This window comes from Actinomadura violacea, assembly GCF_017573465.1.
In the GTDB taxonomy this organism is placed as follows: Bacteria; Actinomycetota; Actinomycetes; order Streptosporangiales; family Streptosporangiaceae; genus Spirillospora; species Spirillospora violacea.
On sequence record NZ_JAGEPF010000024.1, the window covers coordinates 55955 to 113625 of the forward strand.

General features: G+C 73.1%; 53 protein-coding genes (2 of these 53 running past the window's edge). 13 read left to right on the plus strand and 40 right to left on the minus strand.

Features of this window, described 5'->3' with window-relative positions:
- The 11 genes from J4709_RS35440 to J4709_RS35490 all read right to left on the minus strand — a co-directional run.
- Positions 1-2608, minus strand: the 5' portion of a protein-coding gene (locus J4709_RS35440; RefSeq protein WP_208247560.1) for an AfsR/SARP family transcriptional regulator. It extends 542 nt beyond the left edge of the window; only the first 2608 of its 3150 coding nucleotides appear in the window; the start codon lies at positions 2606-2608; its stop codon lies off the left edge, out of view.
- An 82-nt stretch (positions 2609-2690) separates the two neighbouring features.
- On the minus strand, positions 2691-3152 hold the full coding sequence (locus tag J4709_RS35445) for a TadE/TadG family type IV pilus assembly protein (RefSeq protein WP_232384542.1): 462 nt from the start codon (positions 3150-3152) through the stop codon (positions 2691-2693).
- Positions 3149-3634 (minus strand): TadE family protein, encoded by a 486-nt coding sequence (locus J4709_RS35450; RefSeq protein WP_307801826.1) that lies wholly within the window; start codon positions 3632-3634, stop codon positions 3149-3151. Before J4709_RS35450 ends, J4709_RS35445 begins: the two co-directional genes overlap by 4 nt.
- Positions 3631-4107 carry a TadE family protein gene (locus J4709_RS35455; RefSeq protein WP_208247561.1) on the minus strand — a complete coding sequence of 159 codons (477 nt, stop codon included), beginning with the start codon at positions 4105-4107 and terminating at the stop codon, positions 3631-3633. Before J4709_RS35455 ends, J4709_RS35450 begins: the two co-directional genes overlap by 4 nt.
- Positions 4108-4112: 5 nt before the next feature.
- The gene (locus J4709_RS35460; RefSeq protein WP_208247563.1) at positions 4113-4325 is read right to left on the minus strand and encodes a Flp family type IVb pilin; all 213 of its coding nucleotides are present in this window, start codon (positions 4323-4325) and stop codon (positions 4113-4115) included.
- 37 nt (positions 4326-4362) lie between these two features.
- Positions 4363-5277 (minus strand): type II secretion system F family protein, encoded by a 915-nt coding sequence (locus tag J4709_RS35465; RefSeq protein ID WP_208247566.1) that lies wholly within the window; start codon positions 5275-5277, stop codon positions 4363-4365.
- Complete coding sequence (locus J4709_RS35470) at positions 5274-6260, minus strand: type II secretion system F family protein (RefSeq protein WP_208247568.1); 987 nt, start codon at positions 6258-6260, stop codon at positions 5274-5276. The genes J4709_RS35465 and J4709_RS35470 overlap by 4 nt, the downstream gene beginning before the upstream one ends.
- Positions 6261-6303: 43 nt before the next feature.
- Complete coding sequence (locus J4709_RS35475) at positions 6304-7605, minus strand: TadA family conjugal transfer-associated ATPase (protein ID WP_208247570.1); 1302 nt, start codon at positions 7603-7605, stop codon at positions 6304-6306.
- Entirely contained in the window at positions 7606-8595 is a 990-nt protein-coding gene (locus tag J4709_RS35480) for a hypothetical protein (protein WP_307801827.1), read from the minus strand.
- A 2-nt stretch (positions 8596-8597) separates the two neighbouring features.
- A complete protein-coding gene (locus tag J4709_RS35485) occupies positions 8598-9473 on the minus strand; it encodes a hypothetical protein (RefSeq protein WP_307801828.1) in 876 nt (291 codons plus the stop codon).
- Positions 9474-9695: 222 nt separating this feature from the next.
- Positions 9696-10406 (minus strand): TetR/AcrR family transcriptional regulator, encoded by a 711-nt coding sequence (locus J4709_RS35490; RefSeq protein ID WP_208247572.1) that lies wholly within the window; start codon positions 10404-10406, stop codon positions 9696-9698.
- A gap of 92 nt (positions 10407-10498) precedes the next feature.
- Here J4709_RS35490 and J4709_RS35495 point away from each other — a divergent pair, with 92 nt between their 5' ends.
- Both J4709_RS35495 and J4709_RS35500 read left to right on the plus strand, forming a co-directional pair.
- Positions 10499-11482, plus strand: a complete 984-nt coding sequence (locus J4709_RS35495; protein WP_372442193.1) for an NAD-dependent epimerase/dehydratase family protein — start codon at positions 10499-10501, stop codon at positions 11480-11482.
- Between the two features lie 143 nt (positions 11483-11625).
- Positions 11626-16143 carry an FtsK/SpoIIIE domain-containing protein gene (locus tag J4709_RS35500; RefSeq protein ID WP_208247576.1) on the plus strand — a complete coding sequence of 1506 codons (4518 nt, stop codon included), beginning with the start codon at positions 11626-11628 and terminating at the stop codon, positions 16141-16143.
- Positions 16144-16255: 112 nt separating this feature from the next.
- Here J4709_RS35500 and J4709_RS35505 read toward each other — a convergent pair whose 3' ends face one another.
- Both J4709_RS35505 and J4709_RS35510 read right to left on the minus strand, forming a co-directional pair.
- Positions 16256-16528 carry a WXG100 family type VII secretion target gene (locus J4709_RS35505; RefSeq protein ID WP_151599290.1) on the minus strand — a complete coding sequence of 91 codons (273 nt, stop codon included), beginning with the start codon at positions 16526-16528 and terminating at the stop codon, positions 16256-16258.
- Between the two features lie 358 nt (positions 16529-16886).
- The gene (locus J4709_RS35510; RefSeq protein ID WP_208247578.1) at positions 16887-17441 is read right to left on the minus strand and encodes a hypothetical protein; all 555 of its coding nucleotides are present in this window, start codon (positions 17439-17441) and stop codon (positions 16887-16889) included.
- A 205-nt stretch (positions 17442-17646) separates the two neighbouring features.
- Here J4709_RS35510 and J4709_RS35515 point away from each other — a divergent pair, with 205 nt between their 5' ends.
- The 5 genes from J4709_RS35515 to J4709_RS35535 all read left to right on the plus strand — a co-directional run bounded on the left by J4709_RS35515 (position 17647) and on the right by J4709_RS35535 (position 21853).
- On the plus strand, positions 17647-17892 hold the full coding sequence (locus J4709_RS35515) for a type B 50S ribosomal protein L31 (protein ID WP_208247580.1): 246 nt from the start codon (positions 17647-17649) through the stop codon (positions 17890-17892).
- A gap of 258 nt (positions 17893-18150) precedes the next feature.
- Positions 18151-19914 (plus strand): acetyl/propionyl/methylcrotonyl-CoA carboxylase subunit alpha, encoded by a 1764-nt coding sequence (locus J4709_RS35520; RefSeq protein ID WP_208247582.1) that lies wholly within the window; start codon positions 18151-18153, stop codon positions 19912-19914.
- A 134-nt stretch (positions 19915-20048) separates the two neighbouring features.
- Positions 20049-21299 (plus strand): hypothetical protein, encoded by a 1251-nt coding sequence (locus J4709_RS35525; RefSeq protein ID WP_208247584.1) that lies wholly within the window; start codon positions 20049-20051, stop codon positions 21297-21299.
- Positions 21293-21517, plus strand: a complete 225-nt coding sequence (locus J4709_RS35530; protein ID WP_208247586.1) for a hypothetical protein — start codon at positions 21293-21295, stop codon at positions 21515-21517. The genes J4709_RS35525 and J4709_RS35530 overlap by 7 nt, the downstream gene beginning before the upstream one ends.
- Positions 21518-21532: 15 nt before the next feature.
- Positions 21533-21853 carry a DUF5313 family protein gene (locus J4709_RS35535; protein ID WP_208247588.1) on the plus strand — a complete coding sequence of 107 codons (321 nt, stop codon included), beginning with the start codon at positions 21533-21535 and terminating at the stop codon, positions 21851-21853.
- 25 nt (positions 21854-21878) lie between these two features.
- On the opposite strand, the gene J4709_RS35540 is transcribed toward J4709_RS35535, so the two are convergent.
- Positions 21879-23264 carry an NAD(P)H-quinone dehydrogenase gene (locus J4709_RS35540; RefSeq protein ID WP_208247590.1) on the minus strand — a complete coding sequence of 462 codons (1386 nt, stop codon included), beginning with the start codon at positions 23262-23264 and terminating at the stop codon, positions 21879-21881.
- A gap of 102 nt (positions 23265-23366) precedes the next feature.
- Between J4709_RS35540 and J4709_RS35545 the strand changes: the two genes are divergently transcribed.
- The 3 genes from J4709_RS35545 to J4709_RS35555 all read left to right on the plus strand — a co-directional run bounded on the left by J4709_RS35545 (position 23367) and on the right by J4709_RS35555 (position 26376).
- A complete protein-coding gene (locus tag J4709_RS35545; protein WP_208247592.1) occupies positions 23367-23813 on the plus strand; it encodes a gamma-glutamylcyclotransferase family protein in 447 nt (148 codons plus the stop codon).
- Positions 23814-23941: 128 nt separating this feature from the next.
- Positions 23942-24742 (plus strand): purine-nucleoside phosphorylase, encoded by an 801-nt coding sequence (locus J4709_RS35550; RefSeq protein ID WP_173098708.1) that lies wholly within the window; start codon positions 23942-23944, stop codon positions 24740-24742.
- Complete coding sequence (locus J4709_RS35555; protein WP_208247594.1) at positions 24742-26376, plus strand: phospho-sugar mutase; 1635 nt, start codon at positions 24742-24744, stop codon at positions 26374-26376. The genes J4709_RS35550 and J4709_RS35555 overlap by 1 nt, the downstream gene beginning before the upstream one ends.
- On the opposite strand, the gene J4709_RS35560 is transcribed toward J4709_RS35555, so the two are convergent.
- From J4709_RS35560 to J4709_RS35660, 21 genes are all read right to left on the minus strand, one after another.
- Positions 26369-27172, minus strand: a complete 804-nt coding sequence (locus J4709_RS35560; protein ID WP_208247596.1) for an SAM-dependent methyltransferase — start codon at positions 27170-27172, stop codon at positions 26369-26371. The two genes, J4709_RS35555 and J4709_RS35560, sit on opposite strands and share 8 nt — an antisense overlap.
- Positions 27173-27271: 99 nt before the next feature.
- A complete protein-coding gene (locus J4709_RS35565; protein ID WP_208247598.1) occupies positions 27272-28057 on the minus strand; it encodes an SAM-dependent methyltransferase in 786 nt (261 codons plus the stop codon).
- 91 nt (positions 28058-28148) lie between these two features.
- Positions 28149-28793 (minus strand): PH domain-containing protein, encoded by a 645-nt coding sequence (locus J4709_RS35570; protein ID WP_208247600.1) that lies wholly within the window; start codon positions 28791-28793, stop codon positions 28149-28151.
- Positions 28794-28800: 7 nt separating this feature from the next.
- Positions 28801-29892 (minus strand): adenosine deaminase, encoded by a 1092-nt coding sequence (locus J4709_RS35575; protein WP_208247601.1) that lies wholly within the window; start codon positions 29890-29892, stop codon positions 28801-28803.
- A gap of 61 nt (positions 29893-29953) precedes the next feature.
- Complete coding sequence (locus J4709_RS35580) at positions 29954-30310, minus strand: cupin domain-containing protein (protein WP_208247602.1); 357 nt, start codon at positions 30308-30310, stop codon at positions 29954-29956.
- 52 nt (positions 30311-30362) lie between these two features.
- The gene (locus tag J4709_RS35585) at positions 30363-30776 is read right to left on the minus strand and encodes a hypothetical protein (RefSeq protein ID WP_208247603.1); all 414 of its coding nucleotides are present in this window, start codon (positions 30774-30776) and stop codon (positions 30363-30365) included.
- Between the two features lie 58 nt (positions 30777-30834).
- Positions 30835-31371, minus strand: a complete 537-nt coding sequence (locus J4709_RS35590; RefSeq protein WP_208247604.1) for a hypothetical protein — start codon at positions 31369-31371, stop codon at positions 30835-30837.
- Positions 31353-32465 carry an alpha/beta hydrolase gene (locus J4709_RS35595; protein WP_208247605.1) on the minus strand — a complete coding sequence of 371 codons (1113 nt, stop codon included), beginning with the start codon at positions 32463-32465 and terminating at the stop codon, positions 31353-31355. The genes J4709_RS35590 and J4709_RS35595 overlap by 19 nt, the downstream gene beginning before the upstream one ends.
- A gap of 254 nt (positions 32466-32719) precedes the next feature.
- Positions 32720-32938, minus strand: coding sequence for a hypothetical protein (locus tag J4709_RS35600; RefSeq protein WP_208247606.1), 219 nt, complete (start codon positions 32936-32938; stop codon positions 32720-32722).
- 791 nt (positions 32939-33729) lie between these two features.
- Positions 33730-34359 carry a hypothetical protein gene (locus tag J4709_RS35605; protein ID WP_208247608.1) on the minus strand — a complete coding sequence of 210 codons (630 nt, stop codon included), beginning with the start codon at positions 34357-34359 and terminating at the stop codon, positions 33730-33732.
- Positions 34360-34466: 107 nt separating this feature from the next.
- Positions 34467-35717: an HNH endonuclease signature motif containing protein gene (locus tag J4709_RS35610; protein ID WP_208247610.1), complete on the minus strand. Its 1251-nt coding sequence runs from the start codon at positions 35715-35717 to the stop codon at positions 34467-34469.
- Between the two features lie 415 nt (positions 35718-36132).
- Complete coding sequence (locus tag J4709_RS35615) at positions 36133-37038, minus strand: SCO6745 family protein (RefSeq protein ID WP_232384544.1); 906 nt, start codon at positions 37036-37038, stop codon at positions 36133-36135.
- Positions 37039-37169: 131 nt separating this feature from the next.
- The gene (locus tag J4709_RS35620) at positions 37170-37493 is read right to left on the minus strand and encodes a hypothetical protein (protein WP_208247612.1); all 324 of its coding nucleotides are present in this window, start codon (positions 37491-37493) and stop codon (positions 37170-37172) included.
- A gap of 200 nt (positions 37494-37693) precedes the next feature.
- Complete coding sequence (locus J4709_RS35625; protein ID WP_208247614.1) at positions 37694-38968, minus strand: thymidine phosphorylase; 1275 nt, start codon at positions 38966-38968, stop codon at positions 37694-37696.
- Positions 38969-39021: 53 nt separating this feature from the next.
- Positions 39022-39429: a cytidine deaminase gene (locus J4709_RS35630; protein WP_208247616.1), complete on the minus strand. Its 408-nt coding sequence runs from the start codon at positions 39427-39429 to the stop codon at positions 39022-39024.
- 112 nt (positions 39430-39541) lie between these two features.
- The gene (locus J4709_RS35635; protein ID WP_208247618.1) at positions 39542-40894 is read right to left on the minus strand and encodes an ABC transporter permease; all 1353 of its coding nucleotides are present in this window, start codon (positions 40892-40894) and stop codon (positions 39542-39544) included.
- Complete coding sequence (locus J4709_RS35640; RefSeq protein WP_232384545.1) at positions 40891-42312, minus strand: ABC transporter permease; 1422 nt, start codon at positions 42310-42312, stop codon at positions 40891-40893. Before J4709_RS35640 ends, J4709_RS35635 begins: the two co-directional genes overlap by 4 nt.
- Positions 42309-43847, minus strand: a complete 1539-nt coding sequence (locus J4709_RS35645) for an ABC transporter ATP-binding protein (protein WP_372442187.1) — start codon at positions 43845-43847, stop codon at positions 42309-42311. Before J4709_RS35645 ends, J4709_RS35640 begins: the two co-directional genes overlap by 4 nt.
- Positions 43848-44000: 153 nt before the next feature.
- A complete protein-coding gene (locus J4709_RS35650) occupies positions 44001-45062 on the minus strand; it encodes a BMP family lipoprotein (protein WP_232384546.1) in 1062 nt (353 codons plus the stop codon).
- A gap of 247 nt (positions 45063-45309) precedes the next feature.
- Positions 45310-46629 carry a M20 family metallopeptidase gene (locus J4709_RS35655; protein ID WP_208247778.1) on the minus strand — a complete coding sequence of 440 codons (1320 nt, stop codon included), beginning with the start codon at positions 46627-46629 and terminating at the stop codon, positions 45310-45312.
- Positions 46630-46927: 298 nt separating this feature from the next.
- A complete protein-coding gene (locus tag J4709_RS35660) occupies positions 46928-48094 on the minus strand; it encodes a glutamate--cysteine ligase (RefSeq protein ID WP_208247620.1) in 1167 nt (388 codons plus the stop codon).
- A gap of 548 nt (positions 48095-48642) precedes the next feature.
- Here J4709_RS35660 and J4709_RS35665 point away from each other — a divergent pair.
- Positions 48643-49986, plus strand: a complete 1344-nt coding sequence (locus J4709_RS35665; RefSeq protein ID WP_208247622.1) for a D-alanyl-D-alanine carboxypeptidase family protein — start codon at positions 48643-48645, stop codon at positions 49984-49986.
- A 6-nt stretch (positions 49987-49992) separates the two neighbouring features.
- On the opposite strand, the gene J4709_RS35670 is transcribed toward J4709_RS35665, so the two are convergent.
- The 4 genes from J4709_RS35670 to J4709_RS35685 are packed head-to-tail and all read right to left on the minus strand — an operon-like array spanning position 49993 to position 53916.
- Complete coding sequence (locus J4709_RS35670) at positions 49993-51066, minus strand: YihY/virulence factor BrkB family protein (protein ID WP_208247624.1); 1074 nt, start codon at positions 51064-51066, stop codon at positions 49993-49995.
- Positions 51067-51112: 46 nt separating this feature from the next.
- Positions 51113-51700 carry a 2'-5' RNA ligase family protein gene (locus J4709_RS35675; RefSeq protein WP_307801834.1) on the minus strand — a complete coding sequence of 196 codons (588 nt, stop codon included), beginning with the start codon at positions 51698-51700 and terminating at the stop codon, positions 51113-51115.
- Between the two features lie 26 nt (positions 51701-51726).
- Positions 51727-52800, minus strand: a complete 1074-nt coding sequence (trpS, locus tag J4709_RS35680) for a tryptophan--tRNA ligase (protein ID WP_208247783.1) — start codon at positions 52798-52800, stop codon at positions 51727-51729.
- An 18-nt stretch (positions 52801-52818) separates the two neighbouring features.
- Positions 52819-53916 (minus strand): hemolysin family protein, encoded by a 1098-nt coding sequence (locus J4709_RS35685; protein ID WP_208247626.1) that lies wholly within the window; start codon positions 53914-53916, stop codon positions 52819-52821.
- Between the two features lie 125 nt (positions 53917-54041).
- On the opposite strand from J4709_RS35685, the gene galE reads away from it, so the two are divergent.
- Together galE and galK are read left to right on the plus strand one after the other, a co-directional pair.
- Positions 54042-54995, plus strand: coding sequence for a UDP-glucose 4-epimerase GalE (gene galE, locus J4709_RS35690; protein ID WP_208247628.1), 954 nt, complete (start codon positions 54042-54044; stop codon positions 54993-54995).
- Positions 54992-56134: a galactokinase gene (gene galK / locus J4709_RS35695; RefSeq protein ID WP_208247630.1), complete on the plus strand. Its 1143-nt coding sequence runs from the start codon at positions 54992-54994 to the stop codon at positions 56132-56134. The genes galE and galK overlap by 4 nt, the downstream gene beginning before the upstream one ends.
- A gap of 7 nt (positions 56135-56141) precedes the next feature.
- Here the strand turns inward: galK and J4709_RS35700 are convergent, their stop codons facing one another.
- Positions 56142-57671: the 3' portion of a tetratricopeptide repeat protein gene (locus J4709_RS35700; protein ID WP_208247632.1), read on the minus strand. It continues 1161 nt past the right edge of the window; 1530 of the gene's 2691 nt are visible here — the last part of the coding sequence; its start codon lies beyond the right edge, outside the window; its stop codon occupies positions 56142-56144.

The following is a 57671-nucleotide window of genomic DNA, read 5'->3' on the forward strand; positions in this document are numbered from 1 at the left end:
GGGCGTCGCGGCCCAGCCAGTCCGACACGCGCGCCACGCACGCGTCGCGGACGCCCGCGGTGACGCCGCGCGGCCAGATCGCGCCGGACAGCACCGTCGGATGCACGCCGTTCGGATGAGCCGCCAGGTAGACGAGCACCTCGGTGCACAGCTCGCGGCGGCTCTCGTCCATCGGGCCGGGCGCCTCGACCTCGACCGGGCCGAGCAGCCGGACGTCGACCGACGACTGCTGCGCGGCGGGCGGCTGCGGGCCGCCCGCGGCGTCCGGCAGCGGCACCGCGTCGGTCCGGCCGGCCGCGCGGAACAGCTCGAACACCGCCCGGTACTGGTCTTCGCGGACGAGCTGGGCGTCCACCTCGAAGCCGAGCACGCCCGCCTGCAGCCGGCCGCGCTCGTCGACGTCCCAGGTCCAGGTGGCGCCCTGCACGTCGCCGGGGACGAGGTAGCCGGCGGCCATCCGGGTGCCGGAGCGGGCGAGCGCGACGAGCCGGTCGGCCTCCCACTCGGTCGGCTGATCGGCCATGACGAGGTAGTGCGGCATCCACGCCTCGCCGAACACGCCGCGGCACCGCCCGGTGAGCACCGAGTCGACGCCGGACGCGGCGAGCGCCTGCCGGACCTCCTCGGTGCGCCCCTCCAGCTCGGGCAGCGCGTCGGCGAGGTTCGGCACGGACCGGACGCGGTCCGGGGCGATCCGGCCGAGGCCCTCGCCGAACTCCGCGCCGAACCCGACGAGCGTGATCCGCATATGGTCGGACCAGCGGTTCGTCGCCAGCTCCATCGCGATCGCGGCGAGCGCGGCGCGCCGGTCGGCGTCGGGGCCGCGCAGCGCGATCAGCCCGTGCGCCGCCTCCAGGTCGACGAGGATGCGGCCGTTGTCGTTGGTGCCGATGGAGACCAGGCCCGGGTAGGGGGCGAGGACGTCGGCGAGGTCGGAGGCCTCCAGCCCGGCCGCCGCGTCGCCGCGCAGCCGCCACACCTGCCCGTCGTCGTACGCCTGCCAGGGCGCGGGCGGGTTGCGGTCGGGGGGCGCGATCCACAGGTCGAGGCTGCCCTGCCCGTTCTGGGACCGGCCGAGGTGCACGCCGTAGACGGTCGGGAGGGCGCGGCCGCCGGCGGCCATCGACTTCGACAGGTGCCGCAGGCCGAGGTCCAGCAGCCGCGCGCCGTCCTCGTCGGAGCCGAACCGCAGCGCGCGCTCCGCCTCCGCCGCCTCGCCCTCCGGCCGGACGATCATGTGCCCGAACGCGCGGTTCCACATCTGCGTGCGGCGGCGCCGGCCGAGCACGCTGAGCAGGCCCGCCGCCAGCAGCGACGCGGCGGCGAGGCCCTGCGGCCATTTCAGCTCGAAGGTCGGGCCGGGCTCGTCGTAGGCGGTCCTGCTCTGGCCGGGCAGGCTCGCGCCGCCGCTGCCGGCACCGCCGCCCATCTCGCCGGACGGCCCGTCCGTGCCGCCCCCGTGCGCGGGCGGGTGCGACGGGGTCTCTGTCTTGTGCGACGGCGTGGCCTCGTGCGACGGCGTCGCCTCGTGCGAGGGCGTGGCCTCGTGTGAGGGCGCGGTCGTGTGGGACGGGGCCGGGGTGGGGGCGGGCGTCTGCGCGGGCGGCCGGGACGGCGCCGGCACCTGCGGCTGCGGCGTCGCGCCGTGCGTCGGCGCCTCGGTCTGGGACGGCTGCGGCGCGGGCTTGGACGGTGTCGGCTGAGAGGGGGCGGGCTGAGACGGTGCCGGCTGAGAGGACGCGGGCTTCTGGGGGGCGGGCGTCGAGGGCGCCGGGTCCTGGTGCTGCGGGCGGTCGGGGACGGCGTGCCCGAACCGGTAGTAGTCGTGCAGGTCCTGGACGGGGATGGTGTGCGCGTGCTTGGCGTCGGCCGGCATCTCCAGGATCCAGCCGGGACGGATCAGGCTCGCGATGGTGAGGCGCGTCCCGTCCGGCTGCACGTGGCTCTTGTTGAGGTCGTAGATCTCCTTGTAGCGGCGCCCCTCGCCGAGGCACTTCTCGGCGATCTCCCACAGGCTCTCGTGGTGGCGGCCCTCCGGCGGATGCACCCGGTAGATCTTGGTGGTGAGCGGTTTCTCGGCGAGCGTCTCGGTGCGGGTCTCGGCCGGTGCGGCGGGGGTCTCGGCGGGACGGTCCGGCGCGTCCGGCACGCGGTGGAACTCCTGCGCCTGTGTGTGCGCGGGACGCTGCGACAGCCCGCCGGAGAGCGCGGGCATGATCACGGACGTGGCGGTGAACAGCAGCAGCGCGGCGACGACGAGCCGGTGCACCAGCGACTGCGTGCCGCCCGCGAGCGGCACCCGCGCGGGCACGCCGACCCCGCGCACGCCCGCGTACACCTCGACGATGACGCACAGCGCGAGCTGGATCCAGGCGAGCCAGACCAGCACGACGAGGACGCCGATGAGCGAGTCCGGCCCGATCCGGTGCGTGAGGTCGGACGCGGCGGGCAGCCGCGACGGGAGCGGCGACCCGAAGAACGTCAGCAGCGCGTACGGGACCCCGGCGAGCAGCGCGGCCAGCGCCGCGAGCGCGCCGATCCCGGCGAGGACGTCGCCGGGGCCGCGGCGCGCCCGCACCGGGGCCCGCCGGCCATGCCGCGTCACCATCGCGCCCCCACCGTTCGCCGGTCCTCGCCGACAGATCCCGAACAGGACGTCGCACCCATGGTAAGGCCGTTCTCCAGGGGCCTCATGGGCCGTTTCCTCCGGTGACGGGGCGGGCGGTCTCGGTCGAGGTCAGGGTGAACGTGCCGAACCCCGGGACGATCCCGAGGATCTGCGGCTTCACGGTGATCTCGACGCTGACCGTCACCTGCTGCTGGTCGGCGTCGCAGCGCGACGCGGTGACCTGGGTGCCGAACGCGCCGAGCAGGTCGCAGGCGGCGGCGCGGGCCCGTCCCGGGTCCAGGACGGGCTTGCCGGTGGCGCGGAGCGCGTCGGTGTCGATCTGGTTCGCGCCGGCGCGGGCGGCCTGCTCGGCCATGTCGGCGGCGCGCTGCCGCGCGTGGATGGCGAGGCCGCCGTCGACCAGCAGGCCCGCCAGCAACAGCACGATCGGGGTGAACAGGACGGTGTACATCGCGATCGTGCCCCGGTCGTCACCGGCGGGGAGGTCGTCACCGGCGGGGAGAGCGTGCGGGAGGCGTCTCATCGGCCGTCCCCCGGTTCCACCGGCCCGCCGCCGTCGCCGCCGCGGAAGGTGAAGGTGTCGATCGGGGCGACCGACCTGCCCTGCAGCCGCTTGGTGCCGGGCAGCCCGATGAACGCCAGGTCGGACAGGTTCACGTCGCACACGATCGTCACGACGACGCGGCCGCCCGGCGCGAAGCCCGACACGTCCGTCTGGACGGACGGGCCGCCGGAGCACCAATGCGAGTCGCGGAGCCCGGCGGTCGCGGTCTCCTGCGCGAGCTCCTGCGCGGACCCGGCGTCGCGGGCGATGGACGCGGCGCGCACCGCGTCGCGGGCGGCGCCGTCCACCTGGCTCTGCGCGTCCACCATCCGCCCGGCCCCGGCGAGGAACAGCAGGAACGCGACGAACAGCGGCGTGACGAGCACCAGCTCCAGCGACATCGAGCCCCGGTCACCATCGGCCCCGTGCCTGAGCACCCGCCGGAGAACGCGCCGCCTCACCCGCCCGCTCCCTGCTGGCAGGCGACGCCCGTCCCGACGTCCGGCCGGAAGCACTCGATCGGCCCCTGCGACCGCTGCGACACGTGGAAGGTCATGAACGGGATGACCTGCACCGCCGTCCCGCTGACCTGGACCCACCGCTCGTCGTTGACCTCGCCCGTGTCGACGTGCAGGCCGCTGATCAGGTGCGGGCCGATGTGGTCGATGTCGCCGGTGGCCTTCGCGACCGCCGCGTCCTGCCAGCCGCCGCCGACCGGCTGCGTCCGGGCGACGCGGGCGCCGGACTGCGCGGCGGCGAGGGCGACCTGCCGCGCGTGGAACACCATCGCGAACTGGACGACGGCGAGCAGCACGAGGATGAGCACCGGCGTGAGCAGCGCCCACTCCATCGACGACACGCCCGCGTCGGACCGGAGCCGGCGCCGGGCGGCGGCGAGCGCGGCGGCCGGCCGCGCGGGTCCACGGCACCGCATCCCGGTCAGCCCGTGTTGATGCTGTTGGCCTTGTCCTGGATCTTTTTCTGGATGATCGCGCCGATGGTGATCGCGATCAGCGCGAGGATCGCGGTGATGATCGCCCACTCGATCGCCGAGGCGCCCCGGCTGCGCTCCTCCTCGTCGCGCAGCCGCGCGAGCCGCGTGCCGAGCATGGCGCGCAGATAGACCAGGGCCGGGTCGTTCAGGGGATTCATCGTGTTACCTCCAGAGGGACGGCGGCCGGTGCGGACGTCACGACGCGAGCACCCGCATCAGGGCCGGGTAGGCCAGGAAGACCAGGAAGCCGGCGCACAGGAACAGCTGCGCGACGAGCATGGACTGCGACCGCTCGCCCGCCTTGCCCTCCAGCTCCGACAGCTCGCGGCTGCGCATCGACGCGGCGCGCGCCGACAGCGACCGGCGGATCTGCGCGCCGTCGTCGGACACCAGCGCGAGCGCGCCGGCGAGGTCGCGCAGCTCGGCGATGTCGAGGTCGTCGCCGAGCCGGCCGAGCGCCTGCCAGGGCGTCTGCCCGGTGAGGCGGGCGTTGCCGAGCGCGTCGCGGATCCGGCGCATCGCCGGGCCGTCGCCGACGTTGGAGGCGCTCATCAGCGCCTCCGGGACGCCGCGCCCGCCCGCGAGGTTCATCGAGACCAGGTCCAGGAAGGCGCCGACGACGTGCCGGAAGTCCTGCCGGCGGGCCTGCGCCTCCTGCCGCAGCTGCATGTCGGGGAAGAAGAAGAACAGCGCGGCGAACAGCACGCAGATCCAGACCGGGACCTGCACGGACGACCCGAAGCCGAGCAGCGCGAAGTAGCCGGCGACCAGCGGGATGAACAGCAGCGCGGCGGCGGGCAGCAGGAACTTCGTCGCGAGGAACGCCTCCAGCGACCGCTCGGTGATGGCGAGGTCGGCGCGGACGGAGCGCATCTTCCAGCCGCGCGACTCGCAGAACACCACCAGTTCCCGGCCGAGCCGCGCCCGCATCCCGCCGAACCGGCCGGTGGGCCGGTCGGTCCCGGCCTGCGCGTCCTCCAGGTCGCGGCGGCGGGCGGCGTCGAGCGCGGCCATCCGCGCGGCGAGGCCGGGCCGCGCCGGGAACAGCGCCCGGACGAGCCCGTACAGGCCGAGGCCGACGAGGGCGCCCGCGAGGATCGCACCGGTCACGGGGCACCACCGCCGCCCGCGTCCATGGTGTGCCGCCCGCGCAGCGGGATGTCCTGGGTGGTCCCGGCGGCGCGTCCGGACTGCCAGCCGGCGACGGTGCTCGGCACCTCGCCGGGCACGCCGGGGCGGGCCTGCCGCGGCTCGCTGAGGAACCGTCCGGGCAGGTCGTACTTGGCGAGGCGGCGCAGCCACAGGAACGCCGCGGCGTACAGGGCGACGACGATGCACAGCACGAGCTGGCCGAGGAAGTCGTCGTAGGGCTGCACGTAGGAGTGGTTGAACACGGCGAGGGCGAGGGCCGTGCCGACCGAGACGCCGACGACGATCCGGACGCTGCGCCGGGTGGAGCGGCGGTCGGCCTCGACGCGGCGCCGCATGTCGAGCTCCGCGCGCGCGGACGTCGCGAGCGCGCCGAGCATGTCGCGCAGGCCGGGGCCGCGCAGCCGGGCGTTCAGGATCAGCGCGGCGATCACCAGGTCGGCGGACGGGTCGTCGATGTCGTCGGCGAAGCGGCGCAGCGCCTCCGGCATCGGGACGCGGGTGTGCAGCCGGTCGACGAGGGTGCGCAGCGGCTGCTGCAGCGCGGGGGCGGCGGCGCGCTGCGAGGCGGGGATGGCCTGTTCGAGGCCGACGGCGCCCGCGATGGTGTCGCGCAGCGACTCGGTCCACGCGGCGAGGCCCTCCAGCCGCGCCATGCCCTTGCGCTCCTCGGCGGCGCCGCCGGCGAGGCCGTCCCAGGCGAGGACGAGCGCGCCGGTCCCGGCGGCGGCGATCGGCCAGCGGGTCACGACCAGGACGAGCACGCCGGCGATGACGGCGACGGCGGTGCGGGTGGTGAGGGTGCGGATCAGGTCCTCGCGGCTGCGGCCGCGCGCCGGGCGCGCCCGGGGCGGCAGGCCGCGGACCGCGACGGCCAGCAGCAGGAGCCCGCCGCCCGCCACGGCGCCGGCGACGATCGCGAGCAGCACGTCCGCGGAGTACATCAGCGGCCCCCGATCCCGATGGGCGTCACCCTGCCGCCGGCGTTCACCAGGCACCCCCGTGGGACGGGTCGTAGCCGTACTCGGCGAGCTCCTCGACGCACGCGATCGGCGCGGACGGCACGGCGAACCCGCCGGGCCCGAGCGCGAACACCTCCGACGACAGCACCCGCCCGTCCACGCCGGTGACCTCGCGGACGCTGGCGACGTAGCGGCGCAGCCGACCGCCGGAGGCGTAGTCGTTGCGCTTCTCGATGAACACCACGAAGTCGATCGCGCCCGCGATCAGCATGTGCGTCGCCTCGACCGGCAGCCGCTCCTCCGACTGGATCGCGTAGGTGGAGATGCGGTTGAACACCTCCGCCGACGAGTTCGCGTGGATGGTGGACAGCGATCCGTCGTTGCCCTGCGTCATCGCGTTGAGCATCGTGACGATCTCGTCGCCGAGCACCTCGCCGACGATGACGCGGGACGGGTTCATCCGCAGCGACCGGCGGACCAGCTCCGCCATCGAGATCGCGCCCTGCCCCTCGGAGTTCGGCAGCCGCTGCTCGAACGCCACGCAGTTCGGATGCAGCTCGGGGAAGGCGTCCAGGCCGAGCTCCAGGGCGCGCTCGACGGTGATGAGCCGCTCGTTCGCCGGGATCTCGTTGGCGACGGCGCGCAGCAGCGTCGTCTTCCCCGCGTTCGTCGCGCCCGCGATCATCACGTTCTTGCGGGCGAGGACCGCCGCGCGGAAGAACAGGCCGAGCTCCCGGGGGAACGTGCCGTTGCCGACGAGGTCGGCGAGGAACACCTTGCCGAGCCGGGCGCGGCGGATCGACAGCGCGGGGCGCAGCGTCACGTCCATCACCGCGGAGAGGCGCGAACCGTCCGGGAGCCGCAGGTCGAGCTGCGGGTTCGCGGTGTCGAACGGTCGCGAGGACAGCCCGCTGTAGGCGGCGAGGATCTGGATCAGCTCGACCAGTTCCTCGTCGGTCTCGGCGACGGGCTCGCCCATCACCTCGCGGCCGTCGGCGTAGCCGATGAACACCCGGTCGCAGCCGTTGATGTCGATGTTCTCGATCTCGGGGTCCTCCAGCAGCGGCTGGAGCCGGCCGACCCCGAACAGCGCGGCGTGCACGCCGGCGGCGAGCGCCTCCTCCTCTTCGGCGTTCGGCGGGCGCCGTCCGGAGGTGATCTCGCCGCGCGCGAACTCCTCCAGCACCTGGCCGATGAGCGCGCGCGCGAACTGCCGCTCGTCCTCACCGGACATCGGCGGCAGCCCGTGCGCGGCGTCCATCCGGCGCTGCTGCGCGAGCCGGTCGCCGACCTCCTGGCGGAGCCGTTTGACGAGGACGTGGTCCACCTAGCGCCCCCGCTCCTCGTGCCGTCCGCCCGCCGGGACCTGCTCGGCGGCCGCGTCCTGCGGCGGGGCGTTACGCCCGTCGGCGGGGGGCTGGGGCATGGGCGGCGCGGGTTCGCCGGGCGCGTCCGGCACCGATTGGGCGGAGGACGCGGCGCCGAGCCGGGCGACCAGGTCGCCGGCGACCTCGCGGGCCGAGCGGATCAGCAGCGACCGGTCCAGCCGCCCGCCCCAGCGGCCCGACAGCAGGTCGGCGCCCTTCGGGTCGAGGGCCAGCCCGCCGAGCACCCGCACCTCCGACGGCGCCGGCCCGGGCCGCGCCGCCTGCGCCACCGGGTCGGGGGCCTGCCGGCCGCGCGCCCCGGCGATGATCCGGTCGACCTCGGCGATGGAGCCGCGGAAGTCGCGCGGGTCGGCGAGCACCAGCACCCCGACCGGCGGCCCGCCGCGCAGCTCCGCGGTCAGCGCGGCGACCCGCTCGCGCAGGTGCGCGACCTGCTCCAAGGTCGCGCGGGTGAGCAGGACGACCATGTCCGCCTCGCGCAGCAGGTCGGCCAGCGGGCTGCCGGCGCCGAGCCGCCCGCAGTCGGCGATCACGTCGACCGTGCCGAGCCCGGCGAACGCCCGGCCGAGCGGCCCCCACAGCCACGTCATCGCCTGCGCCTGCTCGGCGTTGGTGATCCCGACGAGGACGTCGAGGCCGCCGACGAGGCGCTGGCAGTGCTCGCCGATCTGGTCCGGGCGCAGCCCGCGGCGGGCCGTCGCGGCGAGGCTGAGCAGCCCGCGGGCCGGGTTCAGCATGCCGCCGTCGCCCGTCCCCTGCCGGCCGGCGCCGCCGTCGGGCGCGGCGGCGGGCAGCCGGTACACCAGGTCGCCGCCCGCCTGGTCGCACTCGGCGACGAGCACGGGGCGCGGCCACACCGCGCCGAGGGCCACCGCCGCGGTCGTGACGCCCGGTGCCCCCTTGTCGGCCGCGAGCGCGATCAGAGCCACCGTCAGTTCCCGCCCGTGCCCGGAGTGCCGCTCCCGGCGCCCGGCGTGCCGCCGCCCGTTCCGGCGGGCGGCTGCGAGCCGCCGGGCGAGGGCTGCTGCTTGCCCGGCGCGCCGCCGCCGGCCGGCTGGCCGGGCGCCTTCGTCCCGTCCGGGATCAGCGCGATCGCGACCGTCCCGGCGGACGCCGCCTCGGTCACCTGCGGGGCGTCGCCGGGCGCGACGGCGACGTCCACGGTCGTCTGGTCGGAGCGCAGCCGGTCGCTCCCGCCGCCCCCGACGTTGATCACGATGGCCTCCGCGGCGAGCACCGTCCCGGCGCGCGGGCCGCCGCCGCTGCCGTTGCCGACCGCGTACAAAGTCACCTTCTTGCCGCTCTCCACGCCGCCGGACGGCAGTTGCCCCGGCTTGAGCGCGAGGCCGACGACCAGCCGGCCCTTGGCCGCCTCGTCCGTCCGGCTGATCATGCCGTTGGTCAGCAGCGCGCCCTTCACCAGCGGGACGGACGCGTAGTAGCGGGACACGTTCAGCCGTTCCGACCAGTTGATGAACTGGACGCCGGTGTCGCCGACCTGCACTTCTTCGAGCGCGCTCTGCGGGATCTGCTGGCCGGCCGCGACCGGCTGCGCGATCCGGATCGCCGAGACCCGCTGACCGCTGGCCATCACCAGGTACGCGCTGGCCAGCGCGCCGCCGAGGATGAGCAGCACGGCGAGCGCGGCGAGCGCCGGCTTGCGCTCGCGCGGCGAGACGGGCAGCCGCTGCCCGCCGGAGGTCCCGAGGCCCGTGCGGCCGAGGCCGCCGCCGGCGTTCGGCCCGGAGGAGCCGCCGGACGAGCCGCCGGCGAGGGCCGACTGGTTGGCCTTCATCGCGCTGCGCACGTGCCCCTTCCCGCCCTCCCGCGGACCCCGCCTCAGGAGGTCTCCGCATCATCGGGCGATCCATGCTTGCGGTGCGGGCAAGGCCGCGTCAATGGATTCGGTGAGGGTAAGCGGGCCGTTCTCTCCGACCATGGCGATGACCTGCGAATTCACCGGCCACTTCAGTACTTACCACCAGTCACATCCGTCACTGACCCCGTTCGGCGCCGCCCGCGGAACGGTTCAGTGCGCCTCCTGGAAGCCGACCAGGCGGCCCAGCAGGGTCATCGAGTGGTCGAAGTAGGCGGCCCGTTCCTCGATCACGTCGTTGAATTGCCCGAACAATTCGAAGCTGACCGTTCCGTACAGACCGGCCCATGCGGTGAACGCCCGCGCCGCCACGTCCGCCGGCACGTCGAAGGAAAGCGCCGTCCGCACGCCCGCCATGTCCGCGGCCAGCGCCGGCGGTGCCGGCGGGCACGGGCCGGCGGGGTCCAGCGCGTCCGCGGCGTGGGCCTCGGAGACGATCCGCATGAGGACGGCCGTGTCGCGCATGGCGGCGGCGACGGTGTCCTGCGGCGCCCGGTAGCCGGGCACCGGCGTCCCGTGGAGGAGCGCGTACTCGTGCGGGTGCGCGAGCGCCCAGGCGCGGACGGCCCGGCACACCGCCAGCCACCGTTCCCCGAACGACGTCCGGCCGCCGCGCGCGGCCTCGTCGGCGGCCTCGACGGCCGCGCCGACCGCGTTGTAGCCGTCGATGATCAGCGCGGTCAGCAGGTCGTCGCGGCTCGGGAAGTACCGGTAGATCGCCGAGGAGACCATGTCCATCTCGCGGGCCACCGCGCGCAGCGACAGCCCCGCCGCGCCCGCGGTCGCCAGCTGCTCGCGCGCGATCTCGGTGATCTCCCGGACCAGTTCCGCGCGCACCCGCTCCCGGGCCGTCCGTCCGCTCATGGGGCGAGGCTAGCAGAGCGCCGAACCGAACCGAGAGCACTGCTCTTGACATCATCGATCCAAAGAGAGAGCATTGCTCACATCGCAGAGCACTGAACCGAAATCGGGCCGTGCCGGACGGCGGCCGGAACGAAGAGCGACGAAGGAGCAGGACCATGGGCAAGCACGTGATCGTCGGAGCCGGCCAGGTCGGCGCGCACCTCGCCGAGCGGCTCACCGGCATGGGGCACGACGTCACCGTCGTGACGCGCTCGGGATCCGGGCCGGACGGCGTCGAGCGGGTCGCCGCCGACGCCGCCGACCGGGACCGGCTGGCCACCCTCGCCAAGGGCGCCGACACGATCTACAACTGCGTCAACCCGCCGTACCACCGCTGGGCGCAGGACTGGCCGCCGCTGGCCGCGTCCTTCCTCGGCGCCGCCGAGGACACCGGCGCGGGCCTCGTCACGCTCAGCTCCCTGTACGGGTACGGGCCGGTGGACGGTCCGATGACCGAGGACCTGCCGCTGGCCGCCACCGGCACGAAGGGGCGCGTCCGGGCGAGGATGTGGCACGACGCGCTCGCCGCGCACGAGGCCGGCCGGATCCGCGCCACCGAGGTGCGCGGCTCCGACTTCTACGGGCCGGGCAGCAGCGACCAGTCCTTCATCGGCGAGGTGCGGTTCGTGAAGCCGCTGCTCGCGGGCAAGCGCGTGTTCTACTTCAGCGACCCGTCGGTGCCGCACGCCTGGACGTACCTGCCCGACGCCGCGCAGGCCCTCGCCATCGCCGGGACGGACGAGCGCTCCTACGGGCGGGCCTGGCACGTCCCGACCGGCCCCGCCGTGTCGACGCGGGAGGTCGGCGAGCGGCTGTGCCGGATCGCCGGCGCGCCCGCCCCGCGCATCCACGAGGTCCCGCGCGCGATCTTCAACGCGGCCGGGCTGGTCGCCCCGGTGCTCAAGGAACTGCGGGAGACCCGGTACCAGTTCGACGAGCCGTTCGTCCTAGACTCCTCGGCCTTCGAGTCCGCCTTCGCAATGGCGCCGACCCCGCTGGACGACGCGCTCCGGGCCGTCGTCGCCGCGTCCCGCTGAGCGCCGCCGCCCGCGCGGCGTGCCCGTATCCGGCGGGAGCCCGCGCGCCGGGCCGGCTTCGCCGGTATCGGCGGGCGCCGGTAATTAAGCTGGCCGCACTGGCAGCGCCGGCTGCGCGGGGCGGCGCGCGATGGAGGGCTCGGATGCGGATCTCGTTCACGGCGCTGACCGGCGGCGGACCACGCGACGTCGTGATCGACATGGACTCCGGGATCACCGTCGCCGGGGTCGCGCGGTCGCTGACGGCCGCGCTCGACGCACCGCCCGCCCCCGGCGGGGTGCCCGCCCCGCGCTTCTCCAAGGAGGCGCTGCTCACCGGCGCGCCGCAGGCGCCGCGCCCGGCACCGCCCGCCGGGACGTCCGCCGAGCGCGGGGCGCTGTGGATGGACGGCCGGATGCTCGACCCGCAGGCGCTCGCCGCCAAGGAGCTGCGGGACGGTGCGGTCGTCGCGGTCGAGCGGGGCGCCGCCGCCGCGACCGTCCTCGCCGAGCCGACCGGGCTGGTCGAGGTCCGGGTCGTCGGCGGGCCCGCCGCCGGGCCGGTGCACCGGCTCGGCCTCGGTGTCAGCACGCTCGGCTCCGGCGACGACGTGGACGTCGTGCTCGGCGACCCGTCCGTCCCGGCCCGGTCGCTGCGGCTCACGGTCGGCCGCGACGCGGTCGAGGTCGAGGCGTCCGCGATGACGATGCAGGGCTCCGCCCGGCTGGACGGCGAACCGCTGACCGCGCGGACGCCCTGGCCGGTCGGCGGGATGCTGACGGTCGGCGCGAGCGTGCTGACCCTCGCGCCGAGCGCCGCGCCCGACACCCACCTGGAGCCGCTGCCCGAGGGCGGCCTGGCGTTCAACCGGCCGCCGCGCCTCGCGCCGCCGCGGCACGCCCGCACGCTGGAGGTCCCGAAGCGGCCCGAGCGCAACCCGCGCGAGCGGCTCCGGCTGTTCGGCGCGATCCTGTTCGCGGTGTTCGGCCTCGCCATGGCGTTCGGCCTGCACCAGTGGTGGTGGGCGCTGTTCGCGCTGGCGTGGCCGGTGATGACGGTCGGCGAATGGGCCGGCGACCGGATGCACGGCCGCAAGTCGTACAAGAAGGCGCTGAAGGAGTACCAGCGCAGGGCCGACGCGTTCGGCGGCGAGCTGGACGGGCTGCGCCGCGAGGACGAGGCCGAGCGCCGCGACCTGCACCCCGACCCCGCCGAGGTGCTGCTCACCGCCACCGGCCCGCGCCGCCGGCTGTGGGAGCGCCGCCGCGAGGACCCCGACGCGCTGCGGCTGCGGCTCGGCGTCGCCGACCTGCCCGCCGGCATCGAGCTGACCGACCCGGCGGGCGGCGACACCGGCGCGCTGCCGGTCCCGCCCGCCCGGCTGGTGCCGGTCGCGCTGCCGCTCGGCGAGCTCGGCGTGGTCGGCCTGACCGGGCCGCGCGCCGCGTCCCGGGCGCTCGCCCGCTGGCTCGTCGCGCAGGCCGCCGTCCTGCACAGCCCCCGCGACCTGGCGATCATCGTGCTGTCCGCCGACCGGCACGCCGGCGACGAGTGGAACTGGGTGCGGTGGCTGCCGCACTGCGCGCCGCGCGAGGGCGAGGAGTGCGTGGCGCTCGTCGGCACCGACCCCGAGTCCACCGCGCACCGCGTCACCGAGCTCGCGATCCGCGTGACGGAGCGGCGCCGCGCCGCGCAGGCCGAGTCGGCGTTCTTCGGCCAGGGCAAGCCCGCCGACGCCGTCCCCTACAACATCCTGCTCGTGCTGGACGGCGCGCGCGCACTGCGCCGCATACCCGGCATGCCGATGCTGCTGTCGCGCGGCGCCGAGTACGGAATCCACGCCATCTGCGTGGACGACGAGGAACGCCTCCTTCCCGAGGAGTGCAACGCCGTCGCCGAATGGGACTCGCAGTACCCCTCCTTCGTGCACCTACGAGGGCAGGGCCTCGACGACCTCGGTCCCGTCCTCGCCGACCAGGTCTCCCCCGCCTGGACCGACCGCGTGGCGCGCGCGCTGGCGCCCGTCCGGGACGTGTCCCGCGAGGACGCGCAGGAGGCCATCCCGTCGAACGTCCGCCTCCTGGACCTGCTCGACATGGCCGAACCCACCGCCGAGCACATCCTGCAGTCCTGGTCGCGCACCGGTGGCCGCAGTACGCGCGTCCCCATCGGGCTCGGCTCCGGCGACCGTCCCGGACGCCCCGGGCAGCCCTACGAGATCGACCTCCGCACCGACGGCCCGCACGGCCTCATCGCCGGGACCACCGGCGCCGGCAAGTCCGAACTGCTGCAGACGCTCATCGCGTCCCTCGCCGTGGCGAACCGCCCCGACGAGATGACGTTCGTCCTCATCGACTACAAGGGCGGCGCCGCGTTCAAGGACTGCGCGCGCCTCCCCCACACCGTCGGCATGGTCACCGACCTCGACGGGCACGCCACCGAGCGCGCCCTGGAGTCCCTCGCCGCCGAGCTCCGCCGCCGCGAGGAGATCCTGCTGGCGGCCGGCGCGAAGGACGTCGACGACCACAACGACCCGACCCGGTCGATACCGCGGCTCGTCCTCGTGATCGACGAGTTCGCCGCGATGGTCGCCGAGCTGCCCGACTTCGTCGCCGGGCTCGTCGACATCGGCCGCCGCGGCCGGTCCCTCGGCGTCCACCTGATCCTCGCCACGCAGCGGCCCGCCGGCGTCGTCACCGCCGACATCCGCGCCAACACCAACCTGCGGATCGCGCTGCGCGTCACCGACCCCGACGAGTCCACCGACGTCATCGACGGCCCCGAGGCCGCCCGCATCGGCAAGTCCACGCCGGGCCGCTGCTACGTCCGGTCCGGCGCGGCGGCGCCGCACGCCGTCCAGTCCGCCCGGATCGGCGGGCGCCGCGCCGGGCCCGCCGGCCACCACCCGAGCGTCCTGCCGCTGCCCTGGCAGGGCCTCGGCCACCCGCTGCCCGCCTCCGGCGAGCCCGCCGGCGACGCCCCCGGCACCGACCTCGCCGTCCTCGTGCAGGCCGTCGGCGAGGCCGCCCGCCGCGCCGGGATCGCCCGGCAGCCGTCGCCGTGGCTGACCCCGCTGCCCGACCTGGTCCGGCTCACCCCGCGCACCGCCGCGGGCGGCTCGGTCGTGGACGTGCCCGCGGTCCCGTTCGGGATCACCGACCTGCCCGCCGTCCAGTCCCGCGAGCCGCTCGTCCTCGACCTCGCGTCCGGCGGCCACCTGTACATCGCCGGTTCGCCGCAGTCCGGGCGGTCCACCGCGCTGCGCACCATCGCCGGGTCCCTCGCCGGCGCCTGCTCCCCCTACGACGCGCACCTGTACGCGATCGACTGCGGCGCCAACGCGCTGCTCCCGCTGGTCTCGCTGCCGCACTGCGGCGCCGTCGTCACCCGCGACCAGCTCGACCGCTGCGAGCGGCTGCTCACCGCGCTCGCCGCCGAGGTCGCCCGCCGCCAGCAGCTCCTCGCCGAGGCCGGGTTCGCCTCCCTCGCCGAGCAGCGCGCCGCCGTCGCCGCCACCGACCGGCTCCCCTGGATGGTCCTGCTCCTCGACCGCTGGGAGGGCTTCCTCGGCGCGTTCGAGCACTACGACTACGGCCGCCTCGTCGACCAGGCCCTGCGCCTGCTGCGCGAGGGCGCCGCCGTCGGGCTGCGCGCCGTCTTCACCGGCGACCGCACCGGCCTCGGCGGGCAGGTCTCCACCGTCTTCGACCGCCGCCTCGTCCTGCGCATGGCCGACCCCAACGACTACGGCTACGCCGGCCTGCAGGACCGGCACGTCCCCGCCGCGATGCCGCCCGGCCGCGCCCTCGAACCCGCCGCGCCCGGCGCCGCGCCCCGCGAGTCGCAGATCGGGCTGCTCGGCGACGACCCGTCCGGCACCGCGCAGGTCGCCGCCCTCCAGGAGATCGCCCGCACGTCCGTCGCCCGCTACGGCCGCCTCCCGCGCCGCCAGCGCCCCCTGCACGTCGACGAGCTGCCCGTCCGCGTCACCTACCGGGAGGCGATGGCGCTGGACGAGGCGTTCCTCGCCCCGTCCGCGCTGTGGGCGCTCGTCGGCGTCGGCGGCGACACCCTGGCGCCCGTCGGCGCGGACCTGCTCAACGAGGGGCCCGGCTTCACCGTCGCGGGCCCGCCCCGCTCCGGGCGCTCCACGACGCTGCGCACGATCGTGCACTCGCTGCTCGACCCGGCCGTCGGCGGCGGGCTCGTCCCCGTGGTGCTGGTCACGCCGCGCCGGTCCCCGCTGCGCCTGCTGTCCGGGCGGCCGGGCGTCCTCGGCGTCCTCACCTCCGACGCCGATCCCGACGACCTGGACCGCGCGATCGGCGACGAGCACCGCTACGCCGTCGTCGTGGACGACGCCGAGCTCCTCGACGAGACCGACATGGACGACGCGCTCGCCGGCGTGCTGCGCACCGCCCGGGACGGGGAGCACGCCGTCGTCATCGGCGGCACCACCGCCGACATCGGCCGCGGCTACCGCGGGTTCCTCGCCGACGCGCGCCGGTCCCGGTCCGGCGTCCTGCTGTCGGTCGAGTCGCCCGACGACGGCGACCTTTTCGGCCTGCGGCTGCCGCGCAACGCGCCGCTGGCCGGGCCCACCGGCCGCGGCCTGTTCGTCGCCGCGGGCGCGACCACGCAGATCCAGGTGGCGCTCCCGCCGCCGGTCGCCAGCGACTAGCGAGGGCCCCGGCGTCCCGCTTCGCGGCGGGGCGCCGGGGCCCGGCGGAGGAAACGATGCGGGTCCCGGCCTCGGGGGGATGGGCCGGGACCCGCGGTCCGTGACGAGGGCGTCAGCGCGTGGCGGCCTCGATGTTCTGCTGGGACTTGCGGATGTCCTGGCTGCCCTGCTCGAGCGCGAGGGCCATCTTGTCGAAGGCCGTCTTGGCCTCCGCCCAGGCGCTGCGGAACCGGTCGGCGCCGGGGCCCCACCAGGCGGCGCTGCTGCTGACCGTGCGGCCGTTGAGGTCCCTGATCAGCGCGTCCAGGTTCCTGGAGTGCTTGCTGAAGATCCGGGACAGCTCCTCCAGCTCGCCGAGGTTGGCGCCGCGCTTGTCACCGCTCATCGCTTCGACCCTCCGTCGCCGGTCCGCCGCCCGCGGGGGCGGGCGGGACTTCACTGGAACGTTTTCCGGTTCTGCCGCAGTGCGAAAGAATGGCGACAGCCTACGCCTCCCCGATCACGGGAATCCAGCGGCGGTTCGGGAATCGGGCGACGAAACACCCGCGATCCGGCCATCCGGGAGTGACCGGATGTGGCCAGGAACCCGCTGCCAGGTGGATGTTCGGCCGGCGCGGGACGCGGGCACGGCCCGGCCCCGCAAGGCCGTGACGCGCATAATTACTGTCCGTCAAAGGCATTTCAGAGCGACCGCCCCGCGGGCTTTCCCGAAGAACACCCCGCAATGCCGGAAAGGGACGCCGTCAGCGGGAGCGGGGCGCCGGGTCGTTCACCGGCCGCGCGCCCGGGTCGAGGACGCGCTCGCCGACCAGGACGATGTCCTCGCCGCGCGCCCGGAAGTCGAACCGGCGCCGGACCGACTGGGTGACCTTGCCGCCGCGCCCGGCACCGCCGTAGCGGACGACGGTGTGCTCCACGGCGTCCAGCGTGATCCGGTTCCCGGCGCGCAGGGCCCGCCGGGGGTCCAGGCTGGTGCGGGCCCCGGTGTAGGCGGGGCCGCCCTCGACGGGGGCGCGGTTGGTGTTCTCCAGCTGGTGGACGGCCCGCGCCTGGCCGCGGGCGACGCGCGGCGAGATCCGCACGCCGAGGACCTCGGTGGGCACGTCGGGGTGCAGCCGCCCGCGCCGCTGCACGAGCGCCTCGGAGCGCCCCTGGACGAGGGTGCCCGCGGCGGCGGTGAGCTGCCGGAGGGTGGCGTCGTCCACGGCGGACGGGCCGCGCCGGGCGGCGGACGAGGGCGCCGCGAGGCAGCAGGCGAGGGCCGCCGCGAGGCCGATCCGGGTCCAGTGCCGAGCCATCCGGCCCCTTCCGATGCGTTCCCGCTCGCTGTCGAGGCTTGATCGGCGCCGGCGCCGGTCCGTGGCGCTGTCGATCACCGGCGATGCCGATCAGTGGCGAAGATACACCGGCGGGGACCGGCCCGGCAGGCACCGGACGGCCAGGGAATGAAAACCGTTGCCATCCCGTTGGCAGGGGTGAGCAGCCGAGAACCAGGGAGGAACGATGAAGACCACGATCCACCCGCAGTACCGCCCCGTCGTGTTCCGCGACCGCGGTGCCGAGTACGCCTTCCTCACCCGGTCGACGGCCGAGACCGACCGGACGATCGAGTGGACGGACGGCCGCACCTATCCGGTGGTCGACGTGGACGTGTCGTCCGCGAGCCACCCGTTCTACACGGGCCGCCGGCAGGTCCTGGACTCCACCGGAGCGGTCGAGCGGTTCAACCGCCGGTACCGCCGGGGCTGAGACGCCCGCGGCGCGCCCGCGCCGCCACCGCGCCCCGCGCGGCCCGGGCGCGCCCGCGAAGGCCCGCACCTCCCGGAGGTGCGGGCCTTCGCCGTGCCCGGGCACGACCGCCGTGCCCGGGCACGACTCGGGCGCCGGGGTCCCACTGAGCGGCAACACCCCGTGAAACCAGGCATCCCGGTGCAATAAGGAGGGCCTTACGAAAACCTCGAACAGCGGTTATCTAGACTGCGTGCGAGGTTTAGGGAGGAGACCCACGTGCGCAAGGTCCTGATCGCCAACCGCGGTGAGATCGCGGTCCGTATTGCCCGTGCCTGTCGCGATGCGGGGTTGGCCAGTGTGGCGGTGTACGCCGAGCCGGATCTGGAGGCGCTGCACGTTCGGGTCGCCGACGAGGCGTACGCCCTCGGCGGGCAGACCGCGGCCGAGAGCTACCTGGACATCGACAAGCTGCTGAAGATCGCCGCCGAGGCCGGCGCGGACGCCGTCCACCCCGGCTACGGCTTCCTGTCGGAGAACGCCGACTTCGCCGCCGCCGTCGAGAACGCCGGCCTGACCTGGATCGGGCCGCCGCCCGCCGCGATCACTTCGCTCGGCGACAAGGTGCAGGCCCGGCACATCGCCCAGAAGGTCGGCGCGCCGCTGGTCGCCGGCACCAAGGACCCGGTGTCAGGCGCCGACGAGGTCGTCGCGTTCGCCGAGGAGCACGGCCTGCCGATCGCGATCAAGGCGGCGTTCGGCGGCGGCGGCCGCGGCCTGAAGGTCGCCCGCAAGCTGGAGGAGGTCGCCGAGCTGTACGAGTCGGCGGTCCGCGAGGCGGTCGGCGCGTTCGGCCGCGGCGAGTGCTTCGTCGAGCGGTACCTGGACAAGCCCCGGCACGTGGAGACCCAGTGCCTGGCCGACAAGCACGGCAACGTCGTCGTGGTGTCCACCCGCGACTGCTCGCTGCAGCGCCGCCACCAGAAGCTCGTCGAGGAGGCCCCCGCGCCGTACCTGTCGGACGAGCAGCTGGAGCTGCTGTACAGCTCGTCCAAGGCCATCCTGAAGGAGGCCGGCTACGTCGGCGCCGGGACGTGCGAGTTCCTCGTCGGCCAGGACGGGACGATCTCCTTCCTGGAGGTCAACACCCGGCTGCAGGTCGAGCACCCGGTGACCGAGGAGGTCGCGGGCGTCGACCTGGTCCGGGAGATGTTCCGGATCGCCGAGGGCGAGGAGATCGGCTACGGCGACCCCGAGCTGCGCGGCCACTCGTTCGAGTTCCGGCTGAACGCCGAGGACGCGGGCCGCGGCTTCCTGCCCGCGGTCGGCACCCTGACCGCCTTCGACCCGCCGCACGGCCCCGGCGTCCGGCTGGACTCCGGCTACGTCGCCGGGCAGACCGTCCCGCAGGCCTTCGACTCGCTGATCGCCAAGCTGATCGTGACCGGCGCGTCCCGCAGGCAGGCCGCCGAGCGGGCCCGGCGCGCGCTGGACGAGTTCGTGATCGACGGCATGCCGACCGTGCTGCCGTTCCACCGGGTGGTCCTCGACGACCCGGCGTTCGTCCCCGCCGACGAGGACACGCCGTTCAGCGTCCACACCCGGTGGATCGAAACCGAGTTCGACAACCAGATCCAGCCGTTCGACCCCACCGCCGCGGGCGAGGAGGCCGAGGCGGGCGAGCGCGAGCACGTCACCGTGGAGGTCGGCGGCAAGCGCATCGAGGTCGTGCTGCCCGCAGGGCTCGGCGCGTCCGCGGCTCCCGCCGGCAAGGCCGCGCCCGGCAAGCGGCGCGCCGGCAAGAAGGGCGGCGCCGCCCAGGCGTCCGGTGACTCCCTGGTCAGCCCCATGCAGGGCACGATCGTCAAGGCCCTCGTGGAGGACGGCGCGACGGTCGCGGCCGGCGACACCATCGTCGTCCTGGAGGCGATGAAGATGGAGCAGCCGCTCACCGCGCACAAGGCCGGCACGATCACCGGCCTGACCGCCGAGGTCGGCCAGACCGTCTCGTCCGGCGCGGTCATCTGCGAGATCAAGGACTGACGCCCCGCCCGCGACATGACACCCCCGTCCGGCCCGGTCCGGACGGGGGTGTCGCGTTCGTCACTCCATGCGGTTTTTACGGAACGCGGGCGGCGCCCCGGTCGTCGCTCCTGGTGAGGGGGCACACTGAAACCATGAGTTCCGCGACCCGTACCGTCCGGCCGGTGCTCCGCGCCGCGCTCTCGGCGACGATCCTCGCCGTGGCGGCGCTCGCGGGCCTGGCCGCGCCCGCCCTGGCCACGCCCGCGCACGCCGCGACAGCGCAGGCCACCACCGCGCAGGCCACCACAGCGCAGGCCATGAACGCGCGGGCCACGAGCACGCAGGCCCTGACCGCACAGGCGGCCCGGCTGCCCGCCGACAACGTCGGGCAGATCGCGCACGGCCTGCTCGGCTCGCGGCTGTACGTCACCACCGACTCCGGCGCGAACCTGTCGTCCGCCGACCAGCAGCAGATCAGGTCGGCGCTCGACGGCGACCAGGACGCCGACATCCGCGCCGTCGTGGTGCGCAACGACGTCAGCGGCCCGCAGGTCGGGCAGATGCTGAAGGCCGTCGCGAACCGCGTCGGCAAGGGCCAGACGTACGTGGCGATCACCGCGGACGGCACCCGGATGGGCGGGATCTCCAAGAAGCTCGACACCAGCGAGATCAACCAGCTCGTCACCCGCACCGACGGGTCGCCGCTCAAGCAGCGGCTGGTCCAGTTCGGGAACCTCGCCGAGAAGAAGGCCGACGACAAGGCGAAGTCCGGCGCGGTCGTCGGATACGTCGTGATCGGCGTGCTCATCGTGATCGCGGCGGCCGTCGTCAGCGTCGTCCTGGTCGCCCGCAGGCGCCGCCGCGAGCGCCACGCCCGGCAGATGGCCGACCTGAAGCGGGGCGTCCAGGAGGACGTCACGCTGCTCGGCGAGGACATCGCCCGCCTAGACCTGAACGTCATGGACCCCGGCCTCGACCCCGACACGCGCGGCGACTACGAGCGCGCCATGAACTCCTACGACAAGGCCAAGGCCGCGACCGAGCGCGCCGCGAAGCCGCAGGACATGCAGGCCGTCACGACCGCGCTGGAGGACGGGCGGTACTACATGACCGCGACCCGCGCCCGGCTCGCCGGCGAGCCCGTCCCCGAGCGGCGCCCGCCGTGCTTCTTCAACCCGCAGCACGGGCCGTCCGTCCAGGACGTGACGTGGGCGCCCCCGGGCGGCGTGGCGCGGTCCGTGCCGGCCTGCGCGGCGGACGCCCGGGCCGTCCTCGCGGGCCACGACCCCGACGTCCGGATGGTCCCCTACGGGGACGCCCGGCGGCCTTACTGGGACGCGGGCCCCGCCTACGCGCCTACGCCGGCGGCTACTACTACGGCTACGGCGGTTTCGACATGCTGAGCGGCCTGCTCCTCGGCACCGCGCTGGGCTCGATGATGGGCGGCGGCTTCGGCTGGGGCGGCGGCTACTACGGCGACGGCTTCGGCGGGGACGGGTTCGGCGGCGGGGACGGCGGCTTCGGCGGGGACGGCGGCGACGTCGGCGGCGGCTGGGACTTCGGCAGCGGCGACTTCGGCGGAGGCGGCGACTGGGGCGGCAACGACTTCGGCGGCTTCTGAGGTGGTAGCACCAGAATGACCCGCATACCAGGCGACCCGGGGCCGCTGGCCCGGCTCCGGTACGCCCTGGGCTTCCGGCTCCCGCCCCGCAACCGCGACTGGGTGCGGCACGACCTCACCGACGCGGGCTGGCGGGGCCGGCTGCTACTGCGGCACTTCTACCTGATGGTCCCGATCTGCCTGCTGCTGGCGCTGCTGCCCGGCCCGACGTGGACGCGCGCCGCCGTCCCGCTGCTGGCTTTCGCGGCCAGCACCCTCACCGTCGTGATCAGCGCCGAGGACCTGCGCCGCTCACGCATGCACCGCCACGGCCTCCACCCGCCCGACCGCCGCTGACCGGCGCTCCTGCCCGGTACACGCCCTAGTAGGCGTGCTCGGACATCAGCCGGCGCGACGCCTCGGTGATGCTGCCCGACAGCGACGGGTACACCGCGAACGTGTGCGCGACCTGGTCGACCGTCAGGTGCTGCTGCACGGCGATCGACACGCCCAGGATCAGCTCGCTGGCCCGCGGCGCCACGATCACCCCGCCCAGCACGATCCCCGTGGACGGCCGGCAGAACAGCTTCACGAAGCCGTCCTCGAACCCCTGCATCTTGGCGCGCGCGTTCGTGAACAGCGGCAGCATGACCGTCCGGGCGTTGACGTCGCCGGAGTCGACCATCTGCTGTGTCACGCCCACCGACGCGACCTCGGGGTCGGTGAAGATGTTGGAGGCGACCCAGCCGAGCTTCAGCGGCTGGACCGCCTCGCCGAGCGCGTGCCACATCGCGATCCGGCCCTGCATCCCCGCCACCGACGCCAGCATCAGGATGCCGGTGCAGTCGCCCGAGGCGTAGATGTGCGGAACCGACGTCCGGGAGACCTTGTCGACCTCGACGAACCCGCGCTTGTCGCAGGTGACGCCGACCTCCTCCAGGCCGATGCCCGTGGTGTTCGGCACCATCCCGACCGTCATCAGGCAGTGCGTGCCCTCGACCTTGCTGCCGTCCTCCAGCGTCACGATCACGCCGTTCCCGGACCGCTCGACGCCCGCGGCCCGCGACCGCGACATCACGTTCATCCCGCGCCGCAGGAACACCTCCTGCAGCACCGACGCGGCGTCGGCGTCCTCCGTCGGCAGGATCCGGTCCCGCGACGACACCAGCGTGACCTTCGAGCCCAGCGACAGGTACGCCCCGGCCAGCTCCGCGCCGGTGACGCCGGACCCGACCACGATCAGCTCCTCGGGCAGCTCCGGCAGGTCGTACAGCTGCCGCCAGTTGAGGATCCGCTCCCCGTCCGGCTCCGCGCCGGGCAGCACCCGCGGCGTCGCACCGGTCGCGATCAGCACGATGTCGGCCCGGATCCGCCGCTCCCCGACCGCGACGACGTGCGGCTCCACCAGCCGCGCCTCGCCCCGGACGATCTTGACCTCCTCGTAGGCGAGCCGCTCCGCCACGTCGAACGACTGGGCGCGCGCGAGGTCCTTCACCCGCTTGTTCACGTTGGCCATGTCGACCTCGAGGCCGCCGACGATCCCGTCGGGCCCGCCGCTGAAGCGCAGGCCGAGCCCGGCGGACTCGGACATGACCGCCATGCGGGTCGAGGTGGCGATGAGCGTCTTGGAGGGGACGCAGTCGGTGAGCACGCACGCGCCGCCGGGGCCGTCCCGCTCGATGACGGTCACGTCCGCGCCGAGCTGCGCGGCGACGAGCGCGGCCTCGTAGCCGCCCGGTCCTCCTCCGATGATCACGATGCGGGTCACATCTCCCATTGTTTCCTACTCAGACCAGTGATAAGACCCGCGGGTCCGCGATCCCCGCTCCGCTCCGGTCGCAGCGCCGCGCGTGGCGTAGGCTCGGCCAACGTGGCTCTGTACGCGGCGTACGCCTCCAACATGGACCCCGAGCAGATGGCGAGCCGGGCTCCGCACTCGCCCATGCGCGGCACCGGCTGGCTGACCGGCTGGCGGCTGACCTTCGGCGGCCAGGGCTTCGACGGGGCCCTCGCGACCGTCGTCGAGGACGGCTTCGAGCAGGTCTTCGTGGTGATCTACGACGTCCCGGCCTTCGACGAGAAGGAGCTGGACGGGTGGGAGGGCGCCGCGCTCGGCGTCTACCGCAAGATCCGCGTCCGGGTGCAGACGCTGGACGGCGACGCGCTGTGCTGGCTGTACGTCCTGGACGACTACGAGGGCGGCCTGCCGTCGGCGCACTACCTCGGCATCCTCGCCGACGCCGCCGAGGCCGCCGGCGCCCCCGACGACTACGTCAAGGACCTGCGCACCCGCCCCTGCAAGTCCCTGGGCGACTGACCCGCCCGAAGCCCGGCGAGGCCCCCGCCCGGCGGCGCGCTCCCGCGCGGGTGGGCCGGCGCGGCGCGACGGGCGACCGGAGCGCAGCGAGGATCGCCCGTCCGGATGGCGGCGGTAGTGTCGGCGATGTGAGCAACGACGCTTTTGACCTGGCGCGCGCCGCGGCGGACGAGCTGCGCACGCGCACCTCCATCGACTCCTTCGACGTGGCCCTGGTGATGGGTTCGGGCTGGGTTCCGGCGGCGGACGCGCTCGGCGCGCCGGACGACGAGCTGCCCGTCACGCTGCTGCCGGGGTTCGCGCCGCCCGCCGTGGAGGGGCACGCGGGCAAGGTGCGGATCGTGGAGGTCGGCGGGCACCGGGCGCTGGTGTTCCTCGGCCGGACGCACCTGTACGAGGGGCGCGGCGTGGACGCGGTCGTGCACGGCGTCCGGACGGCGCTGGCGGCGGGCGTGGGGACGGTCGTCCTGACGAACGCGGCGGGCGGGCTGCGGCCCGAGCACCAGCGGGTCGGCGACCCGGTGCTGATCGCCGACCACCTGAACCTGTCGGGGGCGAACCCGCTGACGGGGCCGACGTTCCTGGACATGACCGAGGCGTATTCGGCGAAGCTGCGGGCGCTGGCGAAGGAGGTCGACCCGACGCTGTCGGAGGGCGTCTACGCGGCGTTCCGGGGCCCGACGTACGAGACGCCGGCGGAGATCCGGATGCTGCGGACGATGGGCGCCGACATGATCGGGATGTCGACGGTGCTGGAGACGATCGCGGCCCGGCAGGGCGGCGCGGACGTGCTGGGGATCTCGCTGGTCACCAACATCGCGGCGGGCCTGTCGGGCGAGAAGCTGGACCACGAGGAGGTCCTGGCGGCGGGCCGTGCGGCGGCGGGCCGGATGGGCGAGCTGCTCGGCACCGTCCTGACGAAGCTGTGATGATGAGCGATCTTCGCGGATACGCCGAGGAGTGGCTGGACCAGGACCCGGACCCGGGCACCCGCGCCGAGCTGCGGGCGATCCTGGACGCGGGCGACGACGCGGCCCTCGCGGACCGGTTCGGCGCGCGGCTGGAGTTCGGGACGGCGGGCCTGCGCGGCGAGCTGGGCGCCGGCCCGAACCGGATGAACCGGGTGACGGTGATGCGGGCGGCGGCGGGCCTCGCCGCGTGCCTGCCGACCGGCGGCCGGGTGGTCGTCGGGTTCGACGCGCGGCACGGGTCGCGTCGGTTCGCGCAGGACACGGCGGCGGTGCTCAGCGGCGCGGGGCTGCGCGCGGAGGTGTTCGCCGATCCGGTCCCGACGCCGGTCCTGGCCCATTTCACGCGGTCGTTCGACGACGTCGTCGCGGGCGTGATGGTGACGGCGAGCCACAATCCGCCGCGTGACAACGGCTACAAGGTGTACTGGGCGGACGGCGCGCAGATCGTCCCGCCGCGGGACGCGGAGATCTCCGCCGCGATCGACGCGGTCGGCCGCGTGGACGAGCTGCCGCTCGGCACGGAGTGGACCGTCCACCACGACACCCGCCTCTACCTGGACGCCGTGTCGAGCCTCCGCCTGGGCGACGAACGCGACATCTCGATCGTCTACACGCCGATGCACGGCGTCGGGCGCGACGTTCTCCTCGCGGCGTTCGAGCGGGCCGGGTTCCCGGCGCCGACCGTCGTGCCCGAGCAGGCGGACCCGGACCCCGACTTCCCGACCGTCGCGTTCCCGAATCCGGAGGAGCCGGGCGCACTGGACCTGGCGCTGGCGCTGGCCCGCGACCGGAACGCCGACCTGGTGATCGCCAACGACCCGGACGCGGACCGCTGCGCCGTCGCCGGCCCCACTCCGGACGGCTGGCGGGCGCTGACCGGTGACGAGGTCGGCGGGCTGCTCGCCGAGCACGTGCTGCGGCACACCTCCGGGGACGACCGCCTCGTCGTGACCACGATCGTGTCGTCGTCGCTGCTGGCGTCGGTCGCGCGCGAGCATGGCGTCCGGTCCGCCGAGTCCCTCACCGGCTTCAAGTGGATCATGAAGGCGGGCGGGCCGGGCGACCGGCTCGTGTTCGGCTACGAGGAGGCGCTCGGCTACAGCGTCGGCGACGACCGGGGCGTCCTGGTGAACGACAAGGACGGCATCGGCGCGGCCCTGGCGGTCGCCGCTCTCGCCGCCGAGGCGCGCCGCGAAGGCCGCACCCTGCTCGACCTCCTCGACGACCAGGCCCGCCGGTACGGGCTGCACGCCACGTCCCAGCTGTCGGTGCGGGTCGAGGACCTCTCGCTGATCGCCGGCGCGATGGCGCGGCTGCGCGCGGACCCGCCCGCGGAGCTGGGCGGACGCGCCGTCGAGGCGTTCGACGACCTGTCCGCCGGCGTGGACGGCCTGCCGCCCACCGACGGCCTGCGGTTCCGGCTGGGCGGCGCCCGCGTCGTCGTCCGGCCGTCCGGCACGGAGCCGAAGCTGAAGTGCTACCTGGAGGTCGTCCGGCCGGTGGACGGCGACATCGCGACCGCCCGCGAGCGCGCGGCGGCCGACCTGGACGCGCTCCGCGCGGACGTCGCCGCCGCGCTCGGCCTCACCTGACCGTTCGGTCCTTGCGGGCGAGCCCGGCGTAGTAGTACGCCGACAGCGGGTCGGCCGGGGGCGTGTCGGGACGCCACGCGGCGAGCGGCACCGCCCCCGGCTCCAGCAGGGTCGCGGCGCCGAACAGCGCCTCGAACCGCTCCCGGTCGCGGGAGACGAGCGTGATCCCGGCCGCCCGCGCCGCCTCGCAGGCGGCCGTGAACGCCGGCGGGTCGAAGTCCCCGGTCGGGTGCGAGATCGCGAGGAGGCTGCCCGGCGCGAGCGCGTCCATCAGCCGCGCGACCCACCGCTCGGGACGCTGCTCGTCGGTGAAGTACATCAGCACCGCGACCAGCGTCAACGCGACCGGGCGCGCCAGGTCGAGCGTCCCGGCGAGCAGCGGGTCGGCCAGGATCGCCTCCGGCTCGGCGAGGTCGGCGTGGACGTAGGCGGTCGCGCCCGCCGGGTGCCCGCGCATCAGCGCGCGGGCGTGCGCGAGGACGAGCGGGTCGTTGTCGACGTACACGGCCCGCGCGGACGGCTCGGCGGCCTGCGCGACCTCGTGCAGGTTCGGGGACGTCGGGATGCCCGTGCCGATGTCCAGGAACTGCGTCACGCCCGCCGCGACGGCGTGCCGGGTGACGCGCTCCATGAACGCCCGGTTCGCGCGCGCCATCAGCGGGAGCGTCGGGATCGCCCGGGTCATCGCGTCCCCGAGCTCGCGGTCGGCGGCGAAGTTGTCCTTGCCGCCGAGCCAGTAGTCGTAGACGCGGGCCTCGTGCGCGACCGTGGTGTCCAGTTCTGGGGAGTTCGCCATCGCCCGGCCCCTCGGGAAGCTGATCGCGGTCGCGCACGATCCTGCCATGACCGGCCGAGTCAGGACGCCGGGATCGCCTGTTGCGGCCAGATCGCCCGGTCAGCCCTTCCGCGCGAGCCCGGCGTAGTAGTAGGCCTCGTGCGGGTCGTCCGGGGGCGTGTCGGGACGCCACGTCGCGAGCGGCACCGCGCCCGGCTCCAGCAGCGCGGCGCGGCCGAACAGCGCGGTGAACTCGGCGTGCGTGCGCGACACCAGCGGGATCCCGGCGGCGTTCGCTGCGGCGTTGGCGGCGGCGACCGCCTCCGGGTCGAAGTCGGCGGTCGGGTGCGAGATCGCCAGGTGGCTGCCCGGCGGCAGCGCGTCCAGCAGCGTCGCGACCCACCGCTCCGGCTCCCGCTCCGCCGGGAAGTACATCAGCAGCGCGACGACCAGCAGCGCGACCGGACGCGTCAGATCCAGCGTCTCGGCCAGCAGCGGGTCGGCCAGGATCGTCTCCGGCTCGGTGAGGTCGCCGTGCAGGTAGGCGACGCCCGGGACGTCCTCGATCAGCGTCCGCGCATGCTCGGTGACCAGCGGGTCATTGTCGACGTACACCACGCGCACGGACGGGTCGATCCGCCGCGCGATCTCGTGCAGGTTCGGCGACGTCGGGATCCCGCTCCCGATGTCGAGGAACTGCGTGACGCCCGACTCCACCAGCTGCCGCGTCACCCGCTCCATGAACGAGCGGTTCGCCCGCGCCATCGCGGGCAGCGCGGGGATCGCGCGGATCATCGCGTCGCCGAGCTCCCGGTCCGCCGGGAAGTTGTCGGCCCCGCCGAGCCAGTAGTCGTACACCCGGGCCGGGTGCGCGACGGACGTGTCGAACTCCGGGGAAGCTGCCATGCGTGAGTCCTCCAGCAAGATCGGCTGGCCCGATCCTCGCACCGCGGGCACCGCGGCGGAACGCCGTTGCCCGGACCGGCCAACCGCGCCGTCAGGTCACCGCGCCCACGACCAGCAGCACCACCAGCGCCACCACCGGGACCAGCAGCGACGCCAGCGCCGGCACCGACCACCGGACCGTCCCCGTGGCCGCCGCCTCTTCCGCCTTCGCCTCCGCGGCCCGGTCCGGCGCCCCCGACCTGGTCTTCGCCCGCTGCCGCTCCCGGATCTCGTTCAGCTGCTGCGCCGCGTACGCCGCCGGCGTCCGGCCCTTCAGCGCCGCGCCCGGCACCCGGCTCGCCGCGTCCTTGCGCGCCCGCGCCTCCGCCTTCGCCTGCGCCCGCGGCGAGGTCTGCAGCACCCACGCCCGCGTCACCACCTCCCGCCCGTCCGGCCCGTCGAACCGGACGGTCACCGCGTTCGTCCCCACGATCTCCCGGACCGCGGGCCACGGCGCCCGCGCCTCCCGCAGCGGGTTGCGGACCGTCACCGCCTCATCGTCCCCGAGGAGCGCCGGGCGCAGCCCGACCGTGTAGGCGATGCCGCAGCCGAGCAGCAGCAGCACCCCGATCGTGAAGGCGGTCAGCGAGTACGTGGCGTCGCCGGTGATCCCGAACACCAGGTCCAGGATGTTCAGCCCGGCGAACACCAGCCAGACGTACGCGGCGATGCGTCCGCCGGTGGAGCGAATGGTCATGGCCCGATCATGCCAGGGGCCTGGCGCCGCTCCACTTGAGCTGCGCGAATCCGGGCTTGATCACCCCGTTGATCAGTTCCAGCCGCTCGTTGAACGGCACGAACGCCGACTTCATCGCGTTCACCGTGAACCACTGCAGGTCGTCCCACCCGTACCCGAACGCGTCCCGCAGCTTCGCGAACTCCCGCGACAGCGTCGTCCCGCTCATCAGCCGGTTGTCGGTGTTCACCGTCACCCGGAAGCTCAGCCGCCGCAGCAGCCCGATCGGATGCTCCTCGATCGACTTCGCCGCCCCCGTCTGGATGTTCGACGTCGGGCACATCTCCAGCGGGATCCGCTTGTCCCTGACGTACCCGGCCAGCCGCCCCAGCCGCGCCTCGCCGCCGTCCACCTCGATGTCGTCGATGATCCGCACCCCGTGCCCGAGCCGGTCCGCACCGCACCACTGGATCGCCTGCCAGATCGACGGCAGCCCGAACCCCTCCCCCGCATGGATGGTGAAGTGCGCGTTCTCCCGCTGCAGGTACTCGAACGCGTCCAGATGACGGGTCGGCGGGTAGCCCGCCTCCGCGCCCGCGATGTCGAACCCGACCACGCCGAGGTCCCGGTACCGCACGGCCAGCTCCGCGATCTCCATCGACCGCGCCTGGTGCCGCATCGCCGTCACCAGCGTCCCGACCCGGATCCCGAAGTCCTGCCTGGCCTTCGCGAACCCGTCCAGCACCGCCTCGACGACCTGCTCCAGCGTCAGGCCACCGCTCAGATGCTGCTCCGGCGCATACCGCACCTCCGCGTACACCATCCCGTCGGCCGCCAGATCCTCGGCGCACTCGTACGCCACCCGCGTCAGCGCCTCGACGGACTGCATCACCCCGACGGTGTGCGAGAACGTCTCCAGGTACCGTTCCAGCGACCCGGAGTTGGAGGCCTCCTCGAACCACGCCCGCAGGTTCTCCGGGTCCGTGGTGGGCAGCCCCTCGTACCCGCCGTCCCGCGCCAGGTCCACGATGGTCGCGGGCCGGACGCCACCGTCGAGGTGGTCGTGCAGCAGCACCTTCGGTGCCCGGCGGATGTCCTCAAGAGTCGGCCGATCGTCCATCTCTAGAATCTACTGCCCGCGGACCCCGTCCGACCTCGGCAACTCCCGCCGAACATCCGCCTCAGTGCGCCTTCGCGTACTCCCCGATGTTCCCGGCGAAGTCGAACACCACGCACGGCTCGTCCCCGACGACCCACGCGTCGTGCCCGGGCGACAGCACGAACACGTCACCGGGCCCGACCTCCTGCTCGGCGCCGTCCTTCGTCCGTATCCGCATCCTGCCGCCGACGACGTACCCGTTGTGGTGCACCTCGCAGAGCTCGGTGCCCGCGATGTCCCTGAGGGACTCCGTCCAGCGCCACCCCGGCTCGAACGTCGCCTTGCCGAACACCAGCCCGGACATGTTCACGACCTCCACGTGCCCCCTGGGGAAGTCGCGCCGGTCATCCGGCTTCTCAATGCTCTTGATCTCCATCATGACGATCCCCCCTCGTCATCACCACCCACGCTTCCACCACGCCTGACCAGGGTCAACACCCCCCTTCCGAACACCGAAAGCAGGGTGACACCACGTACACGCCGACCCGCGGTCCCGGCTCCCGCTCCACCCCGACGAGCCGCGCCCCGTACCCCGGGTCTCCCGACTCGATCACCACCTCGGACTCCGGCCCATCGGTCGCGCTCAACGTGCGCCAGCCCGCCGCCACCAGCCGATCCCGCACGTGACCGATCAGCGAGGCGGGCGACGTCCCCGACGGCAGGTCGGCGTAACCGATGTACATCATCACGTACGGGCTGTAGTCGAGGTACCAGAGCTCTCCGGACCGTTCAGGCTCTGCCGGGACGACCGGAGAGACGTCGACGCCGCACGGTTGAGGGCCGACCTCACCGGGCGCCTTGTTCAACTCCGCCCGCCCGGCCAGGCTGTCCGCGATCACCGTCACCAACTCACCCACCCGCGCCGCCGCCACCCTCGGAGACTCGGCCCGCAGACCCCCTGCCTCAGGCATCGGGATGCCGATAACAGTCGGTCTGCAAGTTCGCGTAGACGGTGCGGCCGCCGCGGCCATCGGGCGTATCAAAAGCACTCAGGTGCACGCCCTGCTTTCCGGCCTCGACCCCCGACACGATGCCCGCCGTGTTATGCGATTCCCCGGCTTTCCAGCCGGCGCCCGCTTGCAGGTTTCGCACGAGTGCGTCATATAGCGACCGAGCCTGCGCCTGCTCCTGCACCGGCACGACAACGGAGACACCGAACTCGAACTGATCATAATCGATCTTCCACGGGTCATCTTCCCGCATTTTCACCTTCTTCTTCTTTCGCCAGTCCTCGTAGCACGGCCGGGCCTTCGTCCCGCTGTCGGAGACAGGCTTCGCGGTCAGCGCTCGCAGCATCTCCTGGTGGAGGCGCTCAACTCTGTCACCGACCTCCCTGGGATCCCTTTTCGGATACTTCCCGGTCGCCGCACATCCCGACACGACCGACACGGCACAGGCAGTGATCAGAGCACCATTGACAATCAGAAGAACTTTTGCCACCAAGTTTCCTTCTTCTCTCCCGGACCGCCGTCACCATAAAAAGTGGGATCATTGTTCGGGTCGTTGTCGGCGTAGGTGCCTGCGATCACTCGCGCCTGCTGGTCGAGGCTCGCGCTCGGACCGGCGAAGGTATAGGGATCCCCGTCCGCGCCCCTTTCATTCCAGTAGGCGCTGTGACCATCGCCGTCCGTGATGAGCCGGTGGCCGCCGAACTCCCGATCGCTGGGGACGGTCGGCCATTCGGGTCTCGGGCCGGGAAAGAGCCCCTCGCCGCCGCCCCCGGTGGTGAACGGGCCGCCGTGCCCGGGCCGTCCGATGCTCGGGACCGGATCCCCGGACGCCTCCTGCGAGTAGACGTGCCCGGCACCGATACCGAGATCCGACGCGCGCTCGACCCGCATTCCAGGGCTCCCGGCGACCATGATGTCGTTGACCTGGAGCCTGTCACCCGGATGCCTGGCCGCCTCACCGATCACCGTGGTGCCGTAACTGTGCCCGACCGCGGTCATGTGGCCGTTCGGATTGCCGGCGCCCGCCTGCGCCTCCCGCAGGCCGTCCACGAACCCGTTGAGCTTCGGTCCTCCGGCGTCCGCATAGTTACCGAACGGCGCGTCCTTGACGATGTCGTCGGGAGCGTCGTACCCGAGCCACGCGATGCTCGAAACGGGCCCCTTCGAGTAGATGCCTGCGGCCTCGTGCAGGTTGAAGGCTCGGTTCATGCTCTTCGGGAAGCCATCGAGGTTCTCCGTCGTCCCGGGGACGTAAACCGAGGTGTTGGTCGCTGTGTCGGGATTACCGAAAGCCACGATCGCACGACCATCGGAGCCCTTGCCGTCCCTGCGTTCGGCCTTTTCCATCGTCGTGAAGTCGAGGCCGAGGAGGTAGAGGTCTTGGCCCTTCCGCTCGTACTTCGTGATGGCGTCGTTCAGTTTGGTCAGCCGGTCGAGGCCGCGCTTCTCGAAAGGAGTAAGGCCGCCGCCCTTGGCCTGCAGTTCGGTGAGTCGGCTCTCCAGCCGGTTCCGATTGGCCTCGTTCCGGTCCTCCGACGGGATGCCGTCCATCCAGCCCACCTTCTCCGGGTAGGCGTCCATCATGAGGTGCCGTTGCTCCTCTGGAAGGTTCTTCCACCGGGCGGCGATGCCCTTCGGGTCCTTGACGCCCTTGGGCGGGATGTTGTTCTGGTCGAAGCCGGCAGTCCCGCGTCCTTCTGAAGCTGGGACAGCGGATTCCTGGCATCGAGTACCTGCGGCCCGTGCAGAGCGGCAGCGATTTCGTTGTCGGCTGCCGTGGCGTCCTTGACTGCGGCGGCCATCTCGCCTTGGAGATTCCGCGCCACCTGCTGGAGTTCCTACCAGCTCGCAAAACGGGGCGGCAGCGCCTCCGGATAGTGTATGGAGCCGTCGGGCCCGACTTTCAGGTAGTTGCCCTCCGCCTTACCGATCGCGTCGTTCAGCCGGCGCTGGGCCGCCGCGAACTTTCCCTGCGCACTGTTGAGGACGCTGGCGATCGCCGCTCCCTCACCGGCGGACACACGGATCCGGGGCCGCACCGGCAGAAGCGCTCCCATGGCCGCTTCGGCGTCCTTCCCCTGCCACCTCGCGCCGCGCACACCTTGGAGGAACCTTTCCTGGTAGGCGTCCTCTGCCTGCTCAAGAGTTCCACCTGCTCGCGCCAGGCCCGCCAGGCGGCGTCCAGCTCGCCGATCTTCGCGTTCCGCAACTGGCCGAAGGACACCATCCTCAGCGGACTCCCGTACGGATCTGAGCGATCCTTCTCTGGATCTCCGTCTCGGCCCACTGACGGTTCGTGGCGCTTCTCGTCACCGCATCACCGAGGAAGGCCGAGCCGTCGGAGTGCCTGCGACCACTCGGTCGAGATCCTCCGCATCGCCGCCCCGGCGGCCCAGCCTTCCCCCAAGGCCGCCGCAGCTTTGTCCGTGTCGCCAGGAAATGCCCGTGCCGCGTTGCGGACCTGCGACTCCATCTCAGGAATCGCCTTCGCCGCATTGCGCAGCGCGGTCGGATCCATCGCCGAGGTGCCGGCCCCTCCAGGCCCGACGCGGGGCCGGTGAGACACGCCGTGCCGGGTTCGGTGGAGCCGGGTTGTAGGTGGTGTTAAGCAAATGGTGGATCGAGTTCTCGGTCACGCCCATGCTCCCTTTCACGTACAGGCCGACACAGATGATGTCCAAGTGTCATGAGGCGGTCAAGTGAGTGCCGAGAAGGGCATGAGTTACCACTTATGCCGCAACACTCACATGGCAGCACCACCTGCACGAACACTTCGGCCATGTACGCCCACGCGCGTTAGGCGCCATGAGCGCCTGTCGCGCGCACCCGGCCACTCCCCCCAGGTGCGTCAGGGATGGACGAGATGCTCGTTGGCCAGGGCGACGGCCTCGTCAGCGAGGTCACGGAGGCGGGGCTCACGGGCCGCTGCCGCCCGGGCCAGCCGGGCGACGTCGTCGACCCAAGCGCCGGTCGCCCGGTCCGGCGAGCCGATACGGGCGAACCCCCGGTCGATGAGGCCACGGGCATCGTCGGGACGGCGCCGCGCAACGGCCTTCACCGCGCCGATCGCGTTCGCGAGCGCGCTGGTCGGACGCGACCACTCCCCGTCCCTGGCGCGTGCGCGCGGTTCGTCCTGGTCATAATCCTCGTCCACTGAACTCGCACGCACCGACAGATCGAGCCGCCAGAACAGCGGGACGTCACGGAACCGCACGAAGACAAGTCGGCGCCGGTCAGAGTGAAGGAAGTCCGGATCGAAACGCACATCCGCCACCGGTTGCACTTCGTTCAGGACGACGCGAAGAGACTCCAAGCTCGAATTGAACCGGGCGTCAGGGACGATCCATTCCACGTCGATATCGCTGTAGGCGTCCGCCGTGCCGGCCGCGAGCGATCCCAGAAGTGCCGTGCGAGAACCGTCGCAGCTGCCTTCCAGCGCCGCCCGGACCTGAGCGGCCAGCCTGTCGCGTTCGTCCACGCAGATCCCCCGTCCAGACCGTTGATGCAGCCCACCGTAACCAGCCGTCTCACTCAATGCCCGCGCCTCCAGGCCGCACTCCGGGCTTGGAGTACGGCCTGGCGCCATCAGGCAGCCCAATCGAAGCCGCTCGGCGGACTGGTAGCGCGAGGCACCGCCGCATCCGGTGGCGGAAGTAGCCGGTAGACGTAGCGCCCGTCTTGATCTTTGGCGATGTGGATCTGATTGGGGCTGGTGTGCTTGAACCGGTTGTGCCATCCGCAGGTGAGGGCGAGTTGATCGATGTCGGTGGGTGACCTACCGAGTGCCCATCCGCCGACATGGTCCACTTCGCACAGCGTCCCGGGGGTTTCGCATTCGCGTACCGCGCAGGTTGGATAGAGGGTTTCCAACACCTGGCGTTGGGCTGCGGAGGCGAACCGTTCCCGGTGGCCCAGGTAGAGCGGGGTGTTGCCTCGTCCCAGCAGGAGGGGTGACACTCCGGCGGCGAGAGCGATGCGGCGGGCTTGGGCGGCGGGGATCGGTGTCCCGTCGGTGAGGCGGGCCGGAGCATTGCCGCCGGTCAGCGTCTCAAGGTCGCAGATCACGGTGACCTTGGTGGCCTTGTGCCCGCCCGACAGGACGCTGGACAGGGCCGCTGCGGTGCGCTCGCTCACGTCCCGGCGGTCGTCGGGCCCGGCCGGCTTGGCCAGCGGAGCGAGGGTGCCGTCCCAGATCGCGGCGTCCTCGGGGTTCAGCCAGCCTTTGATGTAGCGGCCGCCGTCGAGTGAACGCGTGGTGGTGATCCACGACTTGTCGTAGCCGTGCTTGGTGTCTGCGTCGGGGGCGTCCTCTGTGCCGTCGCGTTCGGCGATGACGTCGCGGATGCGTTGCCCGAACGGGGCGACCTTCCCGGCGGAGAAGCCCTGGTCGGCCATGTCCAGGAGTGTGGCCTCGGCTTGCGCGCAGTCGGTGTCCTCCAGCCGTGCGACCGAGTCGGCAATCGTGGTGGCGTACCCGTAGGACAGGTCTCCGGCCGCCAGCCGCTTGGCGACCTCCGGGATCCGGTGCCGTTGGCGCGCGAGGGTCAGGCGCTCCTTGGCGCGGCTTTCTCGCATGCCGAGCTTGGAGCGGAGCCATGCCCGGGTGGAGGGATATCCCCACCGCTGCTGCTCTCCGGCGGCGTCCACCCGGCCGATGAGAGTCGCGAGCGCGCTTTCCTGCAGATCGGTGGCGGCCGCCAGAGCTTCCGTGATCTCGAGGCAGGCGGCGGCCGATTCCGGAGCTTCCCGGGCTGCGAGTTCAGCCGCGATGCTCGAGAGCGCGTTCACCAATTCCATGGTGGACGCATCATCGAGATCGACTCGGGCTGAACGCATAGGTAAAGCATATCGCTCAACTGGACGGTTGATGGCGAGAATTGGGACGTATTGTTGTCACCTCGCGGATAGGTATAGCCAGCTATACCTATCCGGCCGACATAAGCCCCAGGAATTGCAAATCCGCGAGGGCTGGACTCGCTCCTTTGCCCCTGACGTGGGCGGGCGGTGGGGGCGGCGCGACCAGGCGGGGCAGGCGGAGCCTGCCCCTAACGCTGCCTCAGGGGCCGCAGAGGCTCCAAAGTCAAGGGTGGACGAAGTCCATCGCGCAGCGACGCCGAAGGCGCCCTTGACTTTGGAGGGGCGGCCCCGTACGCCAGCGCCGCCCCCACCGCCCGAAATCCGATCGCCCGAAATCCGATCGCCCAAGAACCAATCACCCTCGAACCCGAAAAACCGCCACCGACAAGAAGACCTAGAGTCGCCCGTAATCGTAATTCATGCCGATTCCGAGCGTGCTCTGCATCGGAAGGAGCCCGGTACCGACGATATCGAGAACGATGGGCATCAGCAGATCCGCCAACTCCTTCACCTCAACGGACGCGAGCAGATCCCACGGACCGGCGGCGAGTTCGTCGGTCTGCTTCTCGATCGCGGCGCGAACCCGAACCCCCTCTTCCGTCGCACGCACTTCACCGGCGCGCCCACTTTCCCCGTCCCGAACACCGCCAGCCGCTTCTTCTTTGGCGTGTACCAGACCGCGGGCGGTGAGGCGGTCCCGGGCGGCGGCCCATTGCTCGACGGTCCATTGCCGGCTGGCGAAGACGTCGACGGGAGCGGCCCCGACCGCCGCATGCGAGACGAGCGACTCGATGGGTCCGATGTCGTGAGCATGCAGCGCCGCGATGTGCCCGTCTCCCCGATGCTCCCGCAGGATGGTGGCGGCCTGCCACAGCACCAGGTGCGGCTCGTCCGGCCAGGGCAGCGCGGCGTTGGCGGCGGCCATCGGACGGCCCGCCATATCTGCCGCCTCGGCGACACGGCGCGCAGTCCGGGCGGCTTGCTCGAGTTCCGGCGAGCCGATCCGATCGCCCAGGATCCGGCGCAGCACCCGGTCCATGGCGATTCGGCGAGCGGCCAGGACCCGGCCGGGCGACGCCGTCCGCCAGGCCGGCTCCATGTAGCGCTCCACCATTGCCGGGTTGAAGCTGTAGAAGAGATCGCTCACGGTCTGCGCGTCCACCTCCCCCAGCGGAGCGGCTCGGTAGGGAAAGTAGCTCGGCCACCGCTCGTCGACGGCATATCCCAAGGCCGCGGCCTCTTCGGAGGCCTCGGGCGCGTAGTAAAGAACGGCATGGACGGGCTCCAGGAGCTGCCACATCTGCCGGACGGTGCTCAAGTCATGTGTCATGCCCATCTTTCATCACCTCGAACTTGTCAGTGACTAGATTCGCGTCCAGCTTCACCCCGGACCGGCATCTTGTCAATGTCTAGTTCGGAAGGTTCAGAGAATCAGGCACCCTCAGCCCCCAACGCGCGACGAAGAAGCACCCAGACGTCATCCACGTACACGAGGCGACGCAGCAGAACCCGCCGGTACGTGACGGGGAAGCGGAAAGAGGCCCGCTCCCCCGTCCGGTGCTCGACGAGAACGCGGACCTCACCGTCCAGAACAGGCAGTTCGCGGGCGACGAGGCCCACCAGCACGCCGAGCCCGCCCCAGGTACGGGATGGCAGCGCATCTCCGTAGACGAGGGCGGCGCAACGGCAAGTACGAGCCTTCGCATGGACGGCAGGCCAGAAGGAGTGCTCGCCCCTCAGCCGGTCCCAGTCCACACCGAGTTCCTCATGCGCGGGCCTTCGCACATGGGCTCGCGTCTCCGCCCCTGTCGCAGAGGCGTCACAGACGATCCATCGCAGCGGGACACCACGAAAACGCGTCCACTCCTTCTGGGCCGCCCTCAGAGCGGCGCGCAGCACAGAGACGACGTCAGCCCTGGCGTCTACGGAGAAGGCGTCCAGCCCCTGCACAACATCTAGGAGATGCGGTCGAGGATAAGAGGATGAAGGTCGGGCGTGCCGTCCTCTTCGACCGAGTACGCGCCGTCCAGCGACTCCAAAGCGCGCGCGAAGCGAGACTCGTCGTCGGCGTGCAGAGTCAGCAGCGGCTGCCCCGCCGTGACGCGGTCACCGGGCTTGGCGTGGCAGGTGATGCCGGCGGCGAACGACACCGGGTCCTCCTTGCGCGCGCGCCCGGCGCCGAGCCTCCAGGCGGCCACTCCGACACCGTAGGCGTCCAAACGGGTCAGCACACCCGACGACGGTGCCGCGATGACGTGGTTCTCGCGCGCGGACGGCAGCGCCGCGTCCGGGTCCCCGCCCTGGGCGCTGATCATCCGCCGCCACACGTCCATGGCGGACCCGTCCTTCAGCGCGTCCGCCGGGTCCTTCCCGGAGACGCCGGCCGCGGCCAGCATCTCCCGCGCCAGCGTCAGCGTCAGCTCCACCACGTCGGACGGCCCGCCCCCGGCCAGCACATCGACCGACTCCGCCACCTCGACGGCGTTGCCGACCGCGTTGCCGAGCGGCCGGTCCATGGCGGTCAGCAGCGCGACCGTCCGCAGCCCGTGGTCGGTGCCGATCGCGACCATCGTCTCGGCGAGCTCGCGCGCCGTCTCCGGCGTCTTCATGAACGCGCCGGACCCGACCTTGACGTCCAGGACCAGCGCCCCGGTCCCCTCCGCGATCTTCTTGGACATGATCGAGGACGCGATGAGCGGGATCGACTCGACGGTCCCGGTGACGTCGCGCAGCGCGTACAGCTTGCGGTCGGCGGGCGCGAGGCCGCTGCCGGCGGCGCAGATCACCGCGCCGGTCGAGCGCAGCACGTCCAGCATCTCGGCGTTGGAGAGCGACGCGCGCCAGCCGGGGATCGACTCCAGCTTGTCCAGGGTGCCGCCGGTGTGGCCGAGGCCCCGCCCGGACAGCTGCGGGACGGCCGCGCCGCACGCCGCGACCACCGGCGCCAGCGGCAGCGTGATCTTGTCTCCGACGCCTCCGGTGGAGTGCTTGTCGGTGGTGGGACGGTCCAGCGCCGACCAGTCCATCCGCTCGCCGGACCGGATCATCGCCTCGGTCCAGCGGGCGACCTCGGCGCGGGTCATGCCGTTCAGCAGGATCGCCATCGCCAGCGACGCCATCTGCTCCTCGGCGATCGCGCCGCGGGTGTAGGCGTCCACCGCCCAGTCGATCTGCTCGGCGGTGAGCGTTCCGCCGTCGCGCTTGCTGCGGATGACGTCGATGGCGTCCACAGTGTCCTCTCAGCTCGGAAAACGTTCGGCAGGGGTCGTGGAAGACCGGGCGGTCAGGCCCGGGACGTGAGGTCGTCGGGCCCGAACGCGTCGGGCAGGACGTCCGACATGGGCAGGATGCCGCGGACGGTCTCCAGCAGCATCGGGGCGCCGCCGTGCTCCCACAGCAGCTGGCGGCAGCGCCCGCACGGCATCAGCGGGTCGCCGTGCCGGTCGACGACCGACACCGCGACGAGCCGCGGCGACCCGCCCTTCCCGGGCCCGTGCAGCGCCGACACCAGGGAGCACTCGGCGCACAGCCCGACCCCGTACGAGGCGTTCTCGACATTGCAGCCGGTGATGACGCGCCCGTCGTCCACCAGCGCCGCCGCGCCCACCGGGAACCCGGAGTAGGGCGCGTACGCGCGCTCCATCGCCTCTCGCGCGGCGGTGCGCAGGGCAGGCCAGTCGATGTCGCTCATACCTTCATGATCTCTCAGGAGACGCCCGTACAGGACGCCGTCGAAGAACACCTGGGAAGACGCCCGCAGCGCCCCCGTCAGCGGAAGCCCGCTCGGCAGAAGCCCGGTCCGGTCAGCGGGCCTCGCCGCGGCGGTACCGCAGCCCGTCGGCGGCGGGCATCCGCAGCCGCTGGCTGGCCAGCGCGAGGACGAGCAGCGTCGTCAGGTGCGGGCTGAACGACACCAGTTCGCCCGGGACCTCGTCGCTCAGCAGGAACCAGACGAGCAGCGCCGCAGCCGCGACCAGCGACAGCACCGCGCCGACGTAGGCGCCGCGGACCTCGCGCCGCCCGAGGTCCGTCACGATCTGCGAGCGGAGCCGGTTGGCCCGCACCCCCTGCCACACGGCGACGCCGACCAGCAGGATCGTGACGAACAGCAGCAGCGCGTGCACGGACTGGCCGCCGCCGCGCACGTTCATCGCGTCGGTGTAGCCGAACAGCAGCGACCCGGCGGCGAGCCCGCCCGGACGCCAGTTGCCGAAGATCATGGACGCGAGGCCGATGTAGCCGCGTCCGCCGGTCTGCCCGTCCTGGTAGAGGGACGCGGCGACGGTGACGAGGAACGCGCCCGCGAGGCCGGAGAACCCGCCCGAGATGATGACGGCCGCGTACTTCATCCGGTACACGGACACGCCGAGGGACTCGGCCGCGTACGGGTCCTCGCCGCAGGACCGGATCCGCAGCCCGAACGGAGTTTTCCACAGGATCAGGAAAGTCAGCGGGATCAGCAGCAGGCAGACCAGGGTGAGCAGGGACAGCCCGTTCGTCACCCCTCGAAGGATGCCCGCGATGTCCGACACCAGGAACCAGTGGTGCTTCTCCAGCGACCCGAGCCAGTCCGGGCTCGTCCAGCCGCCGATCCTGCCGCCGGACAGCACCGGCAGCGTCAGCGTCTTGATCGGGTCGATCGGCGGCGACTGCCGGGGCCCGCCGCCGAGGTCCTTCGCGTGCCCGACGTTGAAGATCAGCCCGGCCAGGAACTGGGTGAGGCCGAGCCCGAGGATGTTGATCGCGACACCGGACACGATGTGGTCGACGCCGAACGTGACGGTCGCGATGGCGTGCAGCAGCCCGCCGAGGGCGCCGCCGAGGATGCCGAACAGCACCCCGATCCAGGGACCCCACTGGTAGCCCGCCCACGCGCCGGTCCAGGTCCCGAGGATCATCATGCCCTCGAGCCCGATGTTGATCACGCCGGAGCGTTCCGCCCACAGCCCGCCGAGCCCGGCGAGGAAGATCGGCACGGCCAGCCGCAGCGCGGCGCTGACGGTGCCGCTGGAGGTGACGTCGTCGGCCCCGTCGATCACCCGGACCAGCGACAGCAGCACCAGCAGGCCCGCCGCGATCATCAGGTGGTGCGGCCAGCGCAGCCGGAACTTGCCGTTCCCGGCCTTGGCCGGCGCGGCGGTCTCGGTCGCGGTCATGAGGTGCTCCCAGCGGCCTCGCGGGCCAGGTCATGGCCGGTGGCCAGCTCCGCGGCGACGGACCGCTGCTGCAACCGGATCTCCCAGCGCCGGACGAGCTCGTAGACGATGACGACGGTCAGCACGACGACGCCCTGCATCACCCCGACGATCTCCTTGGGCACCTCGACCTCCTGGAGGATGTCGGAGGTCTGGTCGAGGAAGGCGAACAGCAGTGACGCGAGCGCGATCCCCGCCGGATGGTTGCGGCCGAGCAGCGCCACGGTGATGCCGGTGAAGCCGAGGCCCGCCGGGAAGTTCAGCGAGTAGTCGTAGGACTCGCCGAGCAGCCCCGGGATGCCGATCAGCCCGGCCACCGCGCCGGACGCCACCATCGTGATCACGATCATCCGCTTGGCGCTGACGCCGCTGGCCTGCGCGGCCGACGGGGACAGCCCGGAGATCTTCAGGTCGAACCCGAACCGGGTGTAGTTGATCACGACCCAGAACACGATGCCGACGACGATCGCCAGGGGCAGCAGCCCGTACACCGCACCGGGAAGGTTGATGCCGATCGACGACAGGAAGCCGTTCAGCGGGCCGACGCGTCCCGAGTGCGGGATCGTCGCCGTCGCGACGTCGTTGCTGTTCGGCCGGGACTCGGCGAGCCGCTTGTCGTTCAGCAGGTAGGCGATCACGCCGGTGGCGATCGCGTTCAGCATGATCGTGGACAGCACCTCGCTGACCCCGCGGGTCACCTTCAGCACGCCCGCGATCGCCGCCCACAGCCCACCGACCAGCACCGCCGCGACGATCACCAGGATCTGCCCGAACGGCGCCGGCAGCGAGACCGCGCCGCCGAGCGCCGCCGCCAGGAACGCGGCGAGCCGGTACTGGCCGTCCACGCCGATGTTCAGCAGCGCCATCCGGAAGCCGATCGCGACCGCGACCGCCGACAGGTAGTACCGGGTGGCGCGGTTGATGATGTCGACGATGGAGTGCTGCTGCGTGCCGTAGTCGACCATGCTCTGCACGGCGCTGACGGGGTCGGCCCCGGTGAGCCGGAGCAGGACCATCGTGATGCCGAGCGAGATCAGCAGCGCGAGGATCGGCGCGCCGATCTTCAGCCCGAGCCCCGTCGGCCCGAGCCCGCGCAGGATCGCCTTCCACGACGGCACCGGCTCCGGCCCCTGCTTCGGCGGCGCCCCGCCCTCCGAAGGATCAGGCTCCGCCGGCCGCGGCACCTCTACCCGCCCGGACTCCGCGCCCGCCTTGGACTCCGCGTCGGGCTTGGAGGACGTACCCGGTTCGGACGCCGCGGCCTCGCCGGACGGCCCTCCCGAAGGAGCGGGCGCCGTTTCCGGGTTGGGCGGGGCGTCCTCTCCGGACGGCTCGTTCGGGCGGTCGGGGGTGGGGTCTTCGGGGGTGGGGCCGGTCATGACGGGTCTCCGGCGCCGGTCATGGCGGAGCCGAGCTCCTCCGGGGTGACCGTCCGCGGATCGACCTCCGCGACCAGCCGGCCCCGCAGGATCACGTGCAGGGTGTCGGACATTCCGATGAGTTCCTCAAGATCGGCGCTGATCAGCAGCACGGCGAGCCCGTCGGCGCGGGCCTGCCGCAGGTAGTCCCAGATGGCGGCCTGGGCGCCGACGTCGATGCCGCGGGTCGGGTGTGCGGCGATCAGCAGCCGCGGCTCGCCGGACATCTCCCGTCCGACGATCAGCTTCTGCTGGTTGCCGCCCGACAGCGCGGCGGCGGGCACGTCGATCCCGGGCGTCCGGACGTCGTACTCGCGGACGATCCGGGTGGTGTCGCGGCGGGCGCCGCGCCGGTCCACCCAGGGGCCGCGGACGTTCGGGCGCTGCGTCTGGTGGCCGAGCACCCGGTTCTCCCACAGCGACGCCTCCAGCACGAGCCCGTGCCGGTGCCGGTCCTCGGGAATGTAGGCGATGCCGGCCTCGCGGCGGCGCCGCGTCGGCCAGTGCGCGATGTCCTCGCCGCCGTAGGCGATCGTGCCGGCGTCCGCGGACCGCAGGCCCATGATCGCCTCGATCAGCTCGCTCTGCCCGTTGCCCTCGACGCCCGCCAGCCCGACGATCTCGCCGCGGCGGATCCGCAGCGAGACGTCGTCGACGACGGGACGGCCCTGCGGGGTGAGGACCGTCAGCCCGCCGACCGCCAGCTGGACGTCCTCGGTGACGGTCGAGTCGCGCAGCTCCGGGGTGGGAAGCTGCGAGCCGACCATCAGCTCGGCGAGCCGCCGCGAGGTGACCTCGGAGGGGTCGAGCCGCGTCGCGACGGTGGTGCCGCGCCGGATCACCGAGATGGTGTCGGCGACCGACAGCACCTCGTCCAGCTTGTGCGAGATGAACAGCACGGTGAGGCCCTCGGCGCGCAGCTCCCGCAGGTTGCCGAACAGCTCCTCGACCTCCTGCGGGACGAGCACCGCGGTGGGCTCGTCCAGGATCAGCACGCGGGCGCCCCGGTACAGGACCTTGAGGATCTCGACGCGCTGCCGCTCGCCGACGCCGAGCGTCTCGACGAGGACGTCTGGGTCGACGCGCAGCCCGTACGCCTTCGACATCTCGCGGATGCGGGCGCGGGCGGCGGCGAAGTCGATGCGGCCGCGCAGCCAGCCCTTGGCGCGGGGTTCCGCGCCGAGGATGACGTTCTCCAGCACGGTCAGGTTGTCGGCCAGCTTGAAGTGCTGGTGCACCATCCCGATGCCGCGGGCGATCGCGTCGGCGGGGGTGCGGAACGACACCTGCTCCCCGCCGATCTCGATGGTGCCCTCGTCCGGCCGCTGCATCCCGTAGAGGATCTTCATCAGCGTGGACTTGCCCGCGCCGTTCTCGCCGCAGAGCGCGTGCACCTCGCCGGGCTCGATGCTCAGGTTGATGTCGCGGTTGGCGACGACGCCGGGGAACCGCTTGGTGATCGATGTCAGCCGCACGGCCGGCACCTGGTCAGGCACGAGTGCCCCTCCTCCTGCCTCGGGGTACGCGGTCAGGGCGCGCGCGGCGGGCGGCGTCGCGTCGGCGACGCGGCCCGGGCGGCGCGCCCCTGGCCGGGAGACGGCCGGGCGGGGCGGCTCCGGCGCACGCCGGGGCCGCCCGCCCGGTCCGCGCTACGGCTTGGTCGGGACGGTGATCTTGCCGGCGACGATCTGCGCCTTCAGGTCGTCCAGCTTGGCCTTGATGTCGTCGACGTTGCCGCCGGAGGTGGCGTAGCCGACGCCGTCGTTCTTCAGGTCGTACTGCACCGTGCCGGCCTTGAACTGGTTGTTCGCGACCGACTCGACGAAGTTGAACACCGACAGGTCGACGTGCTTGACCATCGAGGTGAGGATGTGCGTCTTCACGTCGGCGACGGCGGGCTGGTTGTACTGGTCGGAGTCGACGCCGATGGCCCACTTGCCGGCCGCGCCGACGGTCTTGATGACGCCGATGCCGGCGCCGCCCGCGGCGTGGTAGATGACGTCCGCGCCCTTGTCGAGCTGGCCCTTGGCGGCCTCGTTGCCGAGGCCGGTGTCCTTGAAGCCGTTGAAGTTCGGCGGCTCGGTCAGGTACTTGGGCGGCAGCACGGTGATGCCGGGCTTGGCCTTCTTGGCGCCCGCCTGGTAGCCGGCGAAGAACTTCTGGATCAGCGGCACGTCCACGCCGCCGATGAAGCCGATCTTGCCGGTCTTGGACTTCAGCGCCGCGGCGGCGCCGACCAGGAACGAGCCCTGCTCCTCGGAGAAGCAGGAGCCGGCGACGTTGGCGCCCTCGACCTTGCAGCCGTCGGCGTCGACGACGAAGAACTTGGTGTTCGGGAACGCCTTGGCGACCTTCAGCAGCGACGCGGTGTAGGAGAAGCCGACGCCGATGACCGGGTTGTAGCCGGTGCTGGCGAGCAGCCGCAGGCGCGACTCCTTGTCGGAGTCGGGCTCGTCCGGCTGCGCGGAGATCTCCTTGGTGGTGACGTGCAGGTCCTTCTCGGCCTTCGAGAGGCCGGCCGCCGCCGAGTCGTTGAACGACTGGTCGCCGCGGCCGCCGATGTCGAACGCCAGGCCGACCTTGAGGGTCTTCTTGCCGTTGTCGCCGCCGCTGTCACCGCCGGCCTTCTTGCCACCGCACGCGGAAGCGCCGCCCAGCGTCAGCGCCGCACCCGTCACGGTGACGAGAGTGATCTTCAGTCCACGGCGCAAGGTAGCGCTCCTTCCGTTCCCCACACGGGATCGGCGGCCGCTCGGCCACCGAAATCGATGGGACGCTACCCCGCCGATGGTGGAAAACTGCCAGGTTGCACCGTTTCGCAATGCGTCCGTTACCAATGCGTACGCATATCGCCACAGGTCAGCGCACGGACGACGGTGTCCGGTAACGCTCCGGAGCCGGACCCCGGACGGGGACCGGACGGGGGCCCGCCGTGGGCTGGGCGGCGGGCCCCGGCCGTCACGCCAGCGTGGCGCCCTCGACCGTCTCGGGGTCGGCCGGGCGGGCGCCGTCCCACAGCGCGGTCAGCGCGGTCGCCGCGAGCACCCGCACCCCGACCGGGATGCACCGCTCGTCGACGTCGAAGTCGCCGCGGTGCAGGTCGTACTCGCCGGGCGAGCCGGGCGTGCGGACGCCGAGCCGGGCGAGCGCGCCCGGGATCGACTCCAGGTACCAGCCGAAGTCCTCGCCGCCGAGGCTCTGCGGCGTCGGCACGACGCCCTCCGGTTCGAGGACCTGCGCGGCCGCGTCCCGGAACATCTGCACGCTCGCCGCCTCGTTCACCGTCGGCGGGACGCCGCGGACGTACTCCAGCGACGCCTCGACGTCGTAAGCGGCGGCGACCGACTGCAGCAGCGCCTTCATCATCTCCGGCGCGCGGTGCCACGCCTCGTCGTCCAGGCAGCGGACGGTGCCCTCGGCGACGCCGTCGTCGGGGATCGCGTTGGCGACCGACCCGGCCGACACCCGGCCCCACACCAGCGACAGGCTGGAGCGCGGGTCGACCCGCCGCGACAGCGCCGCCGGCAGCTCGGTGACGATCTTGGCGAGCGCGTAGACGAGGTCGGCGGTCAGGTGCGGCCGGGCGGTGTGCCCGCCGGGGCCGGTCACCTTCACGTACACCTTGTCGCAGGCCGCGGTGATCGGCCCGGAGCGCAGTCCCAGCTCGCCGACCTCGATGCGCGGGTCGCAGTGCAGCGCGAACGCGCGGTCCACCCCGGCGATGCCGCCGGCCGCCATCACGTCCAGCGCCCCGCCCGGGGTCTCCTCGGCCGGCTGGAACAGCAGCCGGACCCGGCCGGGCAGCAGCCCCGCCTCGGCCTGCTGCGCGAGGAACAGCCCGGCGCCCAGCACCATCGTGGTGTGCGCGTCGTGCCCGCAGGCGTGCGCGACGCCCGGCACGGTCGACCGGTACGGCACGTCCTCCTTCTCGTCCTGCAGCGGCAGCGCGTCGATGTCGGCGCGCAGCGCGATCGTCGGGCCGTCGCCCGGGCCGATGTCGCAGAACAGCCCGGTGCCCTTCGGCAGGATCCGCGGTTCGAGCCCGGCGAGGCGCAGCCGCTCGGCGATCCGCGCGGTGGTGCGGTGCTCGTTGTAGCCCAGCTCGGGGTGCATGTGCAGGTCGCGGCGGAACGCGACGAGCTCCTCCTCGTGACGGGCGAGGAACACCTCGAGCTGCGGCCGCAGCGCGGCCGGGCGCTCGCTGCCCTCGGGGCCGTGCGGTCCCGGGGCGGTCGGTGGTTCAAGGCCGGGCATCACCCCGGGTCCCGGTTGTGTCATGTGCGCCCCCTGCGCGAGGGCGGGGCCGCTGGGCCGCCGCCCGGTGTTCTCCTCCGCGCCGCCGCTGCCGGCCGCGCGGACGTTCCCTCGTGTTCCGCCGGTGCCGCCCGCGTTGCCGGCGTCACCGCTGTCGTCGCGGGCCCCGGCGCCGCCGGCGCCCGCTCTGTGCTCGTCCGGAGCGGTGTTCTCGCCCGGCGCGTTGTTCTCGCCCGGCGCGGTCTTCCCGCCGGACGCGGTTTTCCCGCCGGACGCGTCCGCCGCGGTTCCCTCGGGGCGCCCGTCCGGCCGGTGCGGCTGCTCAGGCCCCGGCATGGACGACCTCCCCCAGCGCGACGAACCTGTCCTCGGCGAGTTCGGTGACCGCCGCGTCGACGATGTTCTCCAGCGAGCCGCCGCCCGCGCGGATCGCGCGCTGCCGCTCGTAGGGGGCCCCGTTCTCCAGGACCTCGCCGGCGACCTTGAGCTCCTCGGCGCAGCCGAGCCGGTCGGCGACCGGCTCCAGCTCGCGGATCAGCTCGTACAGGTCGTCGCGCAGCGGTGCGGTGTTGCCGCCGTCGTCGGTGATGACGATGGCGTCGAGCCCGTAGCGGGTCGCGCGCCACTTGTTGTCGCGCACGACCCACGCGGCCGGCCGCGGCAGCGTGTAGCCCCGGTCGAGCTGCTGCTCGAACAGCGTGACCAGGCTCTGGCACAGCGCCGCCGCCATGCCGACCTCGCGCATGGTGGGGATCCCGTCGAACATCCGGATCTCGACGGTGCCGAAGTCCGGGTGGGGGCGGATGTCCCACCACACCTCCTTGATGCTCCGGATGGTTCCGGCGCGCATCAGGGTGTCCATGTAATCCTCGAAGGCCGCCCAATCGTCCAGCAAGTGGGGAGGACCGGCCGTCGGCAGCTGACCGAAGACGACCGCCCGGCAGGACGCCAGCCCGGTGTCGGCGCCGCTCCAGAACGGGCTGGACGCGGTGAGCGCCAGGAAGTGCGGCAGGTAGGCCGACAGCGCGTTCACGATCGGGATCGCCTTGGCGCCGTCGGAGACGCCCACGTGGACGTGCACGCCGAAGGTCTGGATGCGCCGGGCCAGCCACTGCATCTGCTCGACCAGGTCGGCGTAGCGCTGCGTCGGGGCCATCACCGCGTCGCGCCAGTCGCTGATCGGGTGGGTGCCGGTGCAGGCGAGCGCGATGCCGCGGTCGGCGGCGGCGGTGCGCAGCTCGCCGAGGGTGGCCGCGAGGTCGTTCTTGGCCTCGCCGACGGTGTGGCAGATCCCGGTCACCACCTCGACGGTGGACTCCATGAGCTCGTGCCGGACCTTGGGGATCTCGCCGCCCTCGCTGAGCGACGGCAGCGCGGCCAGCACCTGGCGCGCGTCCTGCCGCAGGTGCCGGGTCTCCGCATCGACGAGCTGGATCTCCCACTCGACGCCGAGCGTCGTGCCCCTCGATGCGTTGAACTCAATGGCCACGGCCAACCTCCGTCCACAATCCTTGCAGGTCGTTGCGTGGCACGTGGCGCAATTTAGCCAGCGGGTCCCTAAGCCTGGACAAACGCCGGTCCAGGTCACGTGTTCACACCATCATGGCGCCCGCGCCCGCCACCACGCCGGACTCCGTGCCCTTCGCGGATCAATTGACTCGTACGGGCGGCCCGCAGGCCCGTGCGTCCCCTACTTTTCGGTCATTGATCATGTACCCGACACCACTCGATCGAACTAGTCCGCCGGACCCAAAATACCTGCGGCGACGGACGGTGACCGACCCTAGCGTCCGCTTACCTACCGTGAGTAGTCATAAGCGCCACAAAAATCGTCTAATGCACCATACGCCTCATCCGTCCCGAGCTTGCCGTCTTCACGGTCGGGTACCCCTTCGCCGGATGTGTCGCCTAGTCTTCGGGGGAGCCATGGGCGTGCGGGGCGGAACGGCCGCGGGACTGAGGAGCGTCGGAAGCTTGCGAGCAGGACGACAGGGGCGGACCGGAGTCCGGCGCGCCGTACCGGTGATCACTGTGCCGATGATCGCGCCGCTGGCCGCGGCCTGCCTGCTGGCGCCCCCGGCCGCCGCCGCGGGCCCGGCCGCCGCGGCGCCGCACGGCGACCCCGTCGGCGGGCCCCAGCTGGCGAGCCGCGGCATCGTGCTGAACACGGCGCCCGGCGTCGCCGCGCTGCCGAAGCTGAAGTTCTCCTCCTACCTGGTCGCCGACGCCGACACCGGCGAGGTGCTGGCCGCCAAGGACCCGCACGGGCAGTACCTGCCGGCCAGCACGCTGAAGACGCTGACCTCGGCGACGCTCGTCACCAAGCTCGACCCGAACCGGCTCGTCCAGCCCTCGCAGAAGGCGTGCGACGTCGAGGGCACCAAGGTCGGGCTGACGCCGTCGATGAAGTACAAGGTCTCCGACCTGTTCCACGCGCTGATGATGATGTCGGCGAACGACGCGGCGGTCACGCTCGCCGAGGCCAACGGCGGCATGCGCAAGACCATCGCCGACATGAACACCGAGGCGAAGTACCTGCACGCCGACGACACGCTCGCCGCGTCGCCGAACGGTCTCGACGTCGACTACGGCCTCAACGTGCACACCCAGCACACCTCGGCCTACGACCTGGTGCTGTTCCTGCGGGAGGCGATGAAGAGCCCGCAGTTCCGGACGTACGTGCAGGCCACGCAGTTCCACTTCCCGGCGCCGCCGACCAAGAAGGAGAAGAAGAAGCACAAGAAGGTCGGCGGCTATCCGATCTTCACGCACAACAAGCTGCTGCCGGGCCAGAAGTACGGCTACCGGGGCATGCTCGGCGGCAAGAACGGCTACACCGTGCACGCCCAGCAGACCTACGTCGCCGAGGCGCGCCGCGACGGGCACACGATCATCGTCTCGGTGATGCACGGCGAGACCTCGCCGTTCCAGGCCGCCGCCAAGCTGCTGGACTGGGGCTTCGCCGCGCGCGGCAAGGTGCAGCCGGTCGGCACGCTGGCCGCGCCGGGCAACGCCCAGGCGAAGAAGCACGCCGACGGCGAGTCGGGCGGCGTGCTGCCCGGCACCTCGCTGGACTCCTCGGGCGGCTCGTCCGCGCTCGGCTACGAGATCGGCGGCGGGACGCTCGGCGCGCTGCTGGCCATCGGCGTGCTGTTCGCGGTGTACCGCCGCCGGCGCCGCCACCCGGCGCCGCGTCCGGCCGGGGGCCCTGGGGGCTCCGGGCCCGCGGGGAGTGCCCGCGATTACGGGGCGCCCTACGACCACGGGCCCGCCAACGAGGGGCCCTACAACGGCGGCCGTTCCCACAGTGAGCCGTACAACGACGCCTCGTACAACGAAGCCCCTTACGACGACGGCTCGTACAACGACGGGGCGCGCTAGCGCCGGTCAGGACGCCCGGGCCGTCGCGCCGCCGTCCCGCTTCGGTTCCCGCGGCTCCCCCGGTTCCTTCGGCTCCTTCGGTTCACGGGCCTCACGGGGTTCCCGGGGCTCACGGGGTTCCCGCAGTTCGCCGATCTCCTGTTCGGCGACGTTCTCCGGGTCCGCCGCGTCGGCCGTCAGCACGACGCGGCGGGTCGCCGTCCACGCGGCGACGAACAGCGTGAACCGGGACACGATGTTGATCCACACCATCAGGCCGACGAGGACGGCGAACGAGGCGTAGACCGGGTTCTGCGTCGTCCGGCCGATCAGCAGCGTCGCGACCTGCTTGAGCAGCTCCAGCCCGAGCGCGCCGAACAGCGCGCCGCGGATGATCCGCCGCCACGGCGCGATCGTCCCCGACAGCCGGGTGAACAGCACCAGGAAGATCACCGTGTCGAACGCGACGGCGCAGGCCAGCGACAGCAGCCGCAGCCCGGTGCCGGCGCCCGGGACGTGCTGCAGCGAGAACCAGCCGAGCACGGTGTGGGTCGCCGACGAGGTGACCGCCGACACCGCCATCCCGCAGATGAGGACGACGCCGAGGAAGGCGAGCACGGCCAGGTCCCACAGCCGCTTGAGGAAGAAGTTGCCGCCGCCGGTGGGCGGGTTGCCCCAGATGTCGCGGAGCGACTCGCGCAGCACCTGCACCCAGCCGAGCCCGGTGAACAGCAGCGCGACCAGGCCGACGACGCCGACCGCCGCCTTGGACTGGGCGATCTGCTCCACCTGCAGCTGGTCCGACAGGCCCGGCAGCAGCTCCCGGACGGCCTTGACGAAGTAGTCGCGGGCCTGCGTGCTGATCCCCACCAGGTAGCCGAGCAGCGAGTACGCCAGCGCGAGCAGCGGGAAGAACGACAGGAACCCGTAGCAGGTCAGGGCGGCGGCGAGCCGGTCGCCGCGGCGCTCCTGGTAGCGCTCGAACGCGCGGGCGAGGTGGTCGAACCAGCGCCAGCGGGCGCGCGCCGCGCCGAGCAGGTCCTTCCCGGCCTCCAGCAGTGCCTCGGTCCGCCGCTGAACCCCGTTGATCACCTGCCGCATGTACGCAACGTACCCAACCCTTGCCGCTCGATGCGGCGGACGGTAATCAACCGTTGAACGTTGAGTGGCGTTTCCCATTGCCGAACAGGAAATCGCATTGCGGCCGCCAGACGCCGTCCAGGCCGTGCTCGTACAGCGAGAAGCCCCACGCCTCGAACTCGGAGCGGTAGCCGGACATGTCCTTGTACGCGCGGTCCATCACGTCGTCGGGCAGGTGGTGGGCGATGGTGATGTGCGGGTGGTACGGGAACGGCAGCGGCCGCGCGAGCGGCCCCGACGCGACCTTCGCCTGGACGCGCTCACAGCCGCCGATTCCCTGCGCCAGCGCCACGAACACGACCGGGGACACCGGTCGGAACGTTCCGCTGCCGCGCAAGCGGATGCGGAACGGACGCTCCGAATGCGCGACGCCCAGCAGATGCGCCTCGATCGCCTCGAGCTCGCCCGCGGCGACCTCGGTCGGCGGCATCAGCGTGATGTGCGTCGGGATCGCGGTGGCGAGGGGGTCGCCGTAGGACGCGCGGGTGCGCTGCAGCTGCGTGCCGTACGGCTCGGGGACCGGGATCGCCACCCCGATCATCCGGACGCCGCCGGCCTGGCCCGCGGGCATCCCCACGAAGGTGTCCGCGGGCACGGGCCCGGCCCCCTCGCCGGCCACGGTCAGCGACCGCGTCCCACGAAGCCGACCCGTTCGCGGACGGTCTCCATCGTGCGCGCGGCGACCGCCCCGGCGTGCTCGGCGCCCCGCTCCAGGATCCGGTCGAGCTCGGCCGGGTCGTCCAGCAGCTCGGCGGTGCGCTCCCGGATCGGGGTGAACGTGCCGAGGACGACCTCGGCGAGGTCCTTCTTGAACTGGCCGTAGCCGGACCCCGCGTACTTGGCCTCCAGGTCGGGGATCGGCGTGCCGTCCAGCGCGGAGTAGATCCGCAGCAGGTTGGTGACGCCGGCCTTCTTCTCCTCGTCGTAGACGACCTCGGAGCCGGTGTCGGTGACCGCGCGCATGATCTTCTTGCGCATCGGGCCGGGCTCCTCCAGCACGTCGATGATGCCCTGCGGCGAGGACGCCGACTTGCTCATCTTCGCGTCCGGCTCCTGCAGGTCGGTGATCTTCGCGGCGCCCGCCGGGATGTGCGCCTCCGGCGCCACGAACGTCTCGCCGAACCGGTGGTTGAACCGCTGCGCGAGCGTCCTGGTCAGCTCCAGGTGCTGCCGCTGGTCCTCGCCGACCGGGACGCGCAGCACCGTGCTCCCGGGCTCCGGGGTGTACAGCAGGATGTCGGCGGCCTGCAGGACCGGGTAGGTGAACAGCCCGACGCTCGTCGCCGACGACCCCTGCTTGGTCGACTTGTCCTTGAACTGGGTCATCCGGCTCGCCTCGCCGAACCCGGTGAGGCAGCCGAGCACCCACGCCAGCTCGGCGTGCTCGGGGACGTGGCTCTGCACGAACAGCGCGGCGCGGCCCGGGTCGACGCCCATCGCGATCAGCTGCGCGGCCGACACGCGGGTGCGGCGCCGCAGCAGCTCGGGGTCGTGCTCCACGGTGATCGCGTGCAGGTCGACCACGCAGTAGAACGCCTCGTGCGCGTCCTGGAGCGACACCCACTGCCGCAACGCGCCCAGGTAGTTGCCGAGGTGGAAGGAGTCGGCGGTGGGCTGGATGCCGGAGAGCACCCGCGGGGCGGGCGCGCCGGCCGCCGTGGGGCCGGACTCTGCGGGGCTGGACGCTTCGGGCATGTGCACGGACCGATTCTCTCAGGTGTCGTCGGAGGCTCCGCCGCCGGTGGCGGCGTCGCCGGCCGGCCGCGGGGCCGCGGCCGGGGGCACGGGCGTCGCCGGCACCGCGGGCCGCACCGCCGGCCGCGCTGACCACCGCGCCGCCGGCGGGACCGCCTGCAGTGCCGCCTGGGGCGCCGCCCGCGGCGTGACGCGCACGCGGGCCACCCGCCGGCCCTCCATCCGGGCCACCCGCAGCTCCCGGTCCGCGGACCGCACCGAGTCGCCCTCGGCGGGCACGCGGCCGAGCACCGCCATGATGTGCCCGGCGACCGTCTCGTACGGCCCGGCCGGCAACCGGATGCCGGTCTCGGCGGCGAAGTCGTCCAGGTTGAGCAGGCCGTCGACCTCGACCACGCCGCCGTGCAGGCGCCGCGCCTGCGCGTCCTGGACATCATATTCGTCGCGGATGTCGCCGATCAGCTCCTCCATCAGGTCCTCGAGGGTGACGATCCCGGCGACGCCGCCGTACTCGTCCATGACGATCGCCAGGTGGCAGCCCTCCCGCCGCATCTCCGACAGCACCGGCAGCACCCGCTGCGAGGCCGGCAGGAACTTCACCGGCCGCACCAGCGACCCCACCGGCCGCACCCCATCGGCCATAGAACCGTCGGCCGGGGCACCGCCGGCCGGGGCGCCGTCCCGGTCCTCGGGGACGAGCAGGTCGCGGATGTGCACGAAGCCGATCACCTCGTCGTGCGAGCCGCGGCACACCGGGAACCGCGAGTGCGGGCTGCCCGCCGCGGCCCGCGCCGCCGTCGCCACCGGCAGCGCCGCGTCCAGGAACACCACCTCGGTGCGCGGCACCAGCACCTCCCGCAGCGGCCGCTCCCCCGCCGCGAACACCTCCTCAATCAGGGCGCGCTCGTCCGCGGCGATCTGCGTGTTCTCCGCCACGAGCGCCCGCATCCGCTCGGCGGTCGGCTCCTCGCGCAGCGCGCTCGGGTCGCCGCCCGACAGCCGCACCACCAGGTCGGCGGAGGCGGACAGCAGCCACACCAGCGGCCGCGCGAGCCGCCCCGGCGGCCGCAACGCCGCCGGAACGGGCGCGGGCTCGGCGCCGGACGTCCGGTCCATGGGGTGAACCTTCCCGTTCCGGGCCCCGGATAGCCGGGCCGCCCGTTCGGGATCTCCGCGGGCGGCGTTGCGGATAGCCTGGACGGCGCTCCGCGATCCAGTCCGTCTTCTCGGGAGGTCCGTACGTGAAGCTGCTCGTCACCGGAGGCGCCGGCTACATCGGCAGCGTCGTCTCCGCCCTGCTGCTGGAGGCGGGCCACGAGGTCGTCGTCCTGGACGACCTGTCCACCGGGCACGAGGACGCCGTTCCCGCCGGGGCGCGGCTGGTGCGCGGCACGCTGCGCGGCGCCGCCGCCGAGGTGCTCGGCGGCGCCGGGTTCGACGCCGTGCTGCACTTCGCGGCCAAGTCGCTGGTCGGCGAGTCCGTCGAGAAGCCCGGCCTGTACTGGGACAAGAACCTCGGCGAGTCGCTGGCGCTGCTGGAGGCGATGCGGACCGCCGGGGTCGCGCGGATCGTGTTCTCCTCGACCGCCGCCTGCTACGGCGAGCCGGAGTCGACGCCGATCCTGGAGACCGACCCGACCCGCCCGACGAACCCGTACGGCGCGTCGAAGCTGGCGATCGACACCACCCTCGCCGAGTACGCGCGGCTGCACGGCATCGGCGGCGTCTCGCTGCGCTACTTCAACGTCGCGGGCGCCTACGGGACGCAGGGCGAGCGGCACACCGTCGAGACGCACCTGATCCCGAACGTGCTCAAGGTCGCGCTCGGGCAGGGCGAGGCGGTGAAGATGTTCGGCGAGGACTACCCGACCGCCGACGGCACCTGCGTCCGCGACTACATCCACGTCGCCGACCTCGGCCGCGCGCACCTGCTGGCACTGGACGCCTGCGAGCCCGGCACCCACCAGATCTTCAACCTCGGCAGCGGCACCGGCAACTCCGTCCGCGAGGTCATCGAGGTGTGCCGCGAGGTCACCGGACGCGACATCCCGGCGGAGGTCCACCCGCGCCGCCCGGGCGACCCGGCGGTGCTGATCGCGTCGTCCGACAAGATCCAGACGCGGCTCGGCTGGAAGCCGGAGCGGGACCTGCGCGCCATGGTGTCGGACGCCTGGACCTTCCTGCGCTCGCGATGAGCGATCTGCGCACCGCCTTCGGCGAGTCGTTCGGGCGGGCCGCCGAGGGCGTCTGGCACGCGCCCGGGCGGATCAACCTGATCGGCGAGCACACCGACTACAACGACGGGCTCGTCCTGCCGTTCGCGCTGTCGCGCGGCGTGTCGGTGGCCGCCGCGCGCCGCGACGACGGGATCGTCGAGGTCCGCTCCCGGCAGGCCGGCGCCGTCACCGCGCCGGCCGAGGGCGGGACGGTCGTCTCCGAGGGCTGGCCGTCCGAGCGGGCCTGGGCCGCCTACCCCGTCGGCATGGCGCGGGTGCTGCGCGAGCACGGCACCGGCGGCGCGTCCCTGCTGATCGACTCGGACCTGCCGCAGGGCGCGGGCCTGTCGTCGTCGGCCGCGCTGGAATGCGCGACGGCGCTGGCCCTGTGCGACCTGTACGGCGTCGAGATCGACCGGCCGGAGCTGGCCCGTCTCGCGCAGCGCGCCGAGAACGAGCAGGTCGGCATGCCGTGCGGGCTGATGGACCAGTCCGCGTCGCTGCTCGCCGAGCCCGGCCGCGCGCTGATGCTCGACTGCCGCAGCGGCCTGTCGTCGCAGGTGCCGTTCGACCCGCCGGCGGCCGGGCTGGCGCTGCTCGCCGTCGACACCCGCGCCTCCCACGCCCTCACCGGCGGCGAGTACGGGCGGCGGCGCGCCGAATGCGAGGAGGCCGCGGCGCTGCTCGGCGTCGACGCGCTCCGCGACGTCAAGGACCTCGGCGGTGCGCTGCAGCGGCTGCGCGACCCGGTGCTGCGGCGCCGCGTGCAGCACGTCGTCACCGAGAACCACCGCGTCGAGGCGTCCGTCGGGCTGCTGCGCGCGGGCGCCGTCGCCGAGCTCGGCGCGATGCTGAACGCCTCGCACCTGTCGCTGCGCGACCAGTTCGAGGTGTCCTGGCCCGAGGCCGACACCGCCGTCGACGCGGCGCTGCGCGCGGGCGCGCGCGGCGGCCGCATGATCGGCGGCGGGTTCGGCGGGTCGGTGATCGTCCTCACCGCCGCCGACCGCGCCGGCCGGGTCCGGGACGCGATCGCGGCGGCATACGGCAAGCGCGGCTGGACGGCGCCGGAGTTCCTCGACGCCGTCCCGTCCGCCGGCGCCCGCCGCCTGGCCTAGCCCGGGGTCATTCCTGGAGCGCCGACCTGATGTCGGCGAGCAGGGCGGCGGCCTGGTCGGCGGGGCCGGTCTCGTCCAGGGACCGGAAGCCGTCCACCGCGGCCGATGCGAGCGCCTCCGCGTCCGCTGGACGCCCGGTCTGGGCGAGGATGCGCGCCTGGTCGTAGGAGACGAGCGCGGTCTCCCACGTGCGGGGCGGGCCGTCCGGCAGCGCCTCCAGGGCCGCGCGGGCCGCCTCCATCGTCGCGACGGCCTTGTCCGGCTCGCCGCTCCACAGCAGGCACATCGCGGCGCGGCGGCGGGCCCGGACGGCGCCCTGCGGGTCGTCCGCCCCGGCATAGGCGTCGGCGGCATCCGCGAAACGCTCGGCGGCCAGGGCGTCCTTGTCCAGGTTTGTCAGGATCTCGGCCGCCTCCTCCAGGAAATGCGCGGCGGCGCCGGGCTCGCCGTCCTTCACCGCGCCCTCGGCGAGGGACGTGAACGTGCCGGCGGCGTCCTCCTCCCCCATCTCCTTCTGCGCGTGCGCCAGGATCAGCCGGGCGCGCCTCCTGGCATGCCCGACGGACGGGTCGGCGGGGTCGTCCTCCGTAAGCGCCTGGAGGACCTCCTCGGCGACCTCGGCGGCCTCCAGATGGCGCCCGGTCGACAGGTAGCCGCCGGCGAGGTCCACCCGGATGCGCACGGCGTACTCGTGCAGGCCCTCGGCCGTCCACTCCGCGACCGCCTCGACGAGGTCGGGGACGCCGTCGGCCGGACGGTCCAGCGCGACCAGCGAGGCACCGCGCTCGGCGAGCGCCTCCGCGCGCATCGGCGACGGCTCGGGCATCGCGCCGATCGCCTCGTCCAGCAGCGCGATCGTGGCCTCGTCGGGACCGCCCTGGTGCCGGGACAGCGCCCGGGACAGCTGGAACGCGGGCGCGGCGATCTCCTCCGGGTGCCGCGAGGCGCGCGCCAGGTCGGCGGAGCGGCGCAGCGCCGCGATCCCCTCCTCCATCTCGCCGGACATCAGCAGCGCCTGCCCCCGCAGGAACCACACCTCGGCCTCGTCGTCCCGCGCGTCCTCCGGAGTGATCCGGCCGAGCGCCGCGTACGCGTCGGCGGGCCGCTCCATCTGCAGGTACACGCCCGCGAGAAGGAGGAGGCCGGACGTGGCCTCACCGGGCTCGTCCGGGTCCGCGACGGCGTGGTCCGCGGCCGCGATCACCTGGTCCAGGCCGCTCTCGTCGCCCTGGTCGACGCGGAGCGCGCCGAGGCGTCCGAGCGTCCGCCGCCGGCGCCTCTCCTCGCCCAGGCCGCCGAACAGGCGGGCCGCCTCCTCCCAGCACTCGGCCGCGCCCGCGAGGTCGCCGGCGACGGCGAGCTCGACGCCCCGCCCGTCGAGCCGGCGCGCCCTCTGCAGCGGCGTCGGCTCGGTCTCGCCCGCGAGGACGTCGAAGCGTCGCAACGCGGCCGCCCTGCGGCGCCGGTCGGCGCCGGATCCGCGCCTTCCCGCGATGTCCAGGAGGGCGTCGAGATCGTCCGACGACGCGATGTCGTC

Coding starts and splice junctions, on each gene's coding strand:
- J4709_RS35670 (WP_208247624.1), bottom strand. CDS start 51,066: ATGCGGCAGGTGATCAACGGGGTTCAGCGGCGGACCGAGGCACTGCTG.
- J4709_RS35445 (WP_232384542.1), bottom strand. CDS start 3,152: ATGAGACGCCTCCCGCACGCTCTCCCCGCCGGTGACGACCTCCCCGCC.
- J4709_RS35455 (WP_208247561.1), bottom strand. CDS start 4,107: ATGCGGTGCCGTGGACCCGCGCGGCCGGCCGCCGCGCTCGCCGCCGCC.
- J4709_RS35640 (WP_232384545.1), bottom strand. CDS start 42,312: ATGACCGGCCCCACCCCCGAAGACCCCACCCCCGACCGCCCGAACGAG.
- J4709_RS35515 (WP_208247580.1), top strand. CDS start 17,647: ATGAAGACCACGATCCACCCGCAGTACCGCCCCGTCGTGTTCCGCGAC.
- J4709_RS35665 (WP_208247622.1), top strand. CDS start 48,643: ATGATCGCGCCGCTGGCCGCGGCCTGCCTGCTGGCGCCCCCGGCCGCC.
- galK (WP_208247630.1), top strand. CDS start 54,992: ATGAGCGATCTGCGCACCGCCTTCGGCGAGTCGTTCGGGCGGGCCGCC.
- J4709_RS35505 (WP_151599290.1), bottom strand. CDS start 16,528: ATGAGCGGTGACAAGCGCGGCGCCAACCTCGGCGAGCTGGAGGAGCTG.
- J4709_RS35600 (WP_208247606.1), bottom strand. CDS start 32,938: ATGGGAGCGCTTCTGCCGGTGCGGCCCCGGATCCGTGTGTCCGCCGGT.
- J4709_RS35575 (WP_208247601.1), bottom strand. CDS start 29,892: ATGGACGATCGGCCGACTCTTGAGGACATCCGCCGGGCACCGAAGGTG.
- J4709_RS35655 (WP_208247778.1), bottom strand. CDS start 46,629: ATGACACAACCGGGACCCGGGGTGATGCCCGGCCTTGAACCACCGACC.
- J4709_RS35535 (WP_208247588.1), top strand. CDS start 21,533: ATGACCCGCATACCAGGCGACCCGGGGCCGCTGGCCCGGCTCCGGTAC.
- J4709_RS35630 (WP_208247616.1), bottom strand. CDS start 39,429: ATGAGCGACATCGACTGGCCTGCCCTGCGCACCGCCGCGCGAGAGGCG.
- J4709_RS35525 (WP_208247584.1), top strand. CDS start 20,049: ATGAGTTCCGCGACCCGTACCGTCCGGCCGGTGCTCCGCGCCGCGCTC.
- J4709_RS35685 (WP_208247626.1), bottom strand. CDS start 53,916: ATGGACCGGACGTCCGGCGCCGAGCCCGCGCCCGTTCCGGCGGCGTTG.
- J4709_RS35610 (WP_208247610.1), bottom strand. CDS start 35,717: ATGCGTTCAGCCCGAGTCGATCTCGATGATGCGTCCACCATGGAATTG.
- J4709_RS35470 (WP_208247568.1), bottom strand. CDS start 6,260: ATGTACTCCGCGGACGTGCTGCTCGCGATCGTCGCCGGCGCCGTGGCG.
- J4709_RS35595 (WP_208247605.1), bottom strand. CDS start 32,465: ATGATGGACGCCTACCCGGAGAAGGTGGGCTGGATGGACGGCATCCCG.
- J4709_RS35565 (WP_208247598.1), bottom strand. CDS start 28,057: ATGGCAGCTTCCCCGGAGTTCGACACGTCCGTCGCGCACCCGGCCCGG.
- J4709_RS35530 (WP_208247586.1), top strand. CDS start 21,293: ATGCTGAGCGGCCTGCTCCTCGGCACCGCGCTGGGCTCGATGATGGGC.
- J4709_RS35500 (WP_208247576.1), top strand. CDS start 11,626: ATGCGGATCTCGTTCACGGCGCTGACCGGCGGCGGACCACGCGACGTC.
- J4709_RS35555 (WP_208247594.1), top strand. CDS start 24,742: ATGATGAGCGATCTTCGCGGATACGCCGAGGAGTGGCTGGACCAGGAC.
- J4709_RS35615 (WP_232384544.1), bottom strand. CDS start 37,038: ATGTGGCAGCTCCTGGAGCCCGTCCATGCCGTTCTTTACTACGCGCCC.
- J4709_RS35580 (WP_208247602.1), bottom strand. CDS start 30,310: ATGATGGAGATCAAGAGCATTGAGAAGCCGGATGACCGGCGCGACTTC.
- J4709_RS35460 (WP_208247563.1), bottom strand. CDS start 4,325: ATGAATCCCCTGAACGACCCGGCCCTGGTCTATCTGCGCGCCATGCTC.
- J4709_RS35510 (WP_208247578.1), bottom strand. CDS start 17,441: ATGGCTCGGCACTGGACCCGGATCGGCCTCGCGGCGGCCCTCGCCTGC.
- J4709_RS35570 (WP_208247600.1), bottom strand. CDS start 28,793: ATGACCATTCGCTCCACCGGCGGACGCATCGCCGCGTACGTCTGGCTG.
- trpS (WP_208247783.1), bottom strand. CDS start 52,800: ATGCCCGAAGCGTCCAGCCCCGCAGAGTCCGGCCCCACGGCGGCCGGC.
- J4709_RS35560 (WP_208247596.1), bottom strand. CDS start 27,172: ATGGCGAACTCCCCAGAACTGGACACCACGGTCGCGCACGAGGCCCGC.
- J4709_RS35490 (WP_208247572.1), bottom strand. CDS start 10,406: ATGAGCGGACGGACGGCCCGGGAGCGGGTGCGCGCGGAACTGGTCCGG.
- J4709_RS35635 (WP_208247618.1), bottom strand. CDS start 40,894: ATGACCGCGACCGAGACCGCCGCGCCGGCCAAGGCCGGGAACGGCAAG.